The 54,314-nt window shown below is 60.4% G+C and carries 60 protein-coding genes and 3 tRNA genes; 35 read left to right on the top strand and 28 right to left on the bottom strand.

Translation table 11 applies throughout. The annotated features are described in order from the left end of the window. Positions 1-343: 343 nt before the first annotated feature. Complete coding sequence (gene ftsZ, locus NW826_RS01300) at positions 344-1,468, top strand: cell division protein FtsZ (protein ID WP_414509248.1); 1,125 nt, start codon at positions 344-346, stop codon at positions 1,466-1,468. Between the two features lie 69 nt (positions 1,469-1,537). Continuing rightward, positions 1,538-2,509, top strand: coding sequence for a D-alanine--D-alanine ligase (locus NW826_RS01295; RefSeq protein ID WP_414509241.1), 972 nt, complete (start codon positions 1,538-1,540; stop codon positions 2,507-2,509). A gap of 19 nt (positions 2,510-2,528) precedes the next feature. Here NW826_RS01295 and NW826_RS01290 read toward each other — a convergent pair whose 3' ends face one another. After that, the gene (locus NW826_RS01290) at positions 2,529-3,020 is read right to left on the bottom strand and encodes a hypothetical protein (protein ID WP_414509240.1); all 492 of its coding nucleotides are present in this window, start codon (positions 3,018-3,020) and stop codon (positions 2,529-2,531) included. Between the two features lie 159 nt (positions 3,021-3,179). Between NW826_RS01290 and bchM the strand changes: the two genes are divergently transcribed. Beyond that, complete coding sequence (gene bchM / locus NW826_RS01285) at positions 3,180-3,845, top strand: magnesium protoporphyrin IX methyltransferase (protein ID WP_414509239.1); 666 nt, start codon at positions 3,180-3,182, stop codon at positions 3,843-3,845. A 206-nt stretch (positions 3,846-4,051) separates the two neighbouring features. On the opposite strand, the gene NW826_RS01280 is transcribed toward bchM, so the two are convergent. The 4 genes from NW826_RS01280 to NW826_RS01265 form a co-directional block, all read right to left on the bottom strand. Further along, positions 4,052-4,780, bottom strand: coding sequence for a HEAT repeat domain-containing protein (locus tag NW826_RS01280; RefSeq protein ID WP_414509238.1), 729 nt, complete (start codon positions 4,778-4,780; stop codon positions 4,052-4,054). Positions 4,781-4,873: 93 nt separating this feature from the next. Then, a complete protein-coding gene (locus tag NW826_RS01275; protein WP_414336790.1) occupies positions 4,874-5,632 on the bottom strand; it encodes a peptidylprolyl isomerase in 759 nt (252 codons plus the stop codon). 72 nt (positions 5,633-5,704) lie between these two features. Continuing rightward, positions 5,705-6,460: a hypothetical protein gene (locus NW826_RS01270; protein WP_414509237.1), complete on the bottom strand. Its 756-nt coding sequence runs from the start codon at positions 6,458-6,460 to the stop codon at positions 5,705-5,707. Positions 6,461-6,542: 82 nt separating this feature from the next. Beyond that, positions 6,543-7,481, bottom strand: a complete 939-nt coding sequence (locus NW826_RS01265; RefSeq protein WP_414335157.1) for a DUF1517 domain-containing protein — start codon at positions 7,479-7,481, stop codon at positions 6,543-6,545. 214 nt (positions 7,482-7,695) lie between these two features. Here NW826_RS01265 and NW826_RS01260 point away from each other — a divergent pair, with 214 nt between their 5' ends. The 3 genes from NW826_RS01260 (at position 7,696) to nusB (ending at position 11,675) form a co-directional block, all read left to right on the top strand. After that, entirely contained in the window at positions 7,696-8,553 is an 858-nt protein-coding gene (locus NW826_RS01260) for a Cof-type HAD-IIB family hydrolase (protein WP_414509236.1), read from the top strand. Positions 8,554-8,564: 11 nt separating this feature from the next. Further along, entirely contained in the window at positions 8,565-10,727 is a 2,163-nt protein-coding gene (locus NW826_RS01255; protein ID WP_414509235.1) for an ATP-dependent helicase, read from the top strand. 93 nt (positions 10,728-10,820) lie between these two features. Next, positions 10,821-11,675 (top strand): transcription antitermination factor NusB, encoded by an 855-nt coding sequence (nusB, locus tag NW826_RS01250; protein WP_414335161.1) that lies wholly within the window; start codon positions 10,821-10,823, stop codon positions 11,673-11,675. A gap of 5 nt (positions 11,676-11,680) precedes the next feature. On the opposite strand, the gene NW826_RS01245 is transcribed toward nusB, so the two are convergent. Continuing rightward, a complete protein-coding gene (locus NW826_RS01245) occupies positions 11,681-12,124 on the bottom strand; it encodes a DUF29 domain-containing protein (protein WP_414336781.1) in 444 nt (147 codons plus the stop codon). A gap of 136 nt (positions 12,125-12,260) precedes the next feature. Continuing rightward, a tRNA-Gly gene (locus NW826_RS01240) sits at positions 12,261-12,332 on the bottom strand. A 103-nt stretch (positions 12,333-12,435) separates the two neighbouring features. Here NW826_RS01240 and ssuE point away from each other — a divergent pair. The 3 genes from ssuE to NW826_RS01225 all read left to right on the top strand — a co-directional run bounded on the left by ssuE (position 12,436) and on the right by NW826_RS01225 (position 14,003). Then, positions 12,436-12,963, top strand: coding sequence for an NADPH-dependent FMN reductase (gene ssuE, locus NW826_RS01235; protein ID WP_414509234.1), 528 nt, complete (start codon positions 12,436-12,438; stop codon positions 12,961-12,963). 143 nt (positions 12,964-13,106) lie between these two features. Continuing rightward, a complete protein-coding gene (gene secG / locus NW826_RS01230; protein WP_011433676.1) occupies positions 13,107-13,346 on the top strand; it encodes a preprotein translocase subunit SecG in 240 nt (79 codons plus the stop codon). Positions 13,347-13,358: 12 nt separating this feature from the next. Further along, the gene (locus NW826_RS01225; protein ID WP_414509233.1) at positions 13,359-14,003 is read left to right on the top strand and encodes a YqiA/YcfP family alpha/beta fold hydrolase; all 645 of its coding nucleotides are present in this window, start codon (positions 13,359-13,361) and stop codon (positions 14,001-14,003) included. A gap of 9 nt (positions 14,004-14,012) precedes the next feature. Here the strand turns inward: NW826_RS01225 and NW826_RS01220 are convergent, their stop codons facing one another. Then, the gene (locus NW826_RS01220) at positions 14,013-15,089 is read right to left on the bottom strand and encodes an ABC transporter substrate-binding protein (RefSeq protein ID WP_414509232.1); all 1,077 of its coding nucleotides are present in this window, start codon (positions 15,087-15,089) and stop codon (positions 14,013-14,015) included. 190 nt (positions 15,090-15,279) lie between these two features. On the opposite strand from NW826_RS01220, the gene upp reads away from it, so the two are divergent. From upp to NW826_RS01205, 3 genes are all read left to right on the top strand, one after another. Then, positions 15,280-15,969, top strand: a complete 690-nt coding sequence (upp, locus tag NW826_RS01215; protein ID WP_414335167.1) for a uracil phosphoribosyltransferase — start codon at positions 15,280-15,282, stop codon at positions 15,967-15,969. Positions 15,970-16,144: 175 nt separating this feature from the next. Continuing rightward, complete coding sequence (locus tag NW826_RS01210; RefSeq protein ID WP_414335169.1) at positions 16,145-17,023, top strand: hypothetical protein; 879 nt, start codon at positions 16,145-16,147, stop codon at positions 17,021-17,023. A 73-nt stretch (positions 17,024-17,096) separates the two neighbouring features. Beyond that, positions 17,097-17,708 carry a tetratricopeptide repeat protein gene (locus NW826_RS01205; protein WP_414335170.1) on the top strand — a complete coding sequence of 204 codons (612 nt, stop codon included), beginning with the start codon at positions 17,097-17,099 and terminating at the stop codon, positions 17,706-17,708. A gap of 75 nt (positions 17,709-17,783) precedes the next feature. Here NW826_RS01205 and NW826_RS01200 read toward each other — a convergent pair whose 3' ends face one another. From NW826_RS01200 to NW826_RS01190, 3 genes are all read right to left on the bottom strand, one after another. After that, positions 17,784-17,930, bottom strand: coding sequence for a hypothetical protein (locus NW826_RS01200; RefSeq protein ID WP_414336774.1), 147 nt, complete (start codon positions 17,928-17,930; stop codon positions 17,784-17,786). Positions 17,931-17,980: 50 nt separating this feature from the next. Further along, positions 17,981-19,189, bottom strand: coding sequence for an RNA-guided endonuclease InsQ/TnpB family protein (locus NW826_RS01195; protein WP_414509247.1), 1,209 nt, complete (start codon positions 19,187-19,189; stop codon positions 17,981-17,983). Positions 19,190-19,298: 109 nt separating this feature from the next. Then, on the bottom strand, positions 19,299-20,498 hold the full coding sequence (locus NW826_RS01190) for an LptF/LptG family permease (protein WP_414509231.1): 1,200 nt from the start codon (positions 20,496-20,498) through the stop codon (positions 19,299-19,301). Positions 20,499-20,681: 183 nt separating this feature from the next. On the opposite strand from NW826_RS01190, the gene NW826_RS01185 reads away from it, so the two are divergent. After that, on the top strand, positions 20,682-22,139 hold the full coding sequence (locus NW826_RS01185; protein WP_414509230.1) for a pyruvate kinase: 1,458 nt from the start codon (positions 20,682-20,684) through the stop codon (positions 22,137-22,139). A gap of 10 nt (positions 22,140-22,149) precedes the next feature. Here NW826_RS01185 and lptB read toward each other — a convergent pair whose 3' ends face one another. After that, entirely contained in the window at positions 22,150-22,878 is a 729-nt protein-coding gene (gene lptB, locus NW826_RS01180; protein ID WP_414335290.1) for an LPS export ABC transporter ATP-binding protein, read from the bottom strand. Positions 22,879-23,554: 676 nt separating this feature from the next. Here lptB and NW826_RS01175 point away from each other — a divergent pair. Continuing rightward, positions 23,555-24,046 (top strand): pentapeptide repeat-containing protein, encoded by a 492-nt coding sequence (locus tag NW826_RS01175; RefSeq protein WP_414335292.1) that lies wholly within the window; start codon positions 23,555-23,557, stop codon positions 24,044-24,046. 82 nt (positions 24,047-24,128) lie between these two features. Here the strand turns inward: NW826_RS01175 and NW826_RS01170 are convergent. Together NW826_RS01170 and NW826_RS01165 are read right to left on the bottom strand one after the other, a co-directional pair. Then, positions 24,129-24,209, bottom strand: a tRNA-Leu gene (locus NW826_RS01170). A 79-nt stretch (positions 24,210-24,288) separates the two neighbouring features. Next, positions 24,289-25,233 (bottom strand): PLP-dependent cysteine synthase family protein, encoded by a 945-nt coding sequence (locus NW826_RS01165; protein WP_414335294.1) that lies wholly within the window; start codon positions 25,231-25,233, stop codon positions 24,289-24,291. A gap of 179 nt (positions 25,234-25,412) precedes the next feature. Between NW826_RS01165 and NW826_RS01160 the strand changes: the two genes are divergently transcribed. The 3 genes from NW826_RS01160 (at position 25,413) to NW826_RS01150 (ending at position 28,110) form a co-directional block, all read left to right on the top strand. Further along, positions 25,413-26,540, top strand: coding sequence for a cob(I)yrinic acid a,c-diamide adenosyltransferase (locus NW826_RS01160; RefSeq protein WP_414335296.1), 1,128 nt, complete (start codon positions 25,413-25,415; stop codon positions 26,538-26,540). Between the two features lie 74 nt (positions 26,541-26,614). Continuing rightward, positions 26,615-27,304: a lysophospholipid acyltransferase family protein gene (locus tag NW826_RS01155; protein ID WP_414335298.1), complete on the top strand. Its 690-nt coding sequence runs from the start codon at positions 26,615-26,617 to the stop codon at positions 27,302-27,304. A gap of 77 nt (positions 27,305-27,381) precedes the next feature. Further along, positions 27,382-28,110 (top strand): alpha/beta fold hydrolase, encoded by a 729-nt coding sequence (locus NW826_RS01150; protein WP_414335300.1) that lies wholly within the window; start codon positions 27,382-27,384, stop codon positions 28,108-28,110. On the opposite strand, the gene NW826_RS01145 is transcribed toward NW826_RS01150, so the two are convergent. Together NW826_RS01145 and NW826_RS01140 are read right to left on the bottom strand one after the other, a co-directional pair. After that, positions 28,088-28,819, bottom strand: coding sequence for an HAD-IA family hydrolase (locus NW826_RS01145; protein WP_414335301.1), 732 nt, complete (start codon positions 28,817-28,819; stop codon positions 28,088-28,090). The two genes, NW826_RS01150 and NW826_RS01145, sit on opposite strands and share 23 nt — an antisense overlap. 18 nt (positions 28,820-28,837) lie before the next feature. Then, a complete protein-coding gene (locus NW826_RS01140; protein WP_414509229.1) occupies positions 28,838-29,815 on the bottom strand; it encodes a PhoH family protein in 978 nt (325 codons plus the stop codon). Positions 29,816-30,346: 531 nt separating this feature from the next. Between NW826_RS01140 and NW826_RS01135 the strand changes: the two genes are divergently transcribed. The 3 genes from NW826_RS01135 to NW826_RS01125 all read left to right on the top strand — a co-directional run bounded on the left by NW826_RS01135 (position 30,347) and on the right by NW826_RS01125 (position 31,948). Then, entirely contained in the window at positions 30,347-30,895 is a 549-nt protein-coding gene (locus NW826_RS01135) for a hypothetical protein (RefSeq protein WP_414335305.1), read from the top strand. 155 nt (positions 30,896-31,050) lie between these two features. Next, positions 31,051-31,141, top strand: a tRNA-Ser gene (locus NW826_RS01130). 48 nt (positions 31,142-31,189) lie between these two features. After that, on the top strand, positions 31,190-31,948 hold the full coding sequence (locus tag NW826_RS01125) for a TIGR00297 family protein (protein ID WP_414349137.1): 759 nt from the start codon (positions 31,190-31,192) through the stop codon (positions 31,946-31,948). A 285-nt stretch (positions 31,949-32,233) separates the two neighbouring features. On the opposite strand, the gene NW826_RS01120 is transcribed toward NW826_RS01125, so the two are convergent. From NW826_RS01120 to clpP, 4 genes are all read right to left on the bottom strand, one after another. Continuing rightward, positions 32,234-32,566 (bottom strand): ribulose bisphosphate carboxylase small subunit, encoded by a 333-nt coding sequence (locus NW826_RS01120; RefSeq protein ID WP_414334878.1) that lies wholly within the window; start codon positions 32,564-32,566, stop codon positions 32,234-32,236. An 8-nt stretch (positions 32,567-32,574) separates the two neighbouring features. Further along, positions 32,575-32,982, bottom strand: coding sequence for a RuBisCO chaperone RbcX (gene rcbX, locus NW826_RS01115; RefSeq protein ID WP_414509228.1), 408 nt, complete (start codon positions 32,980-32,982; stop codon positions 32,575-32,577). A gap of 69 nt (positions 32,983-33,051) precedes the next feature. Beyond that, on the bottom strand, positions 33,052-34,476 hold the full coding sequence (locus tag NW826_RS01110; protein ID WP_414334876.1) for a form I ribulose bisphosphate carboxylase large subunit: 1,425 nt from the start codon (positions 34,474-34,476) through the stop codon (positions 33,052-33,054). A gap of 510 nt (positions 34,477-34,986) precedes the next feature. Continuing rightward, positions 34,987-35,589 carry an ATP-dependent Clp endopeptidase proteolytic subunit ClpP gene (gene clpP, locus NW826_RS01105; protein WP_414334875.1) on the bottom strand — a complete coding sequence of 201 codons (603 nt, stop codon included), beginning with the start codon at positions 35,587-35,589 and terminating at the stop codon, positions 34,987-34,989. 341 nt (positions 35,590-35,930) lie between these two features. On the opposite strand from clpP, the gene NW826_RS01100 reads away from it, so the two are divergent. From NW826_RS01100 to NW826_RS01085, 4 genes are all read left to right on the top strand, one after another. Continuing rightward, positions 35,931-36,128, top strand: a complete 198-nt coding sequence (locus NW826_RS01100) for a hypothetical protein (protein WP_414334874.1) — start codon at positions 35,931-35,933, stop codon at positions 36,126-36,128. Positions 36,129-36,349: 221 nt separating this feature from the next. Further along, positions 36,350-37,495, top strand: coding sequence for an FAD-dependent oxidoreductase (locus NW826_RS01095; RefSeq protein ID WP_414334880.1), 1,146 nt, complete (start codon positions 36,350-36,352; stop codon positions 37,493-37,495). Next, positions 37,483-37,680: a sulfur carrier protein ThiS gene (thiS, locus tag NW826_RS01090; RefSeq protein ID WP_414334873.1), complete on the top strand. Its 198-nt coding sequence runs from the start codon at positions 37,483-37,485 to the stop codon at positions 37,678-37,680. Before NW826_RS01095 ends, thiS begins: the two co-directional genes overlap by 13 nt. Before the next feature lie 45 nt (positions 37,681-37,725). Next, positions 37,726-38,553, top strand: coding sequence for a thiazole synthase (locus tag NW826_RS01085; RefSeq protein WP_414509227.1), 828 nt, complete (start codon positions 37,726-37,728; stop codon positions 38,551-38,553). A 5-nt stretch (positions 38,554-38,558) separates the two neighbouring features. Here NW826_RS01085 and NW826_RS01080 read toward each other — a convergent pair whose 3' ends face one another. Beyond that, positions 38,559-39,191: a class I SAM-dependent methyltransferase gene (locus tag NW826_RS01080; RefSeq protein WP_414509226.1), complete on the bottom strand. Its 633-nt coding sequence runs from the start codon at positions 39,189-39,191 to the stop codon at positions 38,559-38,561. Between the two features lie 292 nt (positions 39,192-39,483). Between NW826_RS01080 and NW826_RS01075 the strand changes: the two genes are divergently transcribed. The 9 genes from NW826_RS01075 (at position 39,484) to NW826_RS01035 (ending at position 46,576) form a co-directional block, all read left to right on the top strand. Continuing rightward, a complete protein-coding gene (locus NW826_RS01075) occupies positions 39,484-40,215 on the top strand; it encodes a M50 family metallopeptidase (protein WP_414509225.1) in 732 nt (243 codons plus the stop codon). A gap of 117 nt (positions 40,216-40,332) precedes the next feature. Beyond that, positions 40,333-40,464, top strand: coding sequence for a hypothetical protein (locus tag NW826_RS01070; protein WP_414334869.1), 132 nt, complete (start codon positions 40,333-40,335; stop codon positions 40,462-40,464). Between the two features lie 101 nt (positions 40,465-40,565). Beyond that, positions 40,566-41,732 carry a glycosyltransferase family 4 protein gene (locus NW826_RS01065; protein ID WP_414334868.1) on the top strand — a complete coding sequence of 389 codons (1,167 nt, stop codon included), beginning with the start codon at positions 40,566-40,568 and terminating at the stop codon, positions 41,730-41,732. Positions 41,733-41,846: 114 nt separating this feature from the next. Further along, positions 41,847-42,818 carry a circadian clock protein KaiA gene (locus NW826_RS01060; protein WP_414334867.1) on the top strand — a complete coding sequence of 324 codons (972 nt, stop codon included), beginning with the start codon at positions 41,847-41,849 and terminating at the stop codon, positions 42,816-42,818. Between the two features lies 1 nt (position 42,819). After that, a complete protein-coding gene (gene kaiB / locus NW826_RS01055) occupies positions 42,820-43,122 on the top strand; it encodes a circadian clock protein KaiB (RefSeq protein WP_414334866.1) in 303 nt (100 codons plus the stop codon). Between the two features lie 28 nt (positions 43,123-43,150). Then, complete coding sequence (gene kaiC / locus NW826_RS01050) at positions 43,151-44,776, top strand: circadian clock protein KaiC (protein WP_414334865.1); 1,626 nt, start codon at positions 43,151-43,153, stop codon at positions 44,774-44,776. A gap of 140 nt (positions 44,777-44,916) precedes the next feature. Beyond that, entirely contained in the window at positions 44,917-45,369 is a 453-nt protein-coding gene (locus tag NW826_RS01045; protein WP_414334864.1) for a hypothetical protein, read from the top strand. Beyond that, complete coding sequence (aat, locus tag NW826_RS01040) at positions 45,338-45,952, top strand: leucyl/phenylalanyl-tRNA--protein transferase (RefSeq protein WP_414509224.1); 615 nt, start codon at positions 45,338-45,340, stop codon at positions 45,950-45,952. The genes NW826_RS01045 and aat overlap by 32 nt, the downstream gene beginning before the upstream one ends. Positions 45,953-46,075: 123 nt before the next feature. Then, positions 46,076-46,576: a low molecular weight protein-tyrosine-phosphatase gene (locus NW826_RS01035; protein WP_414509223.1), complete on the top strand. Its 501-nt coding sequence runs from the start codon at positions 46,076-46,078 to the stop codon at positions 46,574-46,576. 22 nt (positions 46,577-46,598) lie between these two features. Here NW826_RS01035 and nuoK read toward each other — a convergent pair whose 3' ends face one another. The 5 genes from nuoK to NW826_RS01010 all read right to left on the bottom strand — a co-directional run bounded on the left by nuoK (position 46,599) and on the right by NW826_RS01010 (position 50,646). Continuing rightward, positions 46,599-46,904: an NADH-quinone oxidoreductase subunit NuoK gene (gene nuoK / locus NW826_RS01030; protein ID WP_414334879.1), complete on the bottom strand. Its 306-nt coding sequence runs from the start codon at positions 46,902-46,904 to the stop codon at positions 46,599-46,601. Positions 46,905-46,983: 79 nt separating this feature from the next. Further along, entirely contained in the window at positions 46,984-47,592 is a 609-nt protein-coding gene (locus tag NW826_RS01025; RefSeq protein WP_414334861.1) for an NADH-quinone oxidoreductase subunit J, read from the bottom strand. Between the two features lie 119 nt (positions 47,593-47,711). Beyond that, entirely contained in the window at positions 47,712-49,043 is a 1,332-nt protein-coding gene (locus NW826_RS01020) for a TPM domain-containing protein (RefSeq protein ID WP_414509222.1), read from the bottom strand. Positions 49,044-49,397: 354 nt separating this feature from the next. Further along, positions 49,398-50,225: a lipoyl protein ligase domain-containing protein gene (locus NW826_RS01015; protein ID WP_414509221.1), complete on the bottom strand. Its 828-nt coding sequence runs from the start codon at positions 50,223-50,225 to the stop codon at positions 49,398-49,400. After that, positions 50,182-50,646, bottom strand: coding sequence for a YbjN domain-containing protein (locus NW826_RS01010; protein WP_414509220.1), 465 nt, complete (start codon positions 50,644-50,646; stop codon positions 50,182-50,184). The genes NW826_RS01015 and NW826_RS01010 overlap by 44 nt, the downstream gene beginning before the upstream one ends. Positions 50,647-50,769: 123 nt before the next feature. Between NW826_RS01010 and NW826_RS01005 the strand changes: the two genes are divergently transcribed. Continuing rightward, positions 50,770-51,126, top strand: a complete 357-nt coding sequence (locus tag NW826_RS01005) for a 2Fe-2S iron-sulfur cluster-binding protein (protein ID WP_414335870.1) — start codon at positions 50,770-50,772, stop codon at positions 51,124-51,126. A 29-nt stretch (positions 51,127-51,155) separates the two neighbouring features. Then, positions 51,156-51,911 carry a 5'-methylthioadenosine/adenosylhomocysteine nucleosidase gene (locus NW826_RS01000; protein ID WP_414509219.1) on the top strand — a complete coding sequence of 252 codons (756 nt, stop codon included), beginning with the start codon at positions 51,156-51,158 and terminating at the stop codon, positions 51,909-51,911. Between the two features lie 47 nt (positions 51,912-51,958). On the opposite strand, the gene NW826_RS00995 is transcribed toward NW826_RS01000, so the two are convergent. Further along, positions 51,959-52,936, bottom strand: coding sequence for a PspA/IM30 family protein (locus NW826_RS00995; protein ID WP_414335873.1), 978 nt, complete (start codon positions 52,934-52,936; stop codon positions 51,959-51,961). Between the two features lie 305 nt (positions 52,937-53,241). Next, a partial coding sequence (locus NW826_RS00990) for an RNA-guided endonuclease InsQ/TnpB family protein (RefSeq protein WP_414509218.1) occupies positions 53,242-54,314 on the bottom strand: 1,073 nt, incomplete at its 5' end.

The raw sequence follows: 54,314 nt of genomic DNA, 5'->3' as shown, positions 1-54,314 counted from the left end.
AGAGGAAGCTTAACTGCGAGAGAAGATTCATAGGCAAAGTACGAAAGCCGCATCCGCCTAGAAGATCCACAAACGTCTTCACCGTTGGCATCGGGGGAGAGTTGACTTATATTAAATCAGCTAGCATGTTCAATACAATATTTGCCAGAATTAAGCTATCTTGAGGGCTGACATGCCATCCAACAATTGGTCGGACTTCCATCCCCCCAATCCTGGGCAAGGCTTGGAGCGAGCCCAGTCAACGCCTTCCCCCTGGAGTGAGCGCTACGTGGGGGAGGACTCTCAGGTCGAGTACGAGAGAAACGGAGCCCAGACCAAGGCGGCGGATCATCCAGAGGAGAACATGCCGAGCAATGCCGCGAAAATTAAGGTGGTGGGCGTAGGGGGGGGAGGTGGCAACGCGGTCAGTCGGATGGCGGCCAGCAACCTCAAGGGTGTTGAGTTTTGGAGTATCAACACGGATGCTCAGGCCCTTGCGCAGTGCTCGACATCAACGGTGAGCCGTCTGCAAATCGGGCAAAAGTTAACCCGCGGGCTGGGGGCAGGCGGCAACCCGGCCATTGGTCAGAAAGCCGCCGAAGAGTCCAGCGAAGAAATTGCAGCAGCTCTCAAAGGGGCAGATTTGGTCTTTATCGCCGCCGGCATGGGAGGGGGCACAGGGACAGGGGGAGCGCCTGTGGTTGCCCAGATTGCCAAGGCCAGCGGCGCCCTGACGGTGGGGGTGGTGACGCGGCCTTTTTCTTTTGAGGGCAAGCGGCGCACCAAGCAGGCTGAAGAAGGGATCCAAGCGCTGCAGGAGGCGGTCGATACCCTGATCGTGATCCCCAACGACAAGCTGCTCTTGGTGATCTCCGAGCAAACTCCTGTGCACGAGGCTTTTCGCGTCGCGGACGATGTCTTGCGTCAGGGGGTGCAGGGCATCTCCGACATCATCCTCATCCCCGGCATGATCAACGTGGATTTTGCCGATGTGCGCAGCGTGATGGCCGATGCTGGCACCGCCCTGATGGGCATTGGCATGGGATCCGGCAAGTCCCGCGCCCGCGAAGCCGCCATTACCGCCGTGTCTTCTCCCCTACTGGAAACTTCCATTGAGGGGGCCAAGGGCGTGCTCTTTAACATCACCGGCGGGCTGGATCTGTCATTGCACGAGGTCACGGTAGCGGCTGAGATCATCGCCGAGGCAGTGGATCCAGAAGCCAACATCATCTTCGGCACCGTGCAAGACGAGCGTATGCAAGGGGAGGTGCGCATCACCGTCATCGCCACTGGTTTTGACGGATCGCGGGCCGCCGCCAGCGCTTCTGCACCCAAAGCCTCTGTCGCCAACAAGGTGGGGGTGGGGATGCGCAAGCCCACCTTTCCTAGCCCTGAGCCATCGCCTCGGCAGCCCCCTGAGCCTGAGCCCCCTGCTTCCGGGGGCTTGGACATTCCCGAGTTTTTGCGCCGCCGCCGCCCTCCTTCGTAGGTTAGAGTAAGGGGATGCGGCTATCCTGGTGCCGGTTGCTGAGAGTGGGGAGTGCTTTGGGGTTAAGCCATGAACATTGTTGTCTTGGCAGGGGGTCGTTCGGCAGAACGTCAGGTTTCTTGGGTAACGGGCAAAGCCTGTAAGCGGGCTTTGGAAGATTTGGGCCATCGGGTGAAGCTGATCGACCCGGAGGAGGATCTGCCGCTGCGCCTTTGGCAGGAACGGCAGGCCGGCTGCGACTTCGTCTGGATTGCCCTGCACGGCCCCGGCGGCGAGGATGGGGTGGTGCAGGGGATGCTGGAGTGGCTGGGCCTGCCCTACCAGGGATCCGGGCCGTTGGCCAGCGCTCTGGCCATGGACAAGCTGGTGTCCAAGCAGATCTTTCGCGGCGCAGGGATCCCCACCCCTGAGTGGCTGGTCTGGGATGAAGCGCAACCGCTCTCCTGGGCCGAGTGCGTGGCGCACTTGGGATCCCCGCTGGTGGTGAAGCCCAGCAACAACGGCTCGACGGTGGGGATCAGCATTGTCCAGGATGAGAGGTCATTTGCTCAGGGGCTGGAGTTGGCCAGCTCGGTCTCCTCGCGGGTTTTCCTGGAGCGCTACATTCCCGGCAAAGAGATCACCCTCTCCATCCTCTCCGGCCAGGTTTTCCCGGCGATTGAGATCATCCCCGCTCAGGGGGATTTTTACGATTACGAAGCCAAGTATGCCCCCGGCGGCTCGCGGCATTTGATCCCCTGTTCCCTCACGGGGTCAGGATTGGCCCGCTGCGAGGCGGCAGGGCTGAGGGCCTATCAGGTGTTGGGATGTGAGGGCCTGGCGCGGGTGGATCTGCGGGTGGATGCCGACGAGAACCCCTGGGTGCTGGAGGTGAATACGTTGCCCGGCATGACCCCCACTTCGCTTTGCCCTGATGCGGCAGCGGCGCTGGGGTGGACGTTTACGGAGCTGGTGGAGCGGATGCTGCAGGATGCCCTGCAAAGGGCGGCTTCGACTCGCCCAGCCCCGTCTGGATCCCGGCCTTCACCACAGCCGGCTTGATCCCCAGCCAGGCTGCTTTCTAGAGAAAGAAAAGGAGCAAAACCGCCACCCCCATCCCGACCATCAGCACTGCCGGCCACAGCCAGGCAATAGGGGATCCGCCTTTGCCAGCAGCTTTCTTGCCGGGATCCTTTTCTTTGGGCTCAGGCTGGGGGCCGGCGGAATCGGGAGCAACCAGCGTCAGATCCTGCAGCAGCCGATTGCCTTGCTTTTCCAGCACGAGCGTAGTCTCCTCAGCGCCCAAGAGAGGATCCCGCAGCGGCTCGGTTTGCTGCCACTCGTATTCGGAATGTCCCGAGGTGCGTCCATAGACCGTCACCTGCTCCAGGCCGGATGGGCCAAATGCCTCCAGCGCGGCTCGCACCTGTTGGGTGAGATGGGGGTAGTCGAGCTGGGTTTGCGGGGAGCGGTTGAGGAGAACGTGCAAATGGCCCTGGCGACGTTTGACGGCAATTTTGACAGGGACAGCCAAGCTGGCCTGCAACGCCTGGGCAATCTCAGCTTCCGTCATTGAGTTTTATTCCGGTGAAGGCAAGCTAATTCTAATACAGGCATGGGACAGGCGCTGGGAGTGACGGCAGCGGCTTCGGGGTAAAATGTAATCCGCATCCCCAATCTGCCCGCCCAGGAGTGATTCCCCGGCAGATCCCGGCATACAACTAGCAGTCTTATGCAAGAAAAAGCCATCGTCCGCAACTATTTCAACACGGTCGGCTTCGAGCGCTGGCGCCGCATTTACGGCAACGAGGAAGTCAATTTCGTCCAAAAAGATATTCGACTGGGCCATGCCCGCACGGTCGAGACGGTGTTGCAATGGCTGGGGGATCCCTCCGGTTTGCGCATTTGCGATGCCGGCTGTGGGGTGGGCAGCCTTAGCTTGCCTTTGGCCGCCTGCGGGGCGCAGGTGTTCGCCAGCGACATTTCCGAGCAAATGGTCAACGAAGCGCGTCGCCGCCAACAGATGGAGCTGGGATCCACAGACAACCCCCAGTTTCAGGTTTTGGATTTGGAGGAACTGACAGGGGAGTACGATGTCGTCGTCTGCCTGGATGTGATGATCCACTATCCCGAAGCCGACGCCCTGCGCATGCTCAGGCACCTGACCGGACTGGCCAAGTCTCGTCTGCTCTTCAGCTTTGCTCCCAAAACTCCCTGGCTGACGCTGCTGAAGAAAGTGGGGGAGTTTTTCCCCGGCCCCAGCAAGACCACCCGCGCCTATCAGCACCGCGAGGCGACGCTGGTGGGCCACCTTGCCGAGTGGGGCTGGAAAGTGCAACAACGGCAAACCATTCAAAGCCGCTTCTACTTTGCCTGGCTGCTCGATCTGGTTCGCTGAAGCCGCCGCCCAGTTACAGTCGTTTCCAATGGCAATGAAACCGTTCGTTGCCTCGATCCCTAACTCCCCTCTCCCTGAGGGAGAGGGGCTGGGGGTGAGGGCTGACTCCCTGAGGGAGAGGGGCTGGGGGTGGTCGCGTTAGCGGCGCGGAGGGCTTGGGCTGACTCCCTGAGGGAGAGGGGCCGGGGGTAGTCGTGTCGGGTAGTTTACTTAAGGTTATCCGCTTGCTCCGGCAAGTCGGGATCCGCTAATTTTAGGAGGGCAAGCCGCGCATCGTCCCGCACTCCCCAATCGGGATCGCGGCTGGCGCTTGTCAGCAATTGCCTTTTCAACATCGCGTAAACGGTGGGATCCTCGAGAGCCAGTCTCACCTGTTGCCCGAAGATCCCCAGGCTCCAGGCACAGTTGCCGCGGACTGCCGCCACCGGATCGTGGGCCAAACCCCGACAGAGGGCTGCCGCTACCTCCTGCAGAGCCGGGCCGGACAACACCTGAGCTTGGGCCAATTGTCCGAGGGCGCTGGCCGCCCAAAGCCGCACTGCCGCGATATCTTCGGCCAACACTTCCAGCAACACCGGATAGGCGCGGGGATCCTTAGCATTGCCCAGGGCCCACACCAGGCCTTTGCGCACATAGCCATTCCAATCCCGGCGCAAGCTGTCGATCAGCACCTCCACCTCAGCGGGATCCGGATTGCGACCCAGGGCATAGGCCGCTCCCACCCGCACCAACGGGCAGGGATCCCTGAGCAAAGCCAACAGGCGCGGGATGGCGCGGGGTTCTTCGATCTCACAGAAGGCGCGGGCCGCCTGCATCCGCAAACGGGGATCCGGATCCTGCAACTGCTGCAGCATCCGCTCCACATCCACCTCCGGCGGCGAGTGAGGTGGCAGCTCGTCTAGGGGTTCAAGAGGAGAAAAAGCGTCTTCATGCATGAAAAGGCGCCCACAGGTTGGTGGAGAGGGCGAGCACAAAACTCTCCCCTCCCCAAGCCACGACAGCCGAACCAGCAGCAGAGCTGCTGCCTATCATAAACCGCCGGGGGCCGCCGTCTGATCTGCTCCTGCTGGATACCTGAGCAAGTCCGCTCCTTCCAGCACCCGCGCCGAGCGGATCACATCCCCCACCTGCAGGCGCTCCACCCACTCCATGCCACTGGTGACATAGCCGAACACGGCATAGCGCCCATCCAGGATCGGCAGAGCAGAGAGGGCGATATAAAACTGGGAAGAAGCCGAGTCGAGAGGGCTGGAACGGGCCATGGCCACCGCCCCCAAGCGATGGGGCAAGGCCAGCTTGCTCAGGGCGATGGGATCCTCGATCAACGTGTTGTAGCGGGGGTGAGGCTCTCCGCGCACCTGGATCTCCAGAGGGATGGTGCGCAAGCGGTTGCTGCCCGGCTCTGGGGCGCCGCCGGTGCCATCTCCCCGCGGATCCCCGCCCTGCACCACAAAGGGCTGGGGATCTTTCTCCACCCGATGGAAGGTGAGACCGTTGTAAAAGCCCCGCTGCACCAAATCCACAAACTGGCCGGCGGTAAGGGGCGCCTCCTCTCCGCGGATCTCCAAGAGGACCTTGCCCACTCCTTCAGCAGTTTGCACCTCTAGCTCCACCACTGCCTTCCCTTGCAGTTGCGGGCGATGGGCGTAGGCCGGCGGGATCCCAGATGGAGAGCCAGAAGAGGGGGGCGCACTGCGACAAGCGAACAGACCGAGACAGAGGTACCCCAAAGCTAAGCCCAATCCCACTCTGCCGCGGCTCATTCGCCCCAGCTTGGCGAATTTCATCTGCCCCTTCTCCCTTTTTCTTTATCGATCCAACCTTCCACGGGGATCCCTCTCCAGACAAAAGAGAGATATCTAGATCCGTTGCGACAACCCCAACTGCAAGGTAACGCTGCGAACGCCGTTGCTCACGCCCACCCCGTAGGGGCTGATGGAGATGACTCGCCACTCTCCCTTCACCGCCTGGCCGACCGGCACCTGCCGCACCACGTTGTCCACCAAGATCAAGGCTTTAGGGGCACCCGGATCGTGGATCAACCCCACCAACTTCATCTGGGGCGGCGGTTGAGGCGGGATCCGCGCCGGCGGAGCAGACCTTCGAGCGGCAGGAGGAGCGCTGGCTGCCGCTGCAGGGATCGTTCTCGCCGCCGGCTTGGCCACGACCTCTCCGCTGGGCTCCTGAGAGATAACCTTTTCAGGCAGATCCAGGCGACCTTCCTCCTCTGAAGCCGAGGACGGCTCTTGGGCTGGCAGGGAAGCGGAATAGGCAGGCCCAAGCGCCTCGACGAGATCGGGATCCCTTTGCCGAGGTGGATCGGCCTGTGAGAAAACCCCTGATCGCGGGCGCGGAGTCATCCAAAAAGCCAGCCCCGCCACCAGCGTGGCCGCCAAAGCTAAACCCAGCAGCAGTCCGCCGCCAGCCGAAGAACGGCGGGAAAGCAACGGGGGGCGCGTACCCAAATAGGGATACTCCTCCGCTCCCTCTGCCTCAAGGCTGTGCTCCAGATCCCCAAACAGCTCATCAAACAGAGAATCTGCCTGCCTCACTTGGCCAGACCATACCCAAGGAGAACGACGGCCCCTGGCTGCTGAAGTATCCAACCCGGACATAGAACCTCTCTGGCCTCACGGTGGGGATCCCGAGGCGTTGAGACACTCAGCCGACTGTTGCCGTCTCCTCAGCCCAGCTCCCTCACAGGAGCCGCATTTCCGGGTACTCGGTCAACAGCGCCTCCGCCGACAGGGTGTCTCCCTCCAACTGCGGCGTCCACAGCACCTCGATGGCCACAATCCGCTCGGCCGGGATGGCAGCCAACTGCATCAGACACTGCCGCAGCTCCGCCACGGAATTAACTACAGGTAGTGTACCCAAGTTGCCACGATACGCAACCAATAGAGTTACCACCAGGTATTCGCCCACGTCCGGGATCCCAGCAGCAGCGCGCTTCAGCGCCGCTTGGGGAACCTGTTGGATTTGGTTATTGCGGTTGGTGAGGGTTTCGGCGCTAAACTTGCTGCGCTCTTGCAAAGAGGCTTGGTAGAACAGGGATTCGGCGCGGGGGAGGGGCAGCTTCTCCACCTGGGCATGGCCGTAGGCCCAGTAGTCGCTGTAGCGCATCAGGCTCAGACTGACATTCTGCAACAGTTGGCTCAGCCCCTCCGGCGACTGGGTGTCTGATTCCAGAGCCAGAGCGTTGATCTCCTTTTGCAGTTGCCGGGCGCTGGCCAGCAGGCCCACTTTCACCTGGGCCACGGTTACCAGCGGGTCGCCAACCCCGTCCTCTCCATCTTCGGAAACAGCCGAGCGCAGGCTGCGCACCAAAAAGCTGCCGGCCCCAATCAAGAGCAGCAGTGTCAGCAGGCCGCCACCGCCCCCCCAGAAAAAGGGCACCACCAGGGGGAACCCGAACCCACCCCCATAGCTGGGGTACACCGGAGCCGAGCGAGGGCCAATGGAGCGGGGCGCAGAGAACGTCGGAGACCGGAAAGAGCCGCCCCCAATACGACCACCACTGCGGGCCCAGACGGCGCTCACGGGGGCCAAAGCCAAGATCAAGGCCAGGGCAACGGCTAGCAAAGGCCGGCAGACGCGACCAATTCGTTTCAGCATGTTCACGGTATTTCTGTCCATCACGGGGCTAGTCTTCCTCAATTGTATGCTCTTTCCTTAAACAGCAGAGGGCAGGGATCCGAACCCTTTAACCGGCCATTTGAACCATTGCTAATCCCCGTCGATTGACCTCTCAGCATCCAACTCAGGATCACTTCAATCTGGCCTATTGAGACTATCGACGGAGCCGACCGCAGTCGTGTTAGGGTCTGGGAGGTTGCCAGGAGGAGGGGCAATGCAAACCGGAGCAGAGGCTCAAATCCAAGAGCAAAAAAAGGAAGGGGGATCCCGGAGGGACGTTCGGCTGTTGGTGGTGGACATCGATGGCACGATTGCCGGGCCTTCCAACCAGGTTTCGGAGCCGGTGCAGCGGGCCATTCAAAAAGCCAAAGCCGCAGGTGTGCGGGTGGCGATTGCGACGGGTCGGATGCATCGCTCTGCCGAGCGGTTTCACCACGCCATTGGGGCCGATATGCCCCTCTGCAGCTATCAGGGGGCGCTCATTCGCGATCCCGACAGCCAAAAAACCTTAAAACACTGGAGCCTGGACTGGCGGCTGACGGAGGAGCTGTTGCAGGTGCTGCAGGATCAGCCGGTGGGGGTGCACCTCTACATCGATGACCAGCTCTATGTGCGAGAGCTCAGCCCCCTCAGCCAAGCCTATGCCGAACGCTCCCAGGTGCCGCTCCAGATGCTTTCCCCCGCCCAATATGGGCAAAGCCCCACCAAGATCCTGGCTGTTTGTGAAGATACGGAGTTTTTGCAGGCATTACAGGGATCCCTGCGGCGGCAGTATTCTCCTGAGCAGCTCTACCTCACTCGCTCGGAGCCGATTTTTTTGGAGGCCGCCCATCCGGCGGTGAATAAGGGCAATGCCGTTCGTTTTCTGGCAGAAGAGCTGCTGGGGGTGTCGGCGGAGCAGGTGATGGCCATCGGCGATGGCGACAATGACATCGAGATGCTGCGGTATGCGGGGATCGGGGTAGCGATGGGGAATGCCTCGCCGGCTCTGCTGCCCCACGCCGATTGGGTGGCTCCCCCCGTCAGCGAAGATGGGGTGGCGGTGGCCATCGAGACTTTTATTCTCAACTAGGCAGGGAGCCGATGGTGGGTTTGGCTGCTTCTCCTTTTCCCCAAGTCACGCTGCGTCCAGAACAGCAACGGGCATTGGCGTATCGTTCGGGACCTCTGGGGATCGCGGCAGTCCCGGGGAGCGGCAAGACGTTCATCCTGGAGCTGCTGATTGCCGACCTCATCCTGAATCGAGGGATCCCGCCGGAGCGCATCGGGGTGTTCACCTACATGCGGTCGGCGCGGGGCAATCTGATCAGCCGCATCAACCAACGCCTGCAAGAGGCGGGCTATCCGGAGCGTTTTACCCAAGCTTTTACCTTGCATTCGCTATCGCTGCGGGTGTTGCGGGAGGCCCCTGGCCTTTGGGAAGAGCTGTCCATCCTGGAGGGATATGAACAGGAGCGCCTGCTCAGCCGTCTCTGCCGCGCCTGGCTCGCCCACCACACCCACCTCTGGGAGCCGCTGATTCCCCCCGACGATTCCCACCAGAAGGTGGTTCGAAACCGGACGCGGTTTCGGCGTAGCTTCCAGCAGATGGTGCAGGCGGTGATCAGCACGGCCAAGAATCTGCGTCTGGGGCCGGAGCAGATCCCTGCCGACAGGGAGGGCTATCTGGGCTGGGCCGCCCCCCTCTATGCCGCCTACCAGGCGGAGCTGCGTCGCCTGGGCAAGCTGGACTACGACGACCTGGGCTGGCAGGCGGTGGAGCTGATCGAGCGCGACCCTGTGCTGCGGCAGCAGGTGCAAAGCTGGTACGACTACCTGTTCGAGGACGAGGCCCAGGACAGCTCCCCCCTGCAGGAAGAGCTGCTGCGGTTGCTCAGCCAGCGCGCCGGCAACCTGGTGCGGGTGGGGGATCCCAACCAAAGCATCATGGGCACCTTCACCACCGCCGAGCCACGGCTGTTTCGCGCCTTTTGTCAGGCCAATCCCCGAGTAGTCTTAGAAGAGTCCAGCCGCAGCGCCCCCCAGATCCTCGAGTTGGCCAACCGCCTGGTGGACTGGGTGAACCAGAAGCACCCCATCCCGGCCCTGCGCACCGCCCTGGCTCCCCAGCACATTCGTCCGGCCACCGCTGGCGGCCAGAATCCCCCGGCCAGCGAGGGTCAGGTGGAGTTTCGCCGGGTAGCCGGATCGCCGGAAGAGGAATTGCAGGAGGTAACACGGTGGGCCCTGGCAGCCGCCCAAGCCTTCCCCGACCAGACGGTGGCCATTCTGGTCACCACCAATGAGCTGGGGGGCAAGGCCCTCGACTATCTGCGGGAACTGGGGGCGGAGCGGGTGATCGATCTGTTGCGGGGCAACCCCAGCCAGCGGCGGGTGTTGCTGCAACTCAAGGGAATAATCGACTGGTTGGCCCAGCCCACTGTCCCCGCTCGCCTGGCCGCTGCTGTGGATCACCTGGCCGACTGGGCCGGGATCCCGCGCCTGGAGCTGGGGCCGATGTTGAACTGGATCCGCGCCTCGCTGCCGGAGCGGCTGCTGTTTCCCCAGTTTGGGGAAGCCCCTACTTTGCCGGATAGCCCCTCTTGGCAAAGCTTAGGCCGGCTGCTGTGTACCCTAGCCAGTTGGCTACGGGCCGGGCGTTCTCCCTGGGCAGAGGCGCTGAATGTGATTGTCCAAAGCCTCTACCGCAAGCCGGAAGAACTGTTTGTAGGTCACTACGTCATCGACCAGTTGGAGCAGGTGCTGGGATCCCTGCCTGAGGTCGATTGGCAGGAGATTGCCCAAGAATTTCAGGTGATTCTGGATCGCCACCTTAACAACCTGCCCTCGGAGATCTTTGCCTTCGACCCCGAGCCGGGCAGCATCACCGTCGCCACGCTGCACCGTGCCAAGGGGCTGGAATGGGATCAGGTGTTCATCCCCCAGGTGTCGGCCTACGAGTTTCCCGCCCAGCACGGGGAGCGACCGGTGGGGCTGAAGTTTTTGGAAGATGTAGACATGAAAGCAGAGGCCCTGGCCCAGTTGCGACAGCTCAGCCCCAGAAGGTATTGGGAGCTGCAGGCCAACTCTCCTACCGAACAGGCCTTTCTAGACTTGGCGGCAGAGCGGTTGCGGCTGCTATACGTGGGCATCACTCGCAGCAAACGGCGGCTCACCCTCTCGGTCTCCAGCCAATCCCCCTATGGCAAAGAGCAGAGTGCATCTTTGGCGTTTCGCGTGTTAAGCCGCCCTTCCGAAGCGAGTTGACAGCGAGGCCTCTGGTTCTTCCTTGCCCCGCGGCAGCCTGCTAGCATGGCTAAGCCCGATGGGGCAGTTGTTCAAAACCATGGGTATTCTGCAATGCAACCTCGGCGTGTTGCCCGCGAACTGGCCCTGCTAGGGGTCAACCAACTGCCGGCCACGGCGGCCAAGCTGAGCGAAAAACAACTGGCGGACTTGCTGCTGGCAGCCATCCGCGCCCTGCAGGAAGAGACCCATGAAACTCTCTCCACGGCGGCGGCGGAAATTCAGCGCAGCGATCGCCTGCTGCACGAGAGTGATCCCCTGTTATTGGCTGCTTCTGATGCCAAGGAAGAGGGCGGATCTCGCTCCCTTACTGTCCGCCTTCAGCAGGCCCAACGACATCTGCAGCGCCTGGAAACGGCTCTGACGGAGACCAACGCCCGCGACACCGCGCCGGGAGAATTGCTGGAGCTGGCCCACCAAGCCCAAGTGGCCCTCAGCAACGCCGGCCAAGCCCTGGAACACATGGAACAGCGACTGCACAGCGTCCGCCACATCCTGGATGAGGTTGTGCAGTTGTCCCAACAGGCGGTCAACCGGCTGGGAGTTGCCTTGTCCATGCCAGAGCTACTGCACATTGCCCAATCTTCAGAAGTGCGCGCCTATGCTTTGCAACTGTTAACCGCTCTGCATGCTCACAAAGAGGCGATTGATGCTCGTTTGCAAAAGGTTTTGCTGGGCTGGCAATTGCAGCGGGTGGGTCGGATCGAACGCGATATCCTGCGCCTGGCGGTGGTGGAAATGGAGATCCTGGCCAGCAGCCCCGTTAAGGTCGCCATCAACGAAGCCGTAGAATTGGCCAAAAAATACGGGGATCCGGAGGCCGCCGCTTTCGTCAACGGCGTGCTGCGACGAGTGGTGGACAACCCGGTGGAGACCCACGGGGGCCCTGCTGCCGGTTCGGCGGGCTGAGCAGATCACGGGGGATCTTCCTTGCCAGGGTAAAAGTCGGGATCCATCACCTGCTCTAATGTGTAGGGACACTGGGCCGGCAGATCTGTCTCAGACAGGGGCGTTTCTCTCACCACCACCAGGATCCCGTCCTGATGAGCCTCTTGCAGGGCTGCCGAAAGATCGGGCTTGAGGCTGGGATTGTCCCTGAGCAACCGCTGGATCTGGCGGCGTTGTTCGGTGATCGTTGCCCGCCAACCTTTGCCTCGCAGGTGGGGCTGGAATTGCCACTTCAGCAGATGTCCTACCAGGATCCCCAGCCGGTTCAGCAATTCCCGGCGTTCTTGCCTGCCCAAAGCCTCAATTTCCTCCACCAAGTTGGCGATATCCAGTTGCTCCCACTGCCCCGCTCTCAGCAGTGCAGCTTGCTGTTGCGTCCAGGCATAGAAGTCGGACTCGTAAAGTTGCATGCTTGATTACCTAAGCGGACACCGACCCAAGAACTTCTACTGGCTCCTTGCCCCCCTCCAACTCGACATCGGCTCAGGGTAGGTTGGAACCGAATAATGATCGGGGGAAGAGGGTTTTGCTTGTCTGGTGTCAAGAAGCGGGCGATGAGACTCGAACTCACGACATCCAGCTTGGGAAGCTAGCGTTCTACCACTGAACTACGCCCGCACAGGACTGGGCCCGGCATCCTGAAGCCCTGTCCTTCCTAGTCTATCATCATCTTTCACGTGGGATCCCTGATACAACTGAGGCAGCATTCTGTCTGCAACCTATGTCCAGCATCCTCTTGCTCTCCGGTAGTCCCAGCACTCCTTCTCGCTCGGAAGCCATTTTGCATCACGCTGCCGCGATCCTGTCGGATTTGGGGTTGACCACTCAGTTGGTTTCGGTGCGGGACTTGCCGCCAGAGGATCTGGCGCTGGCCAAGTTCGATAGCCCTCAACTCAGGGAGATCCAGCAAAAGGTGGCCCAAGCTGCCGGGATCGTCATCTCTGCTCCCGTTTACAAAGCCTCTTATCCAGGCGTGTTGAAGGCGCTGCTGGATTTGCTGGATCAAGACGCCTTTACCGGCAAAGTGATTCTCCCCATCGCCACCGGGGGAACCCTGGCCCATCTGCTGGCCATCGACTTTGCGATGAAACCTGTGTTGTCGGTGATGGGGGCCACCCATATTTTGAGAGGGGTTTACATCTTAAGTTCTCAAATTCAGTTTGATGCTGCCGGAACACTCCAGCTAGAGGCCGACATCGAGGAACGTCTGCAAGCCGGGATCCGCGCACTTGCCCAGGCGGTGAAATAATGGTCAACATTCCTGGAGAGAGCAGAGACGTCTGGGCCTGGCGACTGGATTTGGCAATGGCAGCGGTGCCGAGACAGAGTGCGCTAAGATGGGGCTTTAGGCGATAATGGCTTTGGCAACTTGCCCTACGGGGATCCTCTGCGATGGAAGCATTTTTTGAGTTTCTCTGGTCGGCCTCGGCCATCTTGCTGGTGATCTTGGTGCTGCTGCACAGCCCCAAGGGCGATGGGTTGGCGGGCATTGGTGGGCAGGCCCAGTTGTTCTCCAGCTCCAAAAGTGCCGAGCAAAACCTCAACCGCATCACCTGGACGGTGGCTACCCTTTTCCTCTCCATCAGCGTGGTGTTGGGCGCAGGTTGGCTGTCGGCAGCCACAGGGCCATAGGGATCTTTTTCCGTGTTGGCCATTTACCTGCATGGATTTGGCTCTGGGCCCCAGTCGGCCAAGGCAACTTTTTTTCGGCAGCGGCTGCAGCAGGTGGGGATCCCCCTTCAGGTGCCCGATCTGAACCAGGGCAATTTTGCCCAGCTCACCTTGACCCGCCAGATCCGGCAGGTTGGCGACCAGCTTGCCGAGATGAACTACCCTCCTGTCACCCTCATCGGCTCTAGTTTGGGGGGTTTGGTGGCCGCCTGGGTTGCCGAACAGCACCCTTGTGTGCAGCGCCTGGTGCTCTTGGCGCCGGCTTTCGGCTTTTTGGGCCATTGGCTGCCGCGGCTGGGGGCCGAGGCGGTGGAGACCTGGCAACGCACCGGACAACTCACGGTGTTTCACTATGGAGAAGGGCGCCCGCTGCCTTTGGAATACGGTTTTATCACCGATGCCCAACGCTACCCAGATGGGGCATTACGACGGCCGGTGCCCACCCTGATTGTGCATGGGATCCAAGACGAAACCATTCCCATCCAAGCCAGCCGAGACTACGTGGCCCGTCGCCCCTGGGCCCAACTGGTGGCAGTGGAGAGCGACCACGCCCTGACCGATGTGTTGGAGCTCAGTTGGCCGGCTATCAGCCGCTTCTGTGGCTGGGTGACGGGGTAGTGTTGCCGGTCAGGCAGTGTAGTAGGCAGTGCCTTTATTGACGAAGTCCAGCGTATAGGCAGCCCGGTAGTTGATGGTTGGCTCAAACACGCCCGCCACCGTCATGCTGTCGAAGAAGTCTTGCCAGCGTTGGTCGGTCATGGCGCCAATGCCTTTTTCCAGCGCATCGCCGGACAAGATGATGCCGTACTCCTGCAACTTCTCGAAGCTGTAGGCCAATTGGGCATCGGTCATTTCCGGGTTGTCCTGCTGGATCAAGCGATACGCCGGACGGGGATCCTCTAGGAAGCTGTACCAGCCCTTGATCGAGGCATCCACAAATCGCTCCACCAAGTCGGGCCGGGTCTCCACCAGTTGCCGACGGGTTTCGATGGTGGTGGCGTAGGGTTTGTAGCCCAAATCCGCCAGGAGGAAGACCACCGGCTCGAATCCCCCTTCCTGCTGGATGGCAAAAGGCTCGGAAGTCAGGTAGCCCTGCTGAGCTGAGCTGGGATCCGCCAAAAAGGGGCCGGGGTTGAAGTTGTAGGGGCGAACCTGATCGTCGGTGAAGCCAAAACGCGCCTTCAAGTAGGGCCAGTAGGTGACAAGTCCCCCTTTCGAGACAAAAATAGGGCGGCCCTTGAGCTCCTCAAAGCGCTGGGTGCCGGGGTGGGCCATGAGGATCTGCGGGTCTTTTTGGAAAATGGCTGCCACACACACCAGGGGGATCCCTTCTCGCACGGCACTGATCACCCCTACGCTTCCCCCCATGGCAAATTCGGCAGCTCCACCGGCCAAAACCTGGGTGATGTTGATGCCGGGGCCACCCATCTTGATGGTGACATCCAGGCCATGCTCGCGGTAGATGCCGGTCGCCACCGCCTGATAAAAGCCGCCGTGTTCCGCCTGGGCATACCAGTTGGTGGCGTAGGAAACGCGCTCCAGGCCGGATCCCTGAGCCACGATCAGGGTGGGAGAGGGCTTGCGCCGAGCTTGGGCACCCCCCGCCGCCAACAGGCCGCCCCCAAGGGCTGCGGCCCCTACCTTGAGAAGTTGACGGCGGCTCAGAGCCTTGGTGGTCGATTCAGAGGGCCGAGACGAAACCATGAGTCATTCTCCCTAACCTGCTTTTTACAGGATACTAAGGTGGCCAAAGACGCATGTGAACAGCGACACCCTAGCAAACCCAAAACGCTTGGGCAGATCAGTATCTCCGGCTACCGGCATTTGCAGACGAGATCCAGTGGCATGCGGTTCCATCCATTGGAGTGCTTGCTTTCTGCCGAGGTAACCCGCTATGCTACCGCCCAGATTGAGGCGTCCTCTGGTGGCAAGTCAGCAGCTTCGTGTTTACGTACCTCCTCACCCGCTCATCAAGCACTGGCTAACTGTGGCTCGGGATGTGGAGACGCCCATGCCCCTGTTTCGCACGGCCATGTCGGAGCTGGGCCGTTGGCTGACCTATGAGGCGATGCGGGAGTGGATCCCCACCCAGACTGTGCAGGTGCAAACGCCCTTGGAACCCGTTGTCGCAGAGGTCATCGCGCCGGATACCCTGCTGGGCATTGTGCCGGTGTTGCGGGCCGGCTTGGCGATGCTGGAAGGTTGTCAGGCCCTTTTGCCGCAGGCACGGATTTTTCACGTCGGCATGGTACGGGACGAGGAAACGCTGCAAGCCAGTTGCTACCTCAATCGCCTTCCCGAGCGGATCCCCGCCCAGATGCGCATCCTCATTCCCGAGCCGATGTTGGCCACCGGGGGCACGCTGCTCTGGGTTTTGGATGAGCTGAAAAAACGGGGATCCGATCTCAGCTTGGTCAGGATTGTCAGCGTCTTGGCAGCGCCTCCGGGGTTACAGCGGCTGGGATCCCACTACCCCATGGTGCAAATTTTCTGCGCCATGATCGACGAGCGGTTGAACGACCGAGGGTTTATCCTGCCTGGGCTGGGGGATGCAGGGGATCGCGCCTTCGGCACAGGACACTAGCCACGCTTACAGTGCGGGGCTTCCCGCCGCCCTTGAACCTACCCTAGAGGGTCATTTTGGCGGTTTGGGTTGCTCAACCTGTTGGATCATGGGTAATGTTGGCGCTTTGGGCATCCCGGTCGATTGGCCTGCTTGGACTTCTGAGGGTGCCGGCGCCTTTTCCCCTCCTGCGCCTATGCGACTTGTCCTGACCAGTTTGGATGGCAGCTTGCTGGATCTGGAATCCAACAGTTATGGTGCTGCCCGACAAGCCTTGGCTGCTCTGGAGCGCCGCTCCATTCCCTTGGTGCTCTACAGCCTGCGCACCCGCGCTCAACTGGAACATGTGCGGCGGCAGTTGCACTTGGAGCATCCGTTCATTTGTGAGGACGGATCCGCCGTTTACGTTCCCGAGCATTATTTCCCGGCGGGCATTTTGGACGAACGCTGGCAACACCGTCCTCCCTACTATGTGTATGCTCTGGGACTGCCCTATGCCCGCTTGCGCAGCATCCTGCAGCAGGTGCGTCAAGATTCCCGCTTGGATTTGATCGGGTTTGGAGATTGGACTGCCTCTGAGCTGGCGGCTGCCGCCGGGATCCCTTTGGAAGAGGCAGAGCGAGCGCAGCAGCGGGAGTACAGCGAGATTTTCAGCTATTCCGGGGATCCCGAAACCCTGCGAGAAGCCTTTGCCCAGCAAGAAGCTAACCTCACCCAACATCTGCTGCGGGTACGTCAGCTTCATTTCTCCAGCCTACCGCAATGGTATCTGACCGGATGGGTGCAGCCGGTTACAGAGCCCCATTTCTCGCCGGGGGAAGAGGCGGTACGGCGGCTGCTGGATTGCTACCAACGGCATTTGGGCCCTGTTCAGGCTTTGGGCATTGGCTGTTCCCCGCCCGATGTGGCCTTTTTGCGATGGGCAGAACGAAAAGTGGTGCTTCCCAGCCCAATTGCGGATAGCCTCTGGAATGAGGCCCTGCCCCAATGGCAGTTGGCTCAGCTCCCTGGCCCAGAGGGGTGGAACGAAGTGGTGTTGACGTGGTTGGAGGAAACAGATCATGGTGGTGAATAAACAGCAGCCCGGTCATCCGGCTATCCCCCTGAGCCTAAGAGCGGTGGGATGCCTGCTGAGTTGGGCGATGGCAATGCCTGCCCATGCGCAACCGCCCATGACCCTGCTGACAGGGGAGCCGACGGTCGCCCAACTGAAGGAAGACGGAGCCCGCTATCTGCAGATGGGCTTTCATACCTTGGCCGTCAACGCCTACCGGAGCGCGATTGAACTGGAAGAAAAAACCTTGGTGCTCCCCAGCGAACGGGATCCAGACGTGCCGTTTAACCTCGGCTTGATCTATGCCCGTCAGGGCAAGCTGGCGGAAGCGCGCGCCGCTTTTCAACGCTCGGTGGAGGTGGATCCCAGTAGTTTTAAAGCCCGCTATCAACTGGCTTTGGTGGATCTCAAACTGGGGAACCTGGTCGCAGCCAAAGAGCAGCTCACCCTCCTGGCCCAGGCCGCCAGCAACAATCCCGAAACCCACCGCCATCTTCAATCTCTACTGGCCCCCCTGGAGTCTGTTCCCTTGCCCGGCCAGCCCCCGGCTCGCCCTCCAGCCGTTGAGTCGGAAGCGGCCCAGCTCTTGCCCGAACCCCAGAAAACAGAAACAGCCACCCTGCCCACCGCAACGGAGACACAATTGCCGGAGAAGGAGAAACCTCGCTCGGCTCTGCAGCGGCTACGCCAACGGGAGCTGGACTAGCTCCCTCACCGACAGCCGATCGCGCCTGGCAGTCTTCTGAAGGCATGGGGCCGGCTACCAGGGATCCCGCTTGGGCTAAACGCCTCCCTTTTTGGACGCCGACTGAGGATCTTGGGTGCCTTTGGTGGTGAACACCGTGGTGAACATCATCAGCATGCCTCCCACCCAGATCAGCAGGGCCAATCCTCCGAACAGCCAATTCAGCCAAGTTTGGACTTCCATAGAGCTCTCCAGACTGCACAGGTAGCTGTAAACTACCCGACTCCGACCGCTCAGCGGTACGGAGCGGGCTTTCCGTAGCCCTGCAGTTGGCAAGCCAACCACGGGCCTCTGGGCCGGTTTACAGCGACCCCCAAAAGGGCAATGTTGGCACCGTTCAAATCTGCATCCCCTTCCCAACCACAGGCCGGGTTCACACAACGAAAATGCTTCCCTTCCCGTTGCCCAAGCCACAAACACCGGTGGCAGGTCTGCGAGCTGTAGGCAGGCGGCACCACCACAACCTTCACCCCTGCTCTGGCGGCCTTGTAGTGCACAAACTGCCGCAACTGGTAGAACGCCCCTCGCGCTAGCGGGCCGTAGGCCTCACTGTTCGCCCGCCGCCGCTCCGTCTTGCTGCGTGGCTGTTGGTTGGTACGCTCCCGGATCCCGGTCAGGTCTTCCAAGGCAATAAAACGGTGGGTGGCCAGTGCCCTAGCAACAATGGACTTGGAGATGCGATGGTTCACCCAAGCTTGAAAGCGTCTCTCCCGACCAGACAGCCGTTGCAACAGCTCCCGACATCTCCGCCGAGTGCTGCGTGTGCCCTTGCTGGCCTTGCGTTGCAGAGCCGCTCTCAACCGGGAGTAGTGGTCTCTGACCTGGTTCAGCTGCTGTCCATTCCAGTGGTCTCCCTCAGAGGTATGGGCAATATCTCTCCTACCCAAATCCACACCAATCGCCTCGGTGGTGTCTCGTGGCTCCGGTGGGTCCTGCTCCACGCCAATCTGGATGAAGTAGGAACCATCTTTGCGCTTGATGAGCGTGGCCGCTTTGGGATGAGAACCGGCCAGCATGCCGCGCTGGTAGTGACCTACATTCAGCTCAAAGCGTTCGCGTCCCTCGACGGTGGTCAGCGACACCGTCCAGTCCTTCTCACGGAAAGAGAAGATGCGGGCATCGTAGGTAACAAAGCCGCCCTTGAAGGCTTTGACCGGACGATTCTTTTGCTGGGCAACCTTGCGGGCAGCGGCCAACCTTCTGCACACCTGTTGTGCCAGGTTGCTGGAGAGCCCAAAGCGGGTACGAATTGCGCGGTAGCAGAGCGATTGAAGCTTGACTGGGTTGACCACCTTCTCTGGTGTGTTTTGGTTGACCCAGTAAGGCCTACGGCCCGCTGGCGCGAGGAGTGCTTGTGCAAAAGCCGACAAGGTTGCCTCTAGCTTCACGGCTTGCGAAGCAGATACCTTGAGCTTGCAGGAGATAGTCAGGACTTGGGCCATGTCACAATTATCCGTCGTCCGCATTTCTCCCGACCCTGACCCTACGGCGGGGCTCCTGCGGTTTCTAGCTGATCCTACCTCTACCCATCTGGAAAACCCTGCCCGGCAGCTATTGATTGGCTCGGTAGAGCAACCCCAGCCCTACGGCCATACAGATTAAGTTGGGCAACCAAGCCGCCACCGCCGGTCCCAGCGTTCCAATTTGTCCCAGAGCTTGGGTGATGAACAACAGCACATAGAAGGCAAAGATAATCAGCACACTGATGCCCAACCCCAACGAGGAACTGGTGCGCTGCGGGCGCAACCCCAAGGGCGACCCAATGAGGGTGAAGGCCAGGCAGGCAAAGGGAATGGCATACTTTTGGTGGAGGCTGACCTGGAGGCGACGCACCCGCTGCAGATCCCCCGAGCTAGCGATGACCTCAATGTAGCGGCGCAGCTCTTGAATGTTCATCTCCTCGGGGCTGCGAACCTCCTGTGCCAAATCCAGCGGCGCCCGCGACAGACGCAGCTCCTGCCGAGCAAAGGTGGCGATGTTGCTGTAGGTGCCGTCAGGCGAAACGAGGTAGGTGGTGCCCTCTTCAAACACCCAGAGGTTCTCCTGGGGATCCCAGCGCCCCCGTTGCGCCAGGAGAATTTGGCTGAGAGCCTCGTTGGAAAAATCGAGGACGATTACGCCGCGCATCTGCTGGCCATCGAAGCTGCGGGCATAGAACTGACGGGTTAGCCCTTGCCGGCGGGAAAAACTGCCGTCCGGCTCCGGCGCAAGGATCTCGCCAAACTCTTGGTAGAGGATATTCTCTCGCCGGAAGTCCGGATCCCGGTTCAAAGCACGGTTTAAAGTCAGGGCCGCCTGGCGGTTGCTCACCGGCACCACCAGCTCGTTGAACAGAAACGTCAACGTCGTCACCAACAGGCTGAGGATGAGGGCCGGCACCACCAGACGGTAAAGGCTCACGCCGCAACCGCGCAGGGCTGTGATCTCGTTATCGGCAGACAGGCGCCCATAGGCCAGCAACGTCGCCAGCAGCATCGACATCGGGAACGTCAAGACGATGATCCCCGGTGCCCGCAGCGCGAACACCTGCAAGGCTGCCGAAATCGATAACCCCGCCTCCACCACCAGGCGCACCAGCTCGAACAGGGATCCCACCGCCATCACCAAGGTTGTGAAAGCTCCCACCCCAAAGAGAAAAGGCAGCAGCATCTCCGAGAGGACATAGCGATCCATCAGGCCCACCGCACAAGCCAGGGAGAACGTGCTCGAGAGCTGACCGACTGAATGGGTGGGGGGTGAATAAAGTTTCACGAAACCAGATCCAGAACAAGCAGTAGGCTGATCCAGCCAGAGCAGCCGGAGGCTGTTAACGACTCTAGACCGGAACGTCGGCGAATGAAAGGTTCATGGCCTCAATCAAACAACTGCTGTCGAGCAAAAGTGAGTCTCAACCTAGAATTGGGCTTGACAGGCTGCTTTCAGAAAGTTGCGAGCATGGCTTCCTCTTCCCCCGATCTCAAAGGTTTGCTGGAAAAACTCCTGGAACTGCGGCAACAAGTTGTACAGGGATCCCAGACCTACTTGGCTGCTTGGGGCTGCTCTGGGGATCCCTCTCCCGCCATGCACAACCTGGCGCGGTATCTGGCTTTGCGGCAACAGGATCTGCGCAGCCTGCAACTGGAGCTGGCCGCCCTGGGGCTGTCGTCGCTGGGGCGATGTGAATCGCGGGTTTTGGAAAGCCTCGATGCGGTAATCGCCATTTTGGCCGCCGCTCAAGGGCTGAGTCATGAAGGACCCAGCTATGAAGCGTTTTACGCCGGGGATGCGGCCCTAGAGCAGCACACCGAGGCTCTCTTTGGCCCTCCCTCCCCCCACCGCCGCGCCCGCATCATGGTAACCCTGCCCAGCGAAGCTGCCGAGCAGCCGGAGCTGCTGCTGGAGTTGTTGCAACGGGGCATGGATGTAGCGCGAATCAACTGCGCCCACGACGATCCCTCGGTGTGGGAGAACATGCTGGCCCACTTGCGCCGGGCCGAAGCCCAGACCCAGCGGCGCTGCAAGATTTTGTTCGACCTGGCCGGCCCCAAGATCCGCACCGGCCCGGTGGTTACGCCTCCCGGCAAAGCCAAGGTGTACCGTGGGGATCGCATTCTGCTCGTCGCCAATGTCTCTGAGGCCAACTCGGAGATTCCCTGCCAGGTAACCTGTACCCTGCCGGAGATCTTGGCGCACCTCGAGGTGGGAGCAACCGTCTGGATTGACGACGGCAAAATCGGTGCCCGCGTGGTCAAGGTCGAGCCGGCAGGCGTGGTGCTGGAGGTGGACAAAGTTGCTCCCCAGGGCAAGAAGTTGCGAGCCGAAAAAGGCCTCAATTTCCCCGATAGCCAGCTGCAGATCCGCCCCCTCAGCGAGAAAGACTGCCAAGACCTGGATTTTGTGGTGCAGCATGCCGACTTGGTGGGTTATTCCTTTGTCCAGCAGCCGGCGGATTTGCAGTTGCTGTTTTCCGAGCTGGAGCGGCGGCAGGCCCGGCCCGACTTGGGGTTGATCCTCAAAATCGAAACCCGACAGGCGGTGAAAAATCTGCCAGCTCTCATCGCGACGGCTGCTGATAGGCCGCTGGGGGTGATGATTGCCCGGGGAGATCTGGCCGTGGAGATCGGTTGGCTGCGCTTGGGCGAGATCCAAGAAGAACTGCTGTGGATTTGCGAGGCCGCCCATGTGCCGGTGGTGTGGGCTACGCAGGTGCTGGATCAGCTCACCAAAGAGGGCCTGCCCTCGCGGCCCGAGCTTTCCGATGCGGTGATGTCCGCCCGCGCCGAATGCGTGATGCTCAACAAAGGCCCCTATCTGCTGGAGGCGGTCGCCCTTCTTGACGAGCTGCTGGCCCGCATGCAAGCCCACCAGCACAAGAAAAGCCAACGCCTGCGGGCTTTGTATTCCTGGCAGTAGAGGAAGCTCGTTAGAGGCGGAACTTCTCCCCCAGGTAATACTTGCGCACCAAGGGATCCGCCGCCAGCTCTGCTGCCGTGCCCTTGGCCAAAATGGCTCCATCGTTGAGAATGTAGGCCCGGTCGGTGATCTCCAGCGTCTCCCGCACGTTGTGGTCGGTAATCAACACGCCGATGCCGCGATGCTTCAGCTTGGCCACCACCTCCTGGATATCCGCCACCGCAATGGGATCCACCCCCGCAAACGGCTCATCCAGCAGCAGAAATTTCGGCCCGTGGATCCCGGCAGCCAAGGCGCGGGCGATCTCGGCGCGGCGCCGCTCTCCCCCCGAGACCTGCAGGCCCAGGCTGTGGGCCACATGGGCAATGCGGAACTCCTCCAGCAGTTGGTTGAGGCGTTGTTGCCAAAGGCGGCGAGGCACCCGTGTCTGCTCCATGATCAGAAGCAAGTTGTCTTGGATGCTGAGGCGACGAAAGATGCTCGGCTCCTGGGCCAGATAGCCGATCCCCAACTGGGCCCGGCGGTGCATCGGTAGGTGAGTAATATCTTGGTCATCCAGCCAGACATGGCCTCGGTTGGGCTGGATCAGGCCGGTCATGATGTAGAAGGTGGTGGTTTTCCCTGCCCCATTGGGCCCCAGCAGCCCAACAATCTCTCCCTGCTGAATGTGCAAGCTGACGTCGCTCACCACCTCACGGCGGCCATAGCGCTTACAGATGTTTTCTAGGTAGATCTGCATAGGGCCGGCACAGAGTTGCTGATCAAGGCTTCCTATCCAATGCTTACGACAGCCTGTCACCCAGATAGGGATCCCGGCTGCCGTGGCACACCAGGTGCTCTCTTGAGGATGCCCCAAACCTGGTCCACAATCCAGGGGAGTGCAGGCAGTAATGGTTGCCCTCAAGCCAACCGGAGGAATCTTCGATATCCTCCCCACCCATCAAAATGGGATCGTTATGGGATCTGTGGCCTTGCCATGCTCCGCTGCCCAGCCTGCCATTGGCTAAACCCCGACTCCGATCGTCGCTGTCGCCGCTGTGGACACTTTTTGCGTCGTCGCTCGCTTCCTGTTGCCAGGAGCGGATCCCTGGCTTTCAGCCCGAGAAGGCCGAAAATCCGCTGGGATCGCGTCCTGGCTTCCTCAGCAATACTGGGGGTTTTGGCAGGGTTGGGGCAACTGTCTTGGCATGGGCTGCAGCCGCTGCTGCAAGATCCGCCCCCGCCCGGCGATAGCCCACCAGCTCTAGGGCGATAAGGCCACAACGTCATCGAGCTTGAGGGAATTTGTCAATCCGGGAGCCGAGGCAGACCTGTGGAGTGGTCGAAGCCGACGGATGCCACTATCATGTGACCAACCCAGGACAACCCCGCTCTGGCGGATTGTCGCCGTCAACCCTTGATGAGGCTTGGTCACCATGAACTTACATCTTAAAGCTGCCGCCGTTTTAGCGCTGCTGACCACGGCAGCCGTGGCCTCCACTGCCGCCGCCACAACCCCCAACGCCTGCTTCCTGCGCTATCTCATGGCTTCCCGAACCTGTCCCAACTGCCGCCTGGGATCCCTCGAGCTGAGCAACCTGGATCTGGCAGAGGCTAACTTCCAGGGTGCCGACCTGATCGAGGCCAATCTGGAGCGCACCCTCTTGACGGGCGCCGATCTCAGCCAGTCTTACCTGGTGGGGGCCAATTTGCGGCGGGCGCAATTGCGCGGAGCCAACCTGAGTGGCGCCTACCTGGAGGGGGCAGATTTGCGGGGCGCCAACCTGCGAGGGGCCGACCTCTCTTCTGCATTCCTGTACGGCGCCGACTTGCGGGGGGCCGATCTGCGCGAGGCCAATCTGGCTGGGGCTGACCTGCGCTTTGCCCGCACCTGGGGCGCACGCCTGCAGGGCGCCGTTCGGGAATAGCGCAAAAGGCCGAGATCAATTCTCGGCTGGCTCGCCACTGCCCACTTCCCCTCTCCTGCCCCGGGAGAGGGGTCGGATCCAGTGCGGATGGCGAGACTCGAACTCGCAAGGCAAAGCCACACGCCCCTCAAACGTGCGCGTATACCAATTCCGCCACATCCGCTTCTAAGCCTAACCATCATAGCGGCAGAGGTGTGCAGTTGTTAAGGGCATTGGCCCTTTTGCATCCTGCCGCGGTAAGGTCAATCCTCCGTCCAAAACCGCTCCGAGAGATACTTGTCAGCCCCGTCGCAAAAGATGGTCACCACCACTCCGGAGGAAAGTTGACGGGCCACCTGTAGGGCTGCCACCACATTGGCCCCGGCAGAGATGCCCACCAGCAAGCCTTCTTCTAGGGCCAGGCGCTTGACCATTTTCTGGGCTGCTTCTGTGGAGATCTCGATGTGCTGGTCGGGCAGGGTGGGATCGTAGATCTCGGGCTTGAGGGCGGTGGCCATGTGCTTGAGGCCTTCTAAGCCATGAAAGGGAGAGTCCGGCTGCATGGCAATGATTTGGATATCGGAGCGGCACTCCCGCAGGCGCCGCCCTACCCCCATACAGGTGCCGCTGGTACCCAGCCCGGTTACAAAATGGGTGACCTGCCCCTGGGTTTGCTCCCAGATTTCTACTCCTGTGGTCTCGTAGTGGGCCTGCCAGTTGGCGGGGTTGCTGTATTGGTCGGGGTAGAAATAGAGCTCGGGGTTTTCGGCGTAGAGGGCGCGGGCTTTCTCGATGGCCCCATCGGATCCCAGGGCGGGATCCGTCAAGACCAGATCCACGCCGTAAGCCGCGAGGATCTTCTTGCGCTCCGGGCTGGCGTTGGCCGGCAGGGCCAGCTTGACTTTGTAGCCTAAGGCCGCCCCGATCCAGGCGTAGGCGATGCCGGTGTTGCCGCTGGTGGCATCCAGGATGATCTTGCCGGGGGTGAGCTTGCCCTGGCGTTCGCCGGCGCGAATCATGTTCAGGGCAGGGCGATCTTTGACGGAGCCACCGGGGTTGTACCACTCTGCCTTGCCGTAAACCCGCACCGATTCCGGCAAATCGGCAGCCACTCGCCGCAGGCGGATAAGCGGTGTTCCACCCACCAGCTCAATGGGGCTATCGACGGCAGAAAATAAGGGGCGAGAAGAAAATGCAGTCGGATACAAGGGGGATCCCTCGCTAGACAGGCATTGACTGGACAACCATTGCTCATCTTATCCTGGCCTTTCTCGGCTCTTGAGGGCTTTTTCTGGCCCCTGGCCAGCTTTCCTAAAAACCTGTGGCTAGACTCTAAGATGGGGGTAGCAGGGCAAGAGTTCTGGACAACGGCACGATGCGGAGGGGCATGGCAGAAATCGGCATTGTAACCGCCCAGCAGTTCGACCGCCGACGGGGCCAGATCCACGTCTACGACGGTGAGGGCAAAGGCAAGTCCCAGGCGGCGCTGGGGGTTGTGCTGCGCTCCATTGGTTTGGGGATCGAAAAGGCGGCCCCCAGCCGGGTGTTGTTGGTGCGGTTTCTCAAGGGGCCGGGCCGCACCTACGCCGAGGATGCGGCCATTGCTGCTCTGCAGCGGGGCTTCCCCCATCTCATCGATCAATTGCGCACCGGACGCGGGGAGTTCTTCGGCCCGGACGAGATCACCAAGTTCGACCGTCAGGAGGCCCGCCGCGGCTGGGATGTGGCCAAGGGAGCTTTGGCGTCAGGATTTTACTCGGTGGTGGTGCTGGATGAGCTCAACCCGGTGCTGGATCTGGGCCTGCTGCCGGTGGATGAGGTCGTCAACACCCTCAAGCAAAAGCCGGAGGAGATGGAGGTGATCATCACCGGGCGGGGGGCGCCCAAGGAAATTATCGACCTGGCAGACTTGCACTCGGAAATGCGCAGCCTGCGCCGGGGGGCGGATCCCCAAAACGGCCAGCCCAGCGGCATTGAGATCTACACCGGCAACGGCAAGGGAAAATCCACCAGCGCTCTGGGTCGGGCTCTACAGGCCATCGGACGCGGCATCAGCAAGGATCTCTCCCACCGCGTGCTGATCATGCAGTGGCTGAAGGGGGGAACGGGCTACACGGAAGATGCGGCCATTCGGGCCTTGCGAGAAAGCTACCCCGACCTGGTGGATCACCAGCGTTGCGGTCGGGATGCGATTGTCTGGCGAGGTAAACAGCAAGAAATCGACTATGTAGAAGCGGAGCGGGGCTGGGAGTTGGCACGGGCAGCTATTGCTTCCGGCCTGTACAAAACCATCATCTTGGATGAGCTGAACCCGACGGTGGATCTGGAGCTGCTGGATGTGGAGCCGATCGTGCAGGCTTTGTTGCGCAAGCCGCGCGATACGGAGATCATCATTACGGGCCGCTGCCATGCCCCCTTGCCCTATTTCGAGCTGGCCTCTGTCCATTCGGAAATGGTGAGCCACAAGCACTATGCCGAGCAGGGAGCCGATCTGCGACGCGGGGTGGACTATTGATGGGATCCTTTGCAGCATTCTGGCAACCGTTGCCCCCAGCCCTGTCTGTTCTGGCTTGGCCGCCAGACTCCAAGATGCTGGCTCAGTCGTTGCTCAGCCTTTTCCAGACGGAAGTGTGGGTGGAGGGGGGGGAGCGCATTCCCGCCGGCCCGCTGGTGGTGGTGAGCAATCACCGCAGCTTCCTGGATGCGCCGGTGCTGATCGCGGGGTTGGATCGGCCAATTCGCTTTGCCTGTCATTACTACCTGTCTCAGGTGCCGCTGCTGCGGGAGGTGGCCCTGGCACTGGGTTGCCTTCCCCTCAAGCAGGGATCCCGGCAGCAAATCCATTTTTTTCGCCAGGCGCAGGCCACCTTGGCGGCAGGCGTGGGGGTGGGGATCTTTCCGGAAGGCGCGGAGCAGATCACCCGTGCGACCTCGCCTCAGGAGTTGGGGCAGTTTCAGCCGGGCTTTGCCCATCTGGCCTTGGCGGCAACGGTGGATCCCTTGCCGATTCTGCCGGTGGCCGTGTGGGCCCAGGAAGAATGGCGGGGGGTGGATATTCCCATGGCTTTCTTTCGCTGGTTTGACCCCAGCGAGCCCCGCTTTCAACAGGAAGGGGGACATCCGGTGGTGTTGTATCGGCGGGTGGTGCTCAGAGTAGGATCCCCCCTCTGGGTCACTGGGAAGCAGCGCCACCGATCCCGACGCGAACGAATGCAGGTGATTCAAGAGCTAACCGCAGCGGCCCGAGAACAGGTGCAATTGGGATTGGCAGGGAAATGAGAAAGTTGAGTGGCGAGCTGATAACCTCTAGCTTGATCTGCCCGGCAAAGGAGGCAGTTGGTCAGGAGCGGCCTCTGTTGCTGTACCTGCCCGGTATGGATGGCACAGGCGGGTTGTTTTACCGGCAGGCGCGGGCTTTGGAGCGGGAGTTTTGCATTCGCCCCCTGAGCTTGAACCACCCAGAGGCGGGAAATAGCTGGGAGACCCTGGCCGACTGGGTGGGATCCCAGTTGGAAACAGGAGCCTACTTGTGTGGAGAATCTTTTGGGGCCTGCCTAGCCTTGTTGGTGGTTGCCCGCTGGCCGGAACGGTGCCGCGGCCTTGTTTTGGTCAATCCGGCCTCGTCGCTGCGACGTCGGCCCTGGTGGTGGGCGGGGCATTGGCTGCTGCCCTTTTTGCCGCCAGGGCTCTATCACCAATTGTCGGAGCGGGGGCTGGGGTTTTTGGCCGAGCTCAACCAAATCGAGCCGCCGGATCGGGAGCGATTGCGCCAGGCCGTGCACAGCGTCCCGCCAGAGGTGGCTGCCCAGCGCTTGGCCTTGCTGGGATCGTTTGTCGTGGAGGAGCTGCCCCTGGAGTCGATGACCCTGCCGACGTTGCTGGTGGCGGGGGGGCGGGATCGCCTGTTGCCGTCGGTGCAGGAGGTGGGCCGGCTGGCGGAGCGGCTGCCCCGGGCGCAGGTGGAGATCTCGCCCTTGAGCGGCCACGCTTGTCTTCTGGAGCGGCAGATGAACCTGCGGCGTTATTTGCTCAAGCCAGATGGGGTTTTCGCCCCCCTGCTGCTCAATTCTGCTGCGAGCCGTTGAGAATGGAAAGGGCTCCCCACAGATCGGCTATCCGTCCTTGGCAGGAGCGATCTTTTCCTTCTCGATCCAGCCAAAGGGCTTTCAAGCCCGCTGCTTTGGCCCCTTGATAGTCTTCGCGGTGGCTATCGCCGATGTGGCAAGCGGCTGCGGGAGGGATCCCTTGGGCCGCCAGGGCAGCTTGGAAGATGCGGGGATCGGGCTTGGCATAGCCCACCTGGGTGGAAAGGGTGAGGCTGGAAAAGTAGGAACCCAACTGCAACTGCTGTAGCACCCCGGGCAGGCGGCTGTCGAAATTGGAGATCACCCCCAGCCGGATCCCTTCCTGTTGCAGAACCTGTAGAACCGGCAGCGTCTCGGGATAGAGCTCCCAGGGCCCCGCCCCGGCAAAGTACTCGAACAGGTGGGCAAAAAACACCTCAAACTGCCCTTCCCCGAAAGCAGCCAGGGATCCCACTTGGGCGAAGGTCTGGCGCACCACCTGCCGCCACCAGGCCCGCTCCCATTCCTGCAAGACGGATCCCGTCAAGCCTGGGCAGGCCGGAGTTGGAGCCTGGGCAAAAGCTTGGGCAAAGGCGCAATCCAACGCTGGGGGATCCACCCTCACCCCATATTCTGCTGCCACCTGGCTGTAAGCTTGGCCAACGCCGCCCCGCACCCGAAACAGGGTGCCCACCGCATCGAAAAAGAGCACCGTTCCGCAACTCATCATGAGTAGGTATCACCAGTATCACTGCTGGCTCTCATAGCGGTCGTAGGCATCCACAATCCGCTGCACCAATGGGTGACGCACCACATCCCGCTGGTCAAAGTAGCAAAAAGCAACCCCCTCCACCCCCGTCAGGATGCGCTCCGCAGCGGCCAAGCCCGACAGGCGATGCTTGCCCAGATCCGTTTGGGTGAGATCCCCGGTAACCACCATGCGCGACCGGAAGCCCAGCCGCGTGAGGGCCATCTTCATCTGCTCCGGGGTGGTGTTCTGGGCTTCGTCCAAAATGATGAAAGCATTGCTGAGAGTGCGCCCCCGCATGTAAGCCAGGGGCGCCACCTCGATGACCCCTTGTTCCATCAACTGGGGCAGCTTGGCCGGGTCGATAAACTCGAACAGGGCATCGTAGAGGGGCCGCAGATAGGGATCCACCTTTTCCACCAGATCCCCCGGCAAAAAACCCAACTTCTCCCCCGCCTCCACGGCAGGGCGAGTGAGGATCAAACGCTCATATTCCCGGTTTTGCAGGGCAGCAATGGCTACAACAGCGGCCAGATAAGTTTTGCCGGTGCCTGCCGGCCCGATGCCGAAGCAGAGGTCGTGGGCGCGAATGGCTCGCACATACTCCTGCTGGCGGAGCGTTTTGGGCCGGATCAGCTCTCCCTTGCGGGTGCGGGCCAACACACCTGCTTGCGCTTGCTGATAGGCCGCAGCCTCCTGGCCGGAGAGGGCGCGAAAAGCTTGCTCTGCATCGATCACCGTGACAGGGTGTCCAGTTTGCCAAAGCGGCTTCAGCAATTCTAGCCACTGCCGCACCTGCTGCCGCTGCTGAGGGGTGCCTTTCAGGTACAGGTCTTGCCCGCGCAGCGTTACAGAAGCCCCACTGAAGCGACTGATCCACCTCAAGTTGGCCTCCTGAATGCCCGCCAAAGACATGGCCTGTTGAGGATCGGACAGAGAGATAATTTCGAAATCGGTGGGAGCAGAAGTGTCGTGCATGCCGTGGGCGCCGGGCACCCCGCGAGACTGGTAATGGTGATCCTATCAAAAACGGCTGTCAGAACGCTCCGGGTTCGGAGAGCTGCTCCAGAGACCAGATGAGCGCAAGAGTGCTTAACAGGGGCATTGCACAAATTAATGTGTTTTGGAATACGAGTTCCCAGCAGATCTGCGCTGAGTAAGGATCTGGGTTCTGGCTTTGGTCGGCAGTCAAGTCGTGGGGAATTAACAGATTCCTAAGGTTCCCTAAAAAAGTATTGCAAAGGCCTATTTCTCTGGGAATAGCCGCCATCCATCAAGTAAAGTTGACCTATTGACGTAAGGAGCTTGAACCCTCAATCTCTTGCCCGATCGAGCAAGAGCCTGAGGTTTTCAACCCCGATGTCATAGTTCATCTGAGATTCTCCACCAAGCAGCAGGGAGAGGAATAGGTTTGTCTTTAAAACCTTTCCCCGACTTCATTTTTGGGATCCCTGTAAGCTCTCTACAGATCCTCACTTCGGGAGTCATTTTGAAAAAAAGGAGAGATAGATGTCTACCCAATCTGCGTCTGGTACTCTAGGGCTGCCACAACTGGATTTGACCCAAATTCCACGCCAGATCGCCTGCGATGGCAGCGACTTAGACTGGAGCCAAGCTCAAGTGATCGAAGGCACCCAGCCCCAAGAGGAGAACTTGCAGGGCTGGATGGCTTTCTCTGACCTGCGGGTCAATCAAGAGGCCGGCAATATCCTGCACTGGCAGGGGCGTCCGCTGCGGGCCAGCCGCATCCGCTTTTTCGTGAAAAATGTGGCCTGGCGCTACGGCTTTTCTTTCTCCACCAGCATCCGCTCGCCCCTTGGCAAAGGGATCCCGACCCCGCCGGAGTGGCGCTACCCCGGTCTTTGCCGCTACGGGCTTGTGGTGTTCCAGCCCAACGCCCAACTGGTGGCCCATCAGGTTTGGGAATCCTCGCCGGAGCAGCCCCAAGAGGTAGATCTGGATCCCAACTTGGATATTGCCTTCAACGTCAACGATGCCAAGGGCAGCTACGGCGACAACAGCGGCAGCTTCGATATCTACGTGCAGGTGGTGAGCTAGGGCCGCCCAAGCCCAGGGGTTACCTCCAGGAGGGATCCCGACCATTCGCGACAGCGGGACGGAGTTCTTGCAGGCCCAGTTGCCGGGCGGGATCCCATCTTCTACAATAGGTGAGCTGGCGGCTGGATCCCAACGGAGGGTGTCTCTGCCGCTTTGGAGAGGTGGCTGAGTGGTCGAAAGCGGCTTCCTGCTAAGAAGTTACGGGGCCCAAAAGCTCCGTCGAGGGTTCGAATCCCTCCCTCTCCGTTTCTGCAGTTGACCCTTGGCGGCGGTTTCACTGCTTTTTGGGTGTTTATGTGGCAAGCGTGGCTGCTGAGTCAGTGGGGAGTGGCGCTCTGGCTCAATCTAGCCTTGGTGGCGCTGGCCCTGCTGAGCCCCCAGAAGGCGCTGACGCGGGCGGGAGTCCTCCACGCAGGCCTACTGGGTCTGTTGGTGTGGGGGGGGCTGGGGTGGCGGGGCTATGCGGTGGTGGCGGCCTATTTTTTAATCGGCACCGCCGTCACCCGGCTGGGGATCCGGCGCAAGCAGGCGCAGGGGATCGCCGAAAAGCGAGAGGGGGCGCGAGGGCCGGAAAATGTCTGGGGATCCGCTTTGACCGGGGCAGTATGCGCGGTGGGCTACACTTTCTTGCCGCATCCGCTGTGGTGGTTGGGGTACGGTGCCAGCTTTGCAGCGAAATTGGCCGATACCGTCAGCAGCGAGGTGGGGAAAGCCTACGGACGCCAGACCTTTTTGATCACCACCTTCCAATCCGTGCCGGCGGGCACAGAAGGAGCCGTGAGCCTCGAGGGATCCCTGGCAGGGGTGGCGGCAGCGGTAGGGATGGCCACCTTGGCTTGGGGGATCGGTGGGGAGTGGGTAAGAGGAGACCCGTTTTGGCTGGGCATTTGCTGTCTGGCCGGGATCCTGGCCACCTTGGCAGAAAGCTGGATGGGGGTGGTGTTGCAACCCCGCCTGGCCTGGATGAGCAACGAAGTGGTGAACGGCATTCAAACAGCCCTAGCAGCTCTCCTGGCCGTGGGATTGGGAGCGCTTTTGGGGATCGGATCCTAAAAAGGGGCCCCTCACCCCCAACCTCTCTCCCTGAGGGATGGCCCTCACCCCCAGCCCCTCTCCCTGAGGGAGAGGGGAGTTAGAGCGGCGCCTTCGCGACAGCGTTGTGTAGCAATAACGAGGCAAGGAACCGTTGCGTTGCTGTTTGAAATGACTGTTTTTTGAGATTGAGAATGGCGCCGTTGCCATTGGGAATGGCTGTGCGAAGCAAGAAATAAAAAAGAGGGAGAAGCTCTCCCTCCGCGCTGATTGGCTAGGAATGAGACCAATTGCCCCGAACCTCTCTTAGCGTAGGCCGCTGGGCTTGTAAACCAAGAAGCTGAGCACCTGGCACTGCTTGATGTTGTCGAACCCCACCACACGGATGAAGCAATTGGGGTAGGCGCTGCGGCAAGCCTGCACCTCGCTCAGCACCTCCTGGGGAGAAGTGGCGCCGAACAAAGGCAGCTTCCACAATGTCCAGTAGCGAACCGTCGGTTCAGAGGATTCGTTGAACTCAACGGCAGGGATGTAGCCTTGATCCAGGATGTATTGCACCTGCTTGATGATCTGCAGATCCGTCAGCGGCGGCAAGTAGGAAAGGGTTTCGTAGCGGCGCTCTTTCGGTAAGGTTTGCATGATGGCTGTCACTCCGTTTCGGGTCTAAGGTTTTGGGGAGGGGATCCCGCTTCCGGGTGGGTGACCGGCGGAGATCCCGCTGCTGAGGTGAGCCGTTCTAAGTGATTGCGGCGGTGCTCCATATTGGCCTGCTGGATGCCGGCTTTGGCCATCTCCGGCAGGTAATCCACCACCTCCGCTGCAACGTGCTCGCGAACGGTCATGATGCGGTAGGCCAAGTCAGGGCGCTCTGCCAGCAAAGCCCGCAGGTAGGCTTCCCCATCCTGGAGGTTTTGCCGGGCAGAGAACTGCTGCAGCCAAAGAGCCCTGGGAGGATCCGTCTCGCTCAGTTGGGCCAGCACCGTGCGCATCGCCTGATAGGTCAGGTAGCTGATCAAGGTCTTGGCCGTATCTTTGGCGATCTGTTTTAGATCCATTGCCAATCCAGGGGGTGGCCAAAGCAGCGGGGCAAGAGAACTGTGGGGATCCCTTGCCCCAGCCAATCTCTAGAGGGTATCGACGGGCTTGAACTCGAACTTGATCTCCTTCCACAGCTCGCAGGCAGCCGCCAGCTCCGGCGACCACTTGGCCGCTTCGCGGATGATGTCGTTGCCCTCGCGGGCCAGATCCCGACCTTCGTTACGAGCTTGGATACAAGCTTCCAAAGCCACCCGGTTGGCGGTCGCGCCTGGAGCGTTCCCCCAGGGGTGTCCCAGGGTTCCGCCGCCAAACTGCAGCACGGCATCGTCACCGAAGATCTCCACCAGTGCCGGCATGTGCCAGACGTGAATGCCACCGGAGGCCACCGGCATCACCCCAGGCATCGAAGCCCAATCTTGGGTGAAGAAGTTACCCCGAGAGCGATCCGCCTCCACATAGTTCTCCCGCATCTGATCCACAAAGCCAAGCGTCACGGCGCGGTCGCCTTCCAACTTGCCCACCACCGTACCGGCATGCAGGTGGTCGCCGCCGGACATGCGCAAGCACTTGGCCAGCACCCGGAAGTGGATGCCGTGGTTTTTCTGCCGGTCGATCACCGCGTGCATGGCGCGGTGGATGTGCAGCAGAATGCCGTTGTCGCGGCACCACTTAGCCAGGCTGGTGTTGGCGGTAAACCCAGCAGTCAGGTAGTCGTGCATGATGATGGGGGCACCAATCTCCTTGGCAAACTCCGCCCGTTTGAACATCTCCTCACAGGTGGGCGCCGTCACGTTCAGGTAGTGCCCCTTGATCTCGCCAGTTTCCGCTTGGGCCTTGTGGACGGCCTCCATCACAAAGAGGTAGCGATCCCGCCAGCGCTGGAAGGGCTGGGAGTTGATGTTTTCGTCGTCTTTGGTGAAGTCCAGACCGCCCCGCAGCGCCTCGTACACCGCCCGCCCGTAGTTTTTAGCGGAAAGGCCCAGCTTGGGCTTGATGGTGCAGCCCAATAGTGGGCGGCCATACTTGTTCAATTTGTCCCGCTCCACCTGGATGCCGTGGGGAGGGCCCTGGAAGGTCTTCAAGTAGGCCACGGGGATGCGCAAGTCTTCCAGCCGCAGCGCCTTCAGGGCCTTGAAGCCGAAGACGTTGCCCACAATCGAGGTGAGCATGTTGGTGACCGAGCCTTCCTCGAACAGATCCAGCGGATAGGCGACGAAGCAGAAGTATTGATTCTCTTCGCCGGGAACTGGCTCGATGTCGTAGCAGCGGCCCTTGTACCGATCCAAGTCGGTGAGCAAATCTGTCCACACCGTTGTCCAGGTGCCGGTCGAGGACTCAGCCGCCACCGCCGCCCCGGCCTCTTCGGGGGGAACGCCCGGCTGAGGGGTAACCCGGAAACAGGCCAAGACATCGGTATCCTTGGGCGTGTAGTCGGGCGTGTAATAGGTGAGTCGGTAATCTTTCACCCCGGCTTGATAGCCGCTTTTGGATTGGGTTGCTGCGTAAGCCACGTCGATCTCCCTCTGAACGAATCACAAAACCAGAAAATGCCATTCACGGCTGCAACCAATGAGGCAAAAACCCAGGGCCAAAGCCCCAGACCACCGAGTTTTCGTGAATGAACCTGCCCCACAACCGTGGGACTTGGGCTTTGAGACAGTCTTCCGCATTCACGCGGATGCAAAGTCCAAAACCCTCCTTTTCAAGTGCCGCCCATTGCCAGCTCTGACGCCCTGGACTTTGGAAACCCAGTGGAAAGATTTCTATACAGTGTCTAAGCTAGAATTGCGGCAAACACAGGTCTACACTGGTTTAATCCTAAGCTATCATCCGCAAGGATCAGCTGATCATTACTTTCTTTATGAGTTCGATTAGTTTGGTTAAAGTGAGTCCCCTGACTTAGTGACAAGAAGACCAATTTCTTTGGCTTTCTTAATATCTTCGCCGGTGGGATCCCTGCCAACAGGCAAAAGCCCCCTGCTTTGAGGGAGCCCTGCAAGCTGGCCGCAGAACCTAGACGCTCAAGAAACGGCTGCCAGGGTTGGCTGGGATCTCTTGCTGATCACCTGGTCGATGAGTCCGTACTCTTTGGCCTGTTCTGGGGTCATAAAGTTGTCGCGGTCGGTATCGCGTTCGATGCGCTCCAGAGGTTGGCCGGTGTGGTAGGCCAGCAGGCTGTTGAGGCTGTTTTTGATGAAGAGGATCTCTTTGGCCTGAATTTCGATGTCGGTGGCCGGCCCCTGGGCTCCACCGAGGGGCTGGTGGATCATGATGCGGGCGTGGGGAAGGGCGATGCGTTTGCCTTTGGTGCCCCCTGCCAGCAGAAAGGCTCCCATGCTGGCGGCCAGACCGATGCAGATGGTGGAGACATCCGGCTGGATGTGTTGCATGGTGTCGTAGATGGCCATACCGGCATAGACCGAGCCGCCGGGGGAGTTGATGTAGAGGTAGATGTCTTTCTCGGGGTCTTCGGATTCCAAGTAGAGCATCTGGGCCACGATCAGGTTAGCAATGTCGTCGTCCACCTGGGTGCCCAGGAAGATAATCCGATCCCGCAAAAGACGCGAGTAGATGTCAAAGGCGCGCTCGCCTCGCGCGGATTGCTCGATAACCGTGGGAATCATGCCAGTCCAAGGGATGGGTCAGTTCTTCTAGTGTAGTGTAAGCCGCTGGACAGATGCTTGCTCAGGGTGACCAGAGGGTAGCCGCCGGGTTGGGCAACGAGTCTGAGGTATGGCTCTTTACGATGGGGTGAGGCAAAGTCTAGATGGATATGATCCCAGATGAACCGATGGTGATCGCCAGCTTGCTGAGCCTAGCTTTGCTGGGGATCTTGATCCTAAACTTGGCAGAGCGTGGAACCGGTAATGGCGACTAGGATGGGAAAAAGTTCAACAGTCCCCTACCTTTGTAGGCTGGGGAGGGTAAGTACCTGGATGCCCGAATCCGGCAAGGGGTACTCCAGTTGACGCCATCACTTCACCACCTGAAAATGTTTCACATTCTCACCGTATCCTGCCAACTCATCACCACCCCCCAGCAGGTTGAGAAACTGGAGCTGGTGCTGAAGGCGTTGGCTCGTTGCTGTGAGTTTGTCCATCGCCATACCCCAGAAAACCTGCACAACTGCAAAGAACCTCCCTACCATCCGCCGCGGTTGTGATGCCCGCCAAGCGGCCAAACTAAGGGCGAAGAGCTTTGCCTGCGCCTTCACCTTCTCAAGCGTCAAGAATCCCTGTCCCTGAGGACAGGGGGTATGTCAACATCGGATCTAACATGAAATCCATTGCCTCAGCGGTGGGGGGCACTTTGACCCTTTCAACCTCATCTTCTCGGACAAATGCGGCAGCAAGTCTGCCCAGGCCATCTCCTATCCCGTCAGCGGTGGGGAGAGCGCAGCGGGATCCCATTCTTGTCCTCGGAGCCGGTCTGATGGGGCGCCTGTTGGCTGCCACCCTGGTCGAGGTCGGGCATTCTGTCCGCATCGTGGAGGCGGCTCCTGCCGGTGCCGTCGAGAGCAGTGCTGCCCATTTTGCCGCTGCCATGCTGGCTCCCCTGGCGGAGTCTGCCGTCGCCGAGGCCAGCGTAGTAGCGCAGGGGTACTATGCCCTCTCCCGTTGGCCCTCCCTTTTGGCCAGTCTGCCGCAGCCGGTTTTCTTTCAGCAGGAAGGCACTCTGATCCTCTGGCACCGCCAAGATGCGGGGGAAGCCAGACGCTTCTCATCCCTGCTAGCTGCTGTGGGGGAACGCCTTCCCCATCTCCCCAAGCCCCAGCCTCTGGATGCCCAGGCTGTAGCTGAGCTGGAGCCCTCGCTGGCCGGGCGATTTGGGCAAGGCCTGTATCTTCCCCAAGAGGGCCAACTGGATAACCGCCAACTGTTGTCGGCTCTGCTGGCCAAGCTGCGCCAGCACGAGGTGGAGGTGGAGTGGAGTTGCCCCTGGGATCTGGAGCAGGCGGAAGCCTGGCAGCAACAAACCGGCGGGTGGGTTTTGGACTGTCGCGGCCTGGGATCCCGAACAGAATGGGGTGGGCAGTCACCGCTGCGGGGAGTTAGAGGTGAGGTGGTACGTCTGTATGCCCCGGAAGTAGCTTTGCGGCGCCCGACCCGGCTGTTGCACCCCCGCTACCCGATCTACATCGCTCCCAAGCCGGGGCACCTGTTTGTGGTGGGAGCCACCGAAATTGAATCCGAGGATCGCTCGCCGGTGAGTGTCCGCTCGGCTCTGGAGCTGCTCAGCGCCGCCTACGCCGTCCACCCTGCCTTTGCCGAAGCGCGTATCCTGGAATTAGGCAGCCAATGTCGTCCCACCTTGGCGAACCACTTGCCAGCCGTGGTGGAGTGCGCGCCTCGCCTGTTGCAGATCAACGGCCTCTATCGCCATGGCTTTATGATCTCCCCGGCTATCCACGATGCCGTCTTGGAGTATCTTCACCACGGCAGTTGCCGCCTTGCTCAGGAGTTGGGGATCCCTTTTCAGGTACAGGCTGCCCCTCTTGCCGGTGAATCCCTGTCGCCATGCGTGTCTTGATCAACCAAAAGCCTTACGATTTGCCGGAGGGCACCACGCTGGCCGAGGCGATAGCCCAGGTGGAGATCAGTGGCCCTTTTGCGGTGGCGGTTAATCTAGAGTTTGTGCCGCGCGCCCAGTACGAGCGAACTCGTCTGCAAGAAGGCGACCAGGTGGAGATTGTCGCGCCGGTTGCCGGCGGCTAGTGCCCGACTGCCTCCCCTCAGATCCCGCATTTTTGCCCCTCAGCGATGTCCACTCTTCTTCCTGTCTCCCCCTCGACTCAGGCCGATGAGGATCCCTTGGTGCTCTACGGCCAAGCGCTGCCCAGCCGCCTGATGCTGGGGACGGCTCGCTACCCTTCGCCCGCCATTTTGGAGCAGGCGGTGGTGCGGGCACAGCCCTGTTTGTTGACCGTTTCCCTGCGGCGCCAGGGGGCGCTGGGGTCGGAAGCTTCCCAAGGGTTTTGGGCCCTGCTCCAGAAGCTAGGGATCCCGGTTCTGCCCAACACCGCCGGCTGCCACAGCGTGCAGGAGGTAGTCACCACAGCGGAGATGGCGCGGGAGGTGTTCGGCACCAACTGGATCAAGCTGGAGCTCATTGGGGATGACTACACCTTGCAGCCGGATCCGGTGCAACTGCCCACTGCCGCTGCCGAACTAATCCGTCGCGGCTTCAAGGTTCTGCCCTATAGCACCGACGATCTGGTGCTGTGCCAGCGGCTCTTGGATGCCGGTTGTGAAGTGGTGATGCCCTGGGCCGCTCCTATTGGCACCGGCAAGGGCCCCCTCAACCCCTACAACTTGCGCTTGCTGCGAGAGCGGATTGAGGCACCGCTAATTGTGGATGCCGGTCTAGGCCTGCCTTCCCACGCCTGCCAGGTGATGGAGTGGGGCTTCGATGGGGTGCTGTTGAATACAGCGGTGGCCTTGGCCCGGGATCCGGTGGCAATGGCCGAGGCCTTTGCAGAAGCAGTGCGCGCAGGCCGGCGAGCCTACCTGGCCGGCGCGATGACCCCCCAGGAAGCGGCTCAGCCCAGCACACCGGTTCTCGGCACCCCCTTCTGGCACCAAGGGTGAGCAGCTTAGGCGGCAGGCTTTTGGGCCTGGATCACCTGCAAAGCCCCCCCGGCGTGCAGGGTTTGCCGGACGGATTGCCAGCCCTGCTGCTGCAAGTACTGCGGCAGATCCAACTTGAGCAAGTTCCAGGCGGTCTCGGTTTCAAACAGGGCCAGAAAGAGGGCCAGCCCAGGCCACATCCAAGGTTGGCAAGGCGCGTGCAAGTCCAGGATCAAAAGCCCTCCCCCCGGCTTGAGCACCCGCCACCCTTCGCGCAGCACCTGTTCCAGGTCAGGAAAAGGCAGCTCGTGCAGGGCCAAGCTGGTGTGCACCCAATCAAAGCTGTTGGCAGGAAAGGGCAGATCCTGGGCAAAGGCTTCCACAAATTCCACCTTGGGGAGGCGTTGGCGAGCTGCCGCCAGGGCTTTGGGGGAAGCATCCAGGCCGACAACGTTTTGGCTCAGCTCGGCTAGGATTGGAGTCACTTCGGCAGGGCCACAGCAGAGATCCAATACCCGCTCCTGGGGCTGGATGGAGATCCCTTGGAGGGGCAACCGGCGCAGTCGCTCATATCCCCCCACTGCTAGGGCAGCCGCACGGCTGATGCTGCGGTAAAGCCAGGGAGAGCGGTAGCTCCAGTCGCGCAGGAAGGTGGCCATAGGCAGGGATCCCTTGGGGCTTTTCCAGCCTACCTGTGAGACGGCTCCCCTGTCTCCTTGCTGTTGTTGGCCCTCACCCCCAACCCCTCTCCCAGAGGTCACCCAAGCGCTCCGCGCCGCTCACGCGACCACCCCCAACCCCTCTCCCAGAGGTCACCCTCACCCCCAACCCCTCTCCCAGAGGGAGAGGGGAGTTGGCCTGGCTATTTTTGCCTAATGTGGAACTTTTTTCTGCCGGCAATCGTCTAGGCCGACAAGGCATCTTGGGCCTTTTCTCCACCCACCTGCTGGTATGACTCAGTTTGAGCTGCCTCCTTCCCCTTCCGCAAGGCCTGGCCGGCACAGCGTGATCTGGCTGGTGGCTGCGGCGGGGCTGACAGTCTTGCTCTGGCGGTTTCCCTGGGGCAATTACCTCCTCTACCCCTTTACTTTGTTGGCCACCTGGTTTCACGAGATGGGCCATGGCCTGATGGCGCTGCTGTTGGGGGGGGAGTTTCATCGTCTTGAGGTCTATCCCGACGGCTCGGGGCTGGCCATTCACAGTGGCGAGCTGTTTTTGGGGCGGGTGGGGCGGGCCTTGGTGGCGGCTGCCGGGCCGATGGGGCCGCCCATAGCTGGGGCCCTGTTCATCCTCACCTCCCGCCGCTGCAGCACAGCTCGGCTGGGGCTGGTATTTTTGGGATCCCTGTTGTTGCTCTCGACGCTGCTCTGGGTGCGTTCCCCCTTTGGCCTTTTGTTCCTCCCGGCCATGGGTTTGGGCATCCTGGCAGTAGCTCGCTGGGCTGCCCCTTGGTTACAAAGCTTTGCCCTGCAATTTTTGGGGGTGCAAGCCTGTGTGAGCACCTATCACCAGCTCGACTATCTTTTTATGGACGCTGCTGTCATCGACGGGCGGCTGATCCTCTCCGATTCCAGCCAGATTGCCCAAAACCTGTTTTTGCCCTACTGGTTCTGGGGAGGGGTGATGGCGGTGTTTTCTTTGGTTCTGCTGATCACCAGCTTGCAACTGGCCTTTCGCGACTAGGGGGCAAAGCCGCAATTCTGGAAGTGATTGTTGTCACCTAAAAATCCGTCGCCCATCACTGCCCAGCCGAAAAAACCGCCGCTACAGTAGGGGGCATGAGGAGTGTGGGAGCGGATTATGTGGCGAGACGTTATTGGACTGGCTCTGGCGGCTACGCTGCTGTTGATCAGCAAAACGGCGGCCGATACCCTCGGCCAGAACCAAGAGCCAACTCATTCTGCTCCGCTGCAAGATCAGCTGCTGCAATAAAGTTGTGCTGCTGCGATCCCAAGCCGTCATTGCGTTGCCGTTTTGTGCAACACTCATCCTAAGAGAATCTGCAGAGCCTTTTCACTAGGCTTGGGATCCCGATGCGCATAGCCCTGTTTACGGAAACGTTTCTGCCCAAGGTGGATGGCATCGTTACGCGGCTTTGCCACACGGTGCGCCATCTGACGGCCCGCGGCAACTCGGTGCTTATCGTCGCGCCTCAGGGGGCGCCCAGGCGGTTTGCCCGGGCGCGGGTTTACGGGATCCCAGGCTTCCCCTTGCCTTTGTACCCGGAGTTGAAGCTGGCTGCTCCCGGCCCCGCCATCGGCAGGGTGCTCAACCGCTTCCGACCGGATGTGATCCACGTGGTCAACCCGGCGGTTTTGGGGTTGGGGGGCCTCTACTACAGCCAAGCGATGGGGATCCCGCTGGTGGCCTCCTACCACACCCATCTGCCGAAGTATCTGAAGCACTACGGGCTGGGCTTTCTGGAGGGAGTTTTGTGGAACCTCCTCAAGCTGGGGCACAATTTGGCGCGGGTCAACCTCTGCACCTCGACGGCGATGATGCAGGAGCTGAGCGCCCACGGCATCGAGCGGGTGCAACTGTGGCAGCGGGGAGTGGATACGGAGCTGTTTCACCCGCAGGCTGCCGACCCAGAGATGCGGGCCCGCCTTACGGCAGGGCAGCCGGAGCGGCCGCTGTTGCTCTACGTAGGTCGGCTCTCGGCGGAAAAAGAGGTGGGGCGGATCCGGGTGTTGCTGGAGCAGATCCCGCAGGCGCGCCTGGCTATCGTGGGCGATGGGCCGGAGCGGGGATCCCTGGAGCAACATTTTGCCGGCTACGACGTGGTGTTTACAGGCTATTTACAGGGGCAAGACCTAGCGGCGGCCTTTGCGTCCGCGGATCTGTTCGTGTTCCCCTCCCGCACCGAGACGTTGGGCTTGGTCTTGTTGGAGGCCATGGCTGCCGGTTGTCCGGTAATCGCCCCCCGCTGCGGCGGCATTACCGATGTGGTGGACAGCGGCCGCAACGGCTTTCTGTTCGATCCGGACTCCGACAGCGACTTTGTCCAGGCCACGCGGCAGCTCTTAGAGGGCACCGGGCAGCGGCAGCTCTTCCGGCAGCAGGCCCGGCAAGAGGCTGAGCGCTGGAGTTGGTCGGCGGCCACACAACAGTTGGAGGAGTACTACCGCACCGTCATCGCCGATGAGGACTCTGGCCGAAGAGCACAAGCGGGATCCGGCAAGAGCGCAGGCAGCGTCTGAACAGATTGCACACTCAGTGGAGCGGATCAGAGGATTGCTCCTTTGGCCCAACTCTGGCAGGTGAGCGGGGATCCCGGCCAGATTTAAGATAGGAATGCGTCTTCAGCCCTTGTCTTGTTGCCTGACCCCCACCCCCTGCGCATCAGCCTGTTGCTGGATTGGGAGCCGCCAGCAGAGGAACCTCTGGCTTGCGAGGACTGGCTACCCCCGCAGCGTTTCGTCGTCGAGTGTTTTCAGGATCAAGCGGCCTTTCTAGAAGCCCTCAGAAAACAAGACGGCCATGTCGATTGCTTGGTGCTTCTGGTGGATCCCGGTCGGCTGCAGGAGTTGCACGATCTGGGTAATCAGCTCTGCGCCTGGGGGCTTCTGCTGCCGACTGTGTTGGCCATTGTGCTGGAAGAATCCCATCTGGAGACCGAAGAACACTCCTCTCGGGTAAAGGCATTGCTCAAGCGGGAGCAATTTTTTTACCACAATGCCACCCTTGTTCGTCCCATTTCGCCGCAAGAGCTGAAGGGACAGGCGCGGGCCGACTGTTCCGGATCCCCTTCCGTCTTAGAGCTGCTGGTGGATCGGGCCATCGCCTTGTTTCTACAGATGTCTCCCACCTGCGGTCTCCCGCAGGGCCCAGTGCATCCCAGCGATCAGCCCTACCTGGCTTACAGCAACCAACAACAGCGACGGCTGGCGGAGAAACTGCGGGAACGGCTGGGCTATGCCGGAGTGTACTATCATCGTGACCCAGAGCTGTTTTATCGGCGCCTCCCACCCCACGAGCAGCGAGCCTTGATGCAGCGGCTGCGCGGCCTGTACCAAACCATTGTCCTGGAATACTTTCAGTCTCCTGAGACCGCCAATGCCCGCATCGACGAGCTGGTGGCCCTTGCCTTCTTTGCCGACATCGGCGCTGCTCAACTGCTGGAGCTGCACATGAACTTGATGGAGGACTTTGCCAAACAACTGAAACTGGAAGGCCGCAGCGAAGAGATCCTGCTAGACTACCGCCTCACCCTGATCGATGTGATGGCCCACCTGAGCGAAATGTACCGCCGCTCCATTCCCAAACCTGCCCCAAGGGATCCCTGATATGTCCACTCGCAAAGCCTATGTCCTCAAGCTCTACGTGGCGGGCAACACCCCCAGTTCTCTGCGTGCCCTCAGCACCTTGCAAGACATCTTAGAAAAGGAATTCCGCGGCGTGTACAGTCTGAAGGTGATCGATGTCTTGAAAAACCCGCAACTGGCAGAGGAAGATAAGATCTTGGCAACGCCGACCTTGGCCAAAATCCTGCCGCCACCGGTGCGGAAGATTATTGGCGATCTGTCCAACCGCGAGAAAGTGCTCATCGGCCTGGATCTGCTCTACGAAGAACTGGACGAAGAGACTTGAGACAGGCCACGAGGGCAAGGAGAATGGGATGAACCAATCATTGGGGCCTTCTGAGCCAGAAAAGCCACAGGATAACGCCGCAGAGGACTCCACCGAACCAACCACAGACAACCACCCAGCGAGTCTATCGGAGCTGCGTGGGATCCCGAAAAAACAGACGGGCATCGAGGGCTTTGAAGACATCAGCCACGGTGGGCTGCCCCTGGGACGCACCACCTTGGTCAGCGGCACTTCTGGTACCGGCAAAACTCTGTTTGCCATTCAATTCCTTTACAACGGCATCGTGAAGTATCAAGAGCCGGGGATCTTTGTCACCTTTGAGGAAACCCCCGCCGATATCATTCGCAATGCCTCCAGCTTTGGCTGGGATCTGCAGGCTCTCATCGACAGGGGCCAACTGTTCATCCTGGATGCCTCCCCCGATCCCGAAGGCTACGAGGTGAGCGGCAATTTCGACTTGTCGGCCCTTATCGAGCGCATCCAGTACGCCATCCGCAAATACAAAGCCAAGCGGGTCTCCATCGACTCGGTGACGGCCATCTTTCAGCAATACGACCCTGCCGGCGTGGTGCGGCGAGAGCTGTTCCGCCTGACGGCCCGCCTCAAGCAGGCCAATGTCACCACCGTCATGACCACCGAGCGCACCGACGAGTACGGCCCCATCGCTCGCTACGGCGTGGAAGAATTCGTCTCCGACAACGTGGTGATCCTGCGCAACATTCTGGAAGGCGAGAAGCGGCGGCGCACCATCGAGATCTTGAAGCTGCGGGGCACCACCCACATGAAGGGGGAATATCCCTTCACCATCACCAACGACGGGATCAACATCTTCCCGCTGGGGGCCATGCAACTGACGCAGCGCTCCTCCAATGTGCGCGTTTCTTCGGGTATCGAGAAGCTGGACGAGATGTGCGGCGGTGGCTTCTTCAAAGACTCGATTATTTTGGCCACCGGCGCCACCGGCACGGGCAAAACCTCGCTGGTGAGCAAATTCCTAGAGCGGGGTTGTCTGGATGGGGAACGCTGCATTCTCTTCGCCTATGAAGAATCGCGGGCGCAGCTTTCCCGCAACGCCTCCTCCTGGGGCATTGAGCTGGAAGAGTTCGAGCGGCAGGGCCTCCTTAAGATCATCTGCGCCTATCCGGAGTCGGCTGGCCTGGAAGATCACCTGCAGAAGATCAAAACGGAGATGATGGCCTTCAAGCCCTCTCGCATGGCCATCGACTCGCTGTCGGCGCTGGCGCGGGGGGTGAGCCAAAATGCCTTCCGCCAGTTTGTTATTGGGGTAACCGGCCTGGCCAAGCAAGAGGAGATCACCGGCTTTTTCACCAACACCACCGACCAATTCATGGGATCCCATTCCATCACCGAGTCCCACATCTCCACCATCACCGACACGATCATCCTGCTGCAATATGTGGAGATCCGCGGCGAGATGGCCCGCGCGCTCAATGTCTTCAAAATGCGGGGATCCTGGCACGACAAAGGGATCCGCGAGTACCTGATCTCCAATGCAGGCATCCAAATCCGCGATTCCTTCCGGGGCTACGAGCGCATCATCAGCGGCTCCCCGACCCGCATCAATGTGGACGAGAAAAACGAGCTTTCCCGGATTGTGCAAAACGTCCAGGCCCTCGAGGAAGAAGGGTTTTGAGTGGCCACTGCCAGAGGCGCCGTTTTCACTCCTGATTTCGCTACCGGAAAGGACATAGAGTGGAAAGCATAGGCAGTGGCTGTGAGAGTATGGCTCCTTCACAAAGACGGCGCCGGCGACTTCGATTTGGGATCTGGGCCATGGTGGCCATCCTGGCCGGGTTTGTGGGATCCCTGCTGGCGGGATCGGCACAGAAGCTGGGGGCACAGGCACAGCAGGGCCTAACTCAAGCCCAACTGGAGCAGGCTCAATATGTGCGCAGTTGTGGCAGTTGCCACGTGGCGTTGCCCGCCCAAGTGTTGCCCACCGAAACCTGGCGACGGCTGCTACAGGATCCCAGCCACTATGGCCAGCAGATCCAGCCCCTGAGCGGCGTGGCTTTGCAACTGGCCTGGGGTTATTTGCGGCCCAACTCCCGCCCTCTGCGACAAGGAGAACAGGTGCCCTACCGCCTGGCCGATTCTCGCTATTTCCGCGCCTTGCACCTGCAAGTGGAGTTTCCCACCCCTGTGCGGGTCAGTGGCTGCGTGGATTGTCACCCCAAAGTCAATGCGGGAGATTTTGCCAGTCTCTCGCCCCAATGGCAATCTTGAGGGGGCACAAGTGAACCTGGACGCCATTCTGGCCGGATACGCCCAAGGCTACTTCCTGATGGCCGACGAAGAGACGGGATCCCTAGCTTGGTACGGCACCGACCGGCACGCCGTGATCCCGCTCGACGAGCGATTCCACTGCCCCCGTTCGTTGCGGCCTTTGGTGCGCAGCGGTCGTTTCCAGGTGCGGATCAACGACGCTTTTGAGCAGGTGGTAGAAGGCTGTGCCGCTCGTACCCACACCTGGATCAGCCGTGAGCTGAAGCAGATCTACGCAGCTCTGCGCCGGGCCGGCTTTGCCCATAGCTTTGAAACCTGGCAGGGAGACACCATAGCAGGCGGGATCCTGGGCATTGCCCTGGGGGCAGCGTTCATCGGCGAGTCCATGTTCTACCGCAGGCCCAACGGCTCGAAGGTGGCCCTGGTGAAGCTGGTGGAACACCTGCGGGAGCGGGAATTTCGCCTGTTCGACGCTCAGTTGATGAACCCGCACCTAGCCCGTTTTGGCGCCTTTCTCATGGATGGCCAAGACTACCTGAAGCTGTTGCAGCAGTGCCTGGAGATCCCTTGTCGGTTTGATTGAACCTGGAATTCCAAACACTGCAGCGGCTCCCGGTAGAAAGTGGGATCGGCCCCATTCTAAAGAACCACCAGATGGACATTGTTGTAGGGTTAAGAAGAGCTTTTTACTGCCGTTGAGATTGCCATGAGCCAAAAGCTGCTGTTTGTGTGTCTGGGCAACATCTGCCGTTCTCCTGCTGCCGAAGGGATCACCAACTACTTGCTGCAGAGCAGCGGCCACGCAGAAGCCATTATCTGCGATTCGGCAGGTACAGCCGCCTATCACATCGGCAGTCCCCCAGATCGCCGCATGCAACAAGTTGCCCAGCGCTATGGACTGGAGCTGCACGGCCAAGCCCGGCAAATTCATCCTTTGGATCTGCGGGAGTTCGACCTGATCCTGGCTATGGATCGGCAAAATTATCGCGATATCCTCAGCCTCGATCCCCAGAGAAGATATGCCGACAAGGTGCGCTTAATCTGTAGCTACTGTCGTTCCCACACCGATGAAGAAGTTCCGGATCCCTACTACGGGGGCGAGGCTGGGTTTCACTACGTGATCGAGCTGCTCTGGGACGCCTGCAGCGGCATACTGGAATCCCTGATCCCCGGGATCCAATGCCCGCCGCTGCCCAGCCGCACCTGAACGTAATCGATCAAGAAAACAACTACCACCTGAGCAGATTAAAGCTCTCCATGTCGATGGTGGCCCGGTTGCGGTAGATCCCCAACACAATGGCCAAGCCCACTGCCGCCTCGGCAGCCGCCACGGTGATGACGAACACCGAAAACACCTGGCCGCGAATCAAGCTGGAGTCAACAAAGTTGGAGAAGGCCATAAAGTTGAGGTTCACCGCGTTGAGCATCAGCTCAATCGACATCAACACCCGAATGGCGTTGCGACTGACGATCAAGCCGTAGATGCCGATGCAGAAGAGAACTGCCGCGACCACCAAGAAAAACTGCAGTTGCAACATCCCAAGAGGCTCCAGTGGATACAGATGAGAGGGGTGTGAGGAAGACCTTGAGCTGTATGGCCGAGAGCAGACAGCCTTAACGGGTGCTCACCAGCTCTGCTGGGCGTTCCGACTCCGATTCCAGCCGGGGCCGAGCCCGCTCCAGCAAGCTGAGATCCCCTTCTTGGGCTTGGGGGATGACAAACTCTCGACGCGCCAGCACAATGGCCCCGATCAACGCCATCAGCAGCAAAACAGAAGCCAGCTCAAACGGCAACAGATAATCGCTAAAGAAATGCCCGCCAATCACCAAAGCACTGCTCGTGGGCTGGATTGGCTCCAACTGCCAGGGGGTATTCAGGGCCATTGCCGTCAGGAGGGCAAACAGCCCCAAACACACCGCCGCCGTCACCCCATTGCGCAGCCAGCCCAGTTTCAGAGGAGCAAAGGTGTAGCGCCGGTTCACCAACATGATGGCGAACAGGATCAACACATTGACCGCGCCGACGTAGATCAACACTTGGGCGGCAGCCACAAAATCGGCATTCAAGAGAAGGTACAGCCCGGCCATGCTCAGGAAAACGCCCCCCAATAGAAAGCCGGAATAGACGATGTTAGGGGCCCAAACCACTCCCATGGCAAAGCCGATGGCCATCGCCGAGAGCACCCCAAAGGTAACCAGTTGCACGCCTTCTGCAAGGGTCATGGGATCTTCGTCCTTAACAAATCGCTATCGTTGCTCCCTTACCACTGTACTGCCCTGGCGGATTTAAGAGAAGCCCAACCCCCTTGTTCAATCGATAGAGAAATCTCTAGAGTTGGGTCTCACCAACTGCCGCCTGCTCCGCCGCCGTCACTGCTGCCGCCCCCGAAGTTTCTATCTCGGTCTCTGGTGTCATAATCGCTGTCATCAGGCTCTTGGACTTCAACTTCTCGCTCCGTTCGGTATTGGCAGAGAGGGCAAGTCAAGGTTTCTCGTCTGAAGGTGTAGGGATAGATGTTTCTCCTAATAATCTCGGTTTGGAGATCAAGGGTAAGAGCTTGACACTGAGGGCAATAAAGGTGGCGATAAGATTTATTTTCGCGCACGACCACGGCCATCCCCTGACAGGCGGGGCAAAACCAGCCGTAGTAGCGAGCTCTGCGCCGGCTTTTGGCCAGGCGATGCGCTGGGGGAAGTTGCCCATCGAGAATTTGGGGCTGGATGGGGCGCATGGGCCGACCGCAGCTTTGACACACCACCGGCTGAAACGGGATCCCACGCTTCGAGCCCAAGATGCCGTCGGTGGTCACAACTGCCAGGAAGGGCAGCACCAGTACCAGCCAGTTACCGCTGGCCGACAACAGGAAAAGACCAAGGCAGAGGGAGCCAGAATAGAGAAGCAGGCGAACGGGGTCGCTCTGCAGCGAAGAGAAGGCAGCCATTGTCCCCTGCTCGCGGCGTGTCAGCGACAGGACTTTCGCTCCTCCCCGCTCGGCCTTGAGATAGACCGGCAGGCGGGAGCGCTGCCATCCCACTCCGAGAATGATGATCCCCAAGAGCAGCAGGATCCCTTCCAGGGAGCTTTGAGCAGCAGCCAGGGATCCCGTTCCACCTGCTCGAGGAACGGCTGCATTGGAAAGGGCGGTGGAAGCCTGAACCTCGGCAACCGGCTGCCCCTGCAGCACTGCGGTTAACTGCCGTACCCCCGCCAAGGTGCCGCCATCGAAATCCCTATTGCGAAACTTGGGCAGGATCTGCTGGTCGATAATCTGCTGAACGCGGCTGTCGGGAAGGATGGTGACCAAACCCCTGCCGGTTTCAATTTCCACCCGCCGATCCCCTACCGAGATGAGAAACAACACGCCGTTGTTGCGACCGGCCTTGCCAATGCCCCAGTAGTTAAATAGCTGCGTGGTGAACGCTTTCGGCGTGGCATATCCCTGAGTATTGGGTACCGTCACCACTGCCATCTCGGCACCGGTACGCTGCTCAAGCTGGGTGAGGAGACGGTTTAGCTCGCTTTCAGTGCTGCTGCTGAGGATATCGGCGGTGTCGGAAACCCATCCTCCATACTGGCGGCGGGGGTTGGGCACTTGTTCGAGGGTAATAGCCCAAGCGGGCTGCGGGATCCACAGCGATACACTGAGCAAGACTGCCGCCCAAACTTTTGGCATGGCTCACCTGGCTGAGCGCTGCCTTGGTTTTAGCACAGCCCCTTCGGATGGAGATGCATTTGCAACACGGAACTGTCTAGAGGCGTCTTGACAGCGCCTTTACGAGCTCGTTTGTGGACTGCGTAAGAATCCCCCCCCCCTTTAGGCGGTGGGAGTGTCAAGAACGCAACCACTTCCAAAGTTATCCCGAATACCAATGAGACGAACACCCCCTCACCCCTAACCCCTCTCCCAGAGGCACCCAAGCGCTCCGCGCCGCTCACGCGACCACCCCCAGCCCCTCTCCCAGAGGCACCCTCACCCCCAGCCCCTCTCCCAGAGGGAGAGGGGGGAAGTGGATCTTGCCGTTCCCTATCACTCAGGGTCAGCTATCCCCGCCGGATCCTCCCAGTGAAGCGGATCCGGCCAGGTTTCTTCTTGCCATTCCACCTCAAAGCACTCTTGGGCCATTTGGAGAAAATGTTCGATCAGTTCAGGGATCCCCGGCGCTGTGGGGCAAAGGTCGTACACGCCAATCACCTGAGAGCCGGGCAGGTATCGTTCCCACAGCTCGAAATTGGGCCGCAACAGGAGGGATCCCTGTTGCAGGATCCCCCAGGGTTGCCACAGTTGGGCGTTGCCCATCAGCTTTTTGCCCTGCCAGCTCAGATCGGCGCGGGTACGGGCGGCGAAGCAACTGACTTTGTTGTGGTAGCCCGGGTCTGGGGTTAGGCGGTTCTGGCCAGCAGGTCGGTCGTGAGCAGAAACGCGTGGATCCACCGCAATGCCCAGCGCCGCCAGGCCCTCTACCCAAAAGCGGCAGCAGAAGTCGTACACGCAGGCCCGCTGCAAACGGGGCAGCCGACGTTGGAGGTAAGAAAGGGGCAGCACCAAGCTGTAGGTCAGCTCCGCTGCCTCTTCAGCCGCCTGGTGCAACACCGCCCGTCCGCCGGTGGGCCGGCGCACCACTGGGATCCCTGGCGCTGAATCGGGCCAGGCCTGGTGCCGCCCTAGGGAGAGGGTGAGCCGATCCCAGCCGTAGAAGCGCAAACAGGGCCTGGGAGCATGGCGCAGCCGCTGCAAAAGCCAGGCATCTTGTTCCATCTGCCAGCCGCCAGGAGCCACGCGATAGGGCAGCCAAGCTCCCTGGGATCCCATCTCAAGCGGGGGGAAACTCTGCTCGCAGCGGCTCGTCGTACTCATCGGCCAGGCTGGCCACAATGGTGACGGCCCGCGAGATCTCGCCCGCACTGATCCCCTCGAGAGTGCGGTAGTGGTTGAGGACTACTTGGTTATTCCAGATGCAAAAACGGGCTTCCAGCGTGTCGCTCCAATTTTTCTCCAGCAGCTTCTGCATGAGCTTAGCCGGCTCCGCCACCGGCAGAGAGAGAACGGGAGACCACACCAACAGAGTATCTTCGGGGGATTCGCCGCTCAGGTGGACGAACACTTCCGCAGTGCCGTAGGTGAATTTCCAGGTGTGACCCTGCTCGTGGTTCTCGTAGGCGGCATCTTCCTTGAGGCTGGAAACCACCGCCGAGACGACCTCAACATAGCGAACAGGTTCCTCCAACACCGGAAAAACCTCTGGAGAACGGTCAATGAGCGGCTCGCTGTAGGCCATGATCTTTCCCCTACTCCCTGTCTAACCACCTTAACTATACTGCCTAGCCCTCCCACCTACCTGCCATGCTGCCGGATCCGGCTCAGGCCAGAATAGGACTGTTCGCGGTTAGGAAGGTTGCCTATGCCCCAGATTGACGTTCAAGGACGCACCCTCACTTGTGAGGCGGGCGCCAACCTGCGCCAGGTGCTGCTGCAAGCCGGGATCCCGCTCTACAACCCGCCGGCTCATATCCTCAACTGCCGCGGTCTGGGCACCTGTGGCACCTGTGCCGTACAGATCGAAGGGGCTGTTTCCCCCATGGGCTGGCGAGAACGGGCCCGCCTGTCTTTGCCACCCCACCAACTCCCGTCCACTGCGGCGGCCCAGGGCGGCAACGGGCTGCGCTTGGCCTGTCAGGTGCAGGTGCTGGGAGATCTCAAAGTCACCAAATGGCCGGGCCTGTGGGGACACCGGATCCCGCCCGCCTCTCAAACCTAAGGATTCTAAAAAAACCTGAGGGAAGCCCTATGGAAGCTCCATCCCACCCCTCCCAAAAGGCTGTCGGCATTGTGGGAGCCCTGCCGGAAGAAGTGGCCATGCTCACCCAAGCAATGGAGATCCATTCTGTCCATACCCATCTGGGGCGGCAGTTCCATCAGGGATCCCTGGCCGGACAACCGGTGGTGGCGGTTCAAGGAGGGGTGGGCAAGGTGCGGGCGGCAACTACGGCAGCCCTGTTGGTGGCCCACTTCCCTTTGCGGGGCATCATCTTTACCGGCGTGGCCGGCTCCTTGGCCGATCACCTACAGATGGGAGATGTGGTGCTGGCCCACACTGCCATCGAGCACGATTTCGGCACCGGACGGCCCGAAGGCTTTGTCCTGGGGATCGACTTTATTCCCGAGCTGCGCCACCCCCTGGCTGAGGCCGACAGTGCCCTCTACGACTTAATCGTGGCCCACCCGGAGCGGATCCCTCTCCACCCTCTGCAAGGTCGGGATCCCATCATTTATCAAGGCTTGGTGGCCACCGGCGATGTGTTCGTGGCCGACGCCGAGCTGCGCCGCCAAATCCGCGAGCGCACCGGGGCTCTGGTGGTGGAGATGGAAGGGGCGGCTGTGGTGCGGGTGGCACAAGAAGCCGGGATCCCTTGTCTGCTGGTGCGCTCGGTCAGCGATGCAGGAGACGACGCCGATTTCTTGAGCTTCTTTCAGACGGCGGCGCTCAATTCGGCGGCAATCGTCCACACGGTTCTGCAAAGCCTGCCCCAGACCTTGCTGTAGCCCGGCTGGACAGAGCAGAGGAGGAGTTGGGCTTGGCCGCGCTCACGTCAGTTGTTCATCTCCCGCTCCAGCTTGGCCATCGCGATCTGGCTTTCCAAGCGGGAAATGCCCTCGCGGATAGCTGTCGCCTGGGCCTCAACCTCGTCCAGGGAGCGACGAACCGCCTCTGCGGCACTCATGTGTTGGTTCCGCTGCACCAAAGCCTGGCGCGCCAGTTCGTCCTGGTCATGTTGGCTGGCCTTCTCGGCTCTGACAAACCAATCCTCAGCCTTTTGCAGCAGTTGATCGTACTGCCGTTCCAGTTGTTTGCAGCTGGCCAGCGTTGTGGCCAGGCTGCGCCGCAGTTGTTTCAGATCCCGCTCCATCTGGCGGATGCTCGCGTTTTTCTGGCGAGGCTTTTTCCACAACACTTTGCTCAGGCCCACCATCACCACTGCTGTGGCAATGCCCACGCCCGCTGCCGCTGCCGGGTTTTCCCGCAGGAAGGAGCCGTCCAAAACGTTGGATCCCGCAAAGGCCGAGGTTTGCGCGGCTGTCTCCCGAAACTCCCAGGGCATCACCGGATTGCGTTGCTGCCAAAAACCTCGGCGCGCCGCCTGGGCCAATTCTTGAGCTTCCAGGTAGCGCTCCCGGTTGGCCCCGTACAAAAAGCGCTCGTAAACCGCCGCCTGCCCCTGGCGCAACATCTCCAAATTCACCAAGCCCTCAGAGTTGTACACCTGGGCAATGTGCAGCCCTTCCGGCGTGACGTAGAGGGTATCCACCTGCACCAGGGATCCCGGCGGCAGCAGGCTTTGCAAAGCCTCTTGTGAGAGCCGCCCCCAGCGTCCCTGCGTCAGCTCCGGCGCATCCACATAGGCAAGGCGAAAACGGGTGGGCCTGCCGTTCAAGTCTGCCCAAAAGGTGTCCCCATCCACCACCGACCGTACTCGCGCTGTCGCGGAAGATTGGGCCGCTGCAGGGAGGACAAACCAAGTGCCCGAAAGGACAGCCGCCGTCATCAGGAGAGAAGTTCTTGAGGCCATGGGGATCACTCCTATTGTGCAGAACAACAAAAGTTAAGAAATAATAAGAAATGGGGAGGCTGCGGGAACCCGCCAAAAGCCTGAGGCGTCTTCGCAGACTGGCAGAAGCAAATGGGCTGCTGCTTCCTCGGAAAGAGGCGCCAGAGCCAATAACTCACCCGCGTCAGAGAAAGCAACTTCTCTGACGCGGAGCTTGCCCTTCTGCAAAAGTCGGCTCCCAGGATGAGAATTTGGGTTAGAGTCTAGCTCACCTCTTGGGGCAACGTCACAACCCTAGATGGCAATCTTTGTCCAGTTAGCATGAACTACCCCACCGCGCAGGCGGGTGGGGTTTCCCCATCCGCTTTACGGCGAGATTTTTGTCTCTTCCTCTGCCCCAGTTGCTCCGTGGATCCCGTGTACCGGGTCTCTGAAGTAGAGCTGAAGCATCCAAGACTCACGAGGCTGGTTCCCAGCCCCGGTTGCTGATTAGTAGCAACGTTGTAGAAAACCATCACCGTTCCCCTGTCTCGCGGTATCGCAAACCCACAAGCAGAACAGACATGGTAACGGTTACTTGGCTCTGCCCACTCCTTGTGAATCGCACCGCACTGCGGACAGCGCTGAGACGGCTTAAGGGTTTGCGTGGGAAGAAACAAGACCAGACCACCTTTCTGCTCAATTTTGTAGGTCAGCATTTGGTTCAGCGTACCAAACCCCACCGACAAAATAGACTTGTTTAGTCCAGCCTTGCCCCTGGCCCTGCGGGTCATGCCCTTGACGTTGAGCTTTAAGGACTCCGTCCCGCTAACGCGACCGGTTACCCCGATGTCATAACGACGCGCAATCTCTGAGGTAACCTTGTGTTGCCAGTCTTTACGCTGACGGGCAACCTTGGCTTGGAGCTTGGCCTCTAGCCGGTTGATTTTCTTCCATCTCCTAGAAGCCTTCACTCCCTTCCTGGGTGCACGCTTCCGCCGTTTGAGCTTGGCAACCTTGCGAACTTTCTCCTCACTCCTCTGCGTAAACCGAGGATTAGCAACCTCATAGAACTCACTCCCGTCATATAGGGTTATGGCGGTCTCGGTGCCCAAATCGTAGGCAACGATGGACTCATACTTCAAATCTGACTGGGAACCAAACTTAGGCCGAGGTACTTCTACCTCTACAGTGAACGAAGCATACCACTGCCGTAAAGTTGGCTTGTAGACAATAGTTAGCGTGGTAGGCCTCCCCCAGTCCTTGGCTTTGCCCCGCATCCTCAGGGTGAGGCCCAGGTCATTGAGGGTAACGCCACCGTGCTTACCGTTGCTGGCTACTTTCCACCCCGAACTGCTGGGATATGTCCAGCCAGAATACCGCTTGATTGACTTGAACTTAGGCTTTTTACTCAGCCCTT

The organism is Synechococcus sp. OH20, from assembly GCF_047502685.1.
Classification (GTDB): domain Bacteria; phylum Cyanobacteriota; class Cyanobacteriia; order Thermostichales; family Thermostichaceae; genus Thermostichus.
This window is presented reverse-complemented; position numbering and strand designations above follow the sequence as displayed.

Excerpts from the sequence above, each read along its gene's own strand:
- NW826_RS01255 (WP_414509235.1), top strand. The coding sequence starts at position 8,565 with ATGGTGGGTTTGGCTGCTTCTCCTTTTCCCCAAGTCACGCTGCGTCCA.
- kaiC (WP_414334865.1), top strand. The coding sequence starts at position 43,151 with ATGAACCAATCATTGGGGCCTTCTGAGCCAGAAAAGCCACAGGATAAC.
- NW826_RS01155 (WP_414335298.1), top strand. The coding sequence starts at position 26,615 with ATGCTGGCTCAGTCGTTGCTCAGCCTTTTCCAGACGGAAGTGTGGGTG.
- NW826_RS01195 (WP_414509247.1), bottom strand. The coding sequence starts at position 19,189 with ATGGCCCAAGTCCTGACTATCTCCTGCAAGCTCAAGGTATCTGCTTCG.
- thiS (WP_414334873.1), top strand. The coding sequence starts at position 37,483 with ATGCGTGTCTTGATCAACCAAAAGCCTTACGATTTGCCGGAGGGCACC.
- secG (WP_011433676.1), top strand. The coding sequence starts at position 13,107 with ATGGAAGCATTTTTTGAGTTTCTCTGGTCGGCCTCGGCCATCTTGCTG.
- NW826_RS01205 (WP_414335170.1), top strand. The coding sequence starts at position 17,097 with ATGCCTGCCCATGCGCAACCGCCCATGACCCTGCTGACAGGGGAGCCG.
- NW826_RS01280 (WP_414509238.1), bottom strand. The coding sequence starts at position 4,780 with ATGCATGAAGACGCTTTTTCTCCTCTTGAACCCCTAGACGAGCTGCCA.
- NW826_RS01270 (WP_414509237.1), bottom strand. The coding sequence starts at position 6,460 with ATGTCCGGGTTGGATACTTCAGCAGCCAGGGGCCGTCGTTCTCCTTGG.
- kaiB (WP_414334866.1), top strand. The coding sequence starts at position 42,820 with ATGTCCACTCGCAAAGCCTATGTCCTCAAGCTCTACGTGGCGGGCAAC.
- bchM (WP_414509239.1), top strand. The coding sequence starts at position 3,180 with ATGCAAGAAAAAGCCATCGTCCGCAACTATTTCAACACGGTCGGCTTC.
- NW826_RS01065 (WP_414334868.1), top strand. The coding sequence starts at position 40,566 with ATGCGCATAGCCCTGTTTACGGAAACGTTTCTGCCCAAGGTGGATGGC.
- NW826_RS01080 (WP_414509226.1), bottom strand. The coding sequence starts at position 39,191 with ATGGCCACCTTCCTGCGCGACTGGAGCTACCGCTCTCCCTGGCTTTAC.
- NW826_RS01200 (WP_414336774.1), bottom strand. The coding sequence starts at position 17,930 with ATGGAAGTCCAAACTTGGCTGAATTGGCTGTTCGGAGGATTGGCCCTG.
- NW826_RS01245 (WP_414336781.1), bottom strand. The coding sequence starts at position 12,124 with ATGCAACTTTACGAGTCCGACTTCTATGCCTGGACGCAACAGCAAGCT.
- NW826_RS01020 (WP_414509222.1), bottom strand. The coding sequence starts at position 49,043 with ATGCCAAAAGTTTGGGCGGCAGTCTTGCTCAGTGTATCGCTGTGGATC.
- lptB (WP_414335290.1), bottom strand. The coding sequence starts at position 22,878 with ATGCAGATCTACCTAGAAAACATCTGTAAGCGCTATGGCCGCCGTGAG.
- NW826_RS01185 (WP_414509230.1), top strand. The coding sequence starts at position 20,682 with ATGGCTTCCTCTTCCCCCGATCTCAAAGGTTTGCTGGAAAAACTCCTG.
- NW826_RS00995 (WP_414335873.1), bottom strand. The coding sequence starts at position 52,936 with ATGGCCTCAAGAACTTCTCTCCTGATGACGGCGGCTGTCCTTTCGGGC.
- rcbX (WP_414509228.1), bottom strand. The coding sequence starts at position 32,982 with ATGGATCTAAAACAGATCGCCAAAGATACGGCCAAGACCTTGATCAGC.
- NW826_RS01290 (WP_414509240.1), bottom strand. The coding sequence starts at position 3,020 with ATGACGGAAGCTGAGATTGCCCAGGCGTTGCAGGCCAGCTTGGCTGTC.
- NW826_RS01265 (WP_414335157.1), bottom strand. The coding sequence starts at position 7,481 with ATGGACAGAAATACCGTGAACATGCTGAAACGAATTGGTCGCGTCTGC.
- NW826_RS01160 (WP_414335296.1), top strand. The coding sequence starts at position 25,413 with ATGGCAGAAATCGGCATTGTAACCGCCCAGCAGTTCGACCGCCGACGG.
- NW826_RS01015 (WP_414509221.1), bottom strand. The coding sequence starts at position 50,225 with ATGAGTACGACGAGCCGCTGCGAGCAGAGTTTCCCCCCGCTTGAGATG.
- NW826_RS01145 (WP_414335301.1), bottom strand. The coding sequence starts at position 28,819 with ATGATGAGTTGCGGAACGGTGCTCTTTTTCGATGCGGTGGGCACCCTG.
- ssuE (WP_414509234.1), top strand. The coding sequence starts at position 12,436 with ATGTCCAGCATCCTCTTGCTCTCCGGTAGTCCCAGCACTCCTTCTCGC.
- NW826_RS01025 (WP_414334861.1), bottom strand. The coding sequence starts at position 47,592 with ATGACCCTTGCAGAAGGCGTGCAACTGGTTACCTTTGGGGTGCTCTCG.
- NW826_RS01070 (WP_414334869.1), top strand. The coding sequence starts at position 40,333 with ATGTGGCGAGACGTTATTGGACTGGCTCTGGCGGCTACGCTGCTGTTG.
- NW826_RS01120 (WP_414334878.1), bottom strand. The coding sequence starts at position 32,566 with ATGCAAACCTTACCGAAAGAGCGCCGCTACGAAACCCTTTCCTACTTG.
- NW826_RS01140 (WP_414509229.1), bottom strand. The coding sequence starts at position 29,815 with ATGCACGACACTTCTGCTCCCACCGATTTCGAAATTATCTCTCTGTCC.
- NW826_RS01010 (WP_414509220.1), bottom strand. The coding sequence starts at position 50,646 with ATGGCCTACAGCGAGCCGCTCATTGACCGTTCTCCAGAGGTTTTTCCG.
- NW826_RS01295 (WP_414509241.1), top strand. The coding sequence starts at position 1,538 with ATGAACATTGTTGTCTTGGCAGGGGGTCGTTCGGCAGAACGTCAGGTT.
- NW826_RS01085 (WP_414509227.1), top strand. The coding sequence starts at position 37,726 with ATGTCCACTCTTCTTCCTGTCTCCCCCTCGACTCAGGCCGATGAGGAT.
- NW826_RS01260 (WP_414509236.1), top strand. The coding sequence starts at position 7,696 with ATGCAAACCGGAGCAGAGGCTCAAATCCAAGAGCAAAAAAAGGAAGGG.
- clpP (WP_414334875.1), bottom strand. The coding sequence starts at position 35,589 with ATGATTCCCACGGTTATCGAGCAATCCGCGCGAGGCGAGCGCGCCTTT.
- NW826_RS01005 (WP_414335870.1), top strand. The coding sequence starts at position 50,770 with ATGCCCCAGATTGACGTTCAAGGACGCACCCTCACTTGTGAGGCGGGC.
- NW826_RS01275 (WP_414336790.1), bottom strand. The coding sequence starts at position 5,632 with ATGAAATTCGCCAAGCTGGGGCGAATGAGCCGCGGCAGAGTGGGATTG.
- NW826_RS01210 (WP_414335169.1), top strand. The coding sequence starts at position 16,145 with ATGCGACTTGTCCTGACCAGTTTGGATGGCAGCTTGCTGGATCTGGAA.
- NW826_RS01075 (WP_414509225.1), top strand. The coding sequence starts at position 39,484 with ATGACTCAGTTTGAGCTGCCTCCTTCCCCTTCCGCAAGGCCTGGCCGG.
- upp (WP_414335167.1), top strand. The coding sequence starts at position 15,280 with ATGCTACCGCCCAGATTGAGGCGTCCTCTGGTGGCAAGTCAGCAGCTT.
- NW826_RS01135 (WP_414335305.1), top strand. The coding sequence starts at position 30,347 with ATGTCTACCCAATCTGCGTCTGGTACTCTAGGGCTGCCACAACTGGAT.
- NW826_RS01125 (WP_414349137.1), top strand. The coding sequence starts at position 31,190 with ATGTGGCAAGCGTGGCTGCTGAGTCAGTGGGGAGTGGCGCTCTGGCTC.
- ftsZ (WP_414509248.1), top strand. The coding sequence starts at position 344 with ATGCCGAGCAATGCCGCGAAAATTAAGGTGGTGGGCGTAGGGGGGGGA.
- nusB (WP_414335161.1), top strand. The coding sequence starts at position 10,821 with ATGCAACCTCGGCGTGTTGCCCGCGAACTGGCCCTGCTAGGGGTCAAC.
- NW826_RS01035 (WP_414509223.1), top strand. The coding sequence starts at position 46,076 with ATGAGCCAAAAGCTGCTGTTTGTGTGTCTGGGCAACATCTGCCGTTCT.
- NW826_RS01045 (WP_414334864.1), top strand. The coding sequence starts at position 44,917 with ATGGTGGCCATCCTGGCCGGGTTTGTGGGATCCCTGCTGGCGGGATCG.
- NW826_RS01220 (WP_414509232.1), bottom strand. The coding sequence starts at position 15,089 with ATGGTTTCGTCTCGGCCCTCTGAATCGACCACCAAGGCTCTGAGCCGC.
- NW826_RS01000 (WP_414509219.1), top strand. The coding sequence starts at position 51,156 with ATGGAAGCTCCATCCCACCCCTCCCAAAAGGCTGTCGGCATTGTGGGA.
- NW826_RS01175 (WP_414335292.1), top strand. The coding sequence starts at position 23,555 with ATGAACTTACATCTTAAAGCTGCCGCCGTTTTAGCGCTGCTGACCACG.